The organism is Rhodovulum sp. YNF3179, from assembly GCF_050586465.1.
Lineage (GTDB): Bacteria > Pseudomonadota > Alphaproteobacteria > Rhodobacterales > Rhodobacteraceae > CAJXYS01.
This window is the reverse complement of the sequence record NZ_JBOCEG010000003.1, coordinates 1-55,488: the sequence shown is the minus strand read 5'-3', so window position 1 is coordinate 55,488 and position 55,488 is coordinate 1. Positions and strand designations below refer to the sequence as shown.

At 65.5% G+C, this 55,488-nt stretch carries 54 protein-coding genes and 2 tRNA genes (1 of these 56 only partly in view); 35 read left to right on the top strand and 21 right to left on the bottom strand.

The features are described from left to right. Positions 1-689: the 3' portion of an IclR family transcriptional regulator gene (locus ACQ5SP_RS05570; RefSeq protein WP_430937289.1), read on the top strand. It extends 73 nt beyond the left edge of the window; only the last 689 of its 762 coding nucleotides appear in the window; the start codon falls outside the window, past its left edge; it ends in the stop codon at positions 687-689. Between the two features lie 42 nt (positions 690-731). On the opposite strand, the gene ACQ5SP_RS05565 is transcribed toward ACQ5SP_RS05570, so the two are convergent. Beyond that, the gene (locus tag ACQ5SP_RS05565; RefSeq protein WP_430937287.1) at positions 732-1,889 is read right to left on the bottom strand and encodes a glycine cleavage T C-terminal barrel domain-containing protein; all 1,158 of its coding nucleotides are present in this window, start codon (positions 1,887-1,889) and stop codon (positions 732-734) included. A gap of 347 nt (positions 1,890-2,236) precedes the next feature. Next, positions 2,237-2,974, bottom strand: a complete 738-nt coding sequence (locus ACQ5SP_RS05560) for a dienelactone hydrolase family protein (protein WP_430937285.1) — start codon at positions 2,972-2,974, stop codon at positions 2,237-2,239. Between the two features lie 206 nt (positions 2,975-3,180). On the opposite strand from ACQ5SP_RS05560, the gene ACQ5SP_RS05555 reads away from it, so the two are divergent. The 3 genes from ACQ5SP_RS05555 to ACQ5SP_RS05545 all read left to right on the top strand — a co-directional run bounded on the left by ACQ5SP_RS05555 (position 3,181) and on the right by ACQ5SP_RS05545 (position 5,347). Then, entirely contained in the window at positions 3,181-4,158 is a 978-nt protein-coding gene (locus ACQ5SP_RS05555) for a serine hydrolase domain-containing protein (protein ID WP_430937283.1), read from the top strand. A 151-nt stretch (positions 4,159-4,309) separates the two neighbouring features. Next, the gene (locus ACQ5SP_RS05550; protein ID WP_430937281.1) at positions 4,310-4,507 is read left to right on the top strand and encodes a hypothetical protein; all 198 of its coding nucleotides are present in this window, start codon (positions 4,310-4,312) and stop codon (positions 4,505-4,507) included. Between the two features lie 255 nt (positions 4,508-4,762). Further along, on the top strand, positions 4,763-5,347 hold the full coding sequence (locus ACQ5SP_RS05545) for a hypothetical protein (protein ID WP_430937279.1): 585 nt from the start codon (positions 4,763-4,765) through the stop codon (positions 5,345-5,347). Between the two features lie 96 nt (positions 5,348-5,443). On the opposite strand, the gene ACQ5SP_RS05540 is transcribed toward ACQ5SP_RS05545, so the two are convergent. Together ACQ5SP_RS05540 and ACQ5SP_RS05535 are read right to left on the bottom strand one after the other, a co-directional pair. Then, on the bottom strand, positions 5,444-6,784 hold the full coding sequence (locus ACQ5SP_RS05540; protein ID WP_430937277.1) for a serine hydrolase domain-containing protein: 1,341 nt from the start codon (positions 6,782-6,784) through the stop codon (positions 5,444-5,446). Further along, positions 6,765-8,117: an alginate export family protein gene (locus ACQ5SP_RS05535; RefSeq protein ID WP_430937275.1), complete on the bottom strand. Its 1,353-nt coding sequence runs from the start codon at positions 8,115-8,117 to the stop codon at positions 6,765-6,767. Before ACQ5SP_RS05535 ends, ACQ5SP_RS05540 begins: the two co-directional genes overlap by 20 nt. Positions 8,118-8,334: 217 nt before the next feature. On the opposite strand from ACQ5SP_RS05535, the gene ACQ5SP_RS05530 reads away from it, so the two are divergent. After that, entirely contained in the window at positions 8,335-8,793 is a 459-nt protein-coding gene (locus ACQ5SP_RS05530) for a helix-turn-helix domain-containing protein (protein ID WP_430937273.1), read from the top strand. Positions 8,794-8,807: 14 nt separating this feature from the next. Here ACQ5SP_RS05530 and ACQ5SP_RS05525 read toward each other — a convergent pair whose 3' ends face one another. Further along, complete coding sequence (locus tag ACQ5SP_RS05525; RefSeq protein WP_430937271.1) at positions 8,808-9,326, bottom strand: HdeD family acid-resistance protein; 519 nt, start codon at positions 9,324-9,326, stop codon at positions 8,808-8,810. 35 nt (positions 9,327-9,361) lie between these two features. Further along, positions 9,362-10,564 (bottom strand): META domain-containing protein, encoded by a 1,203-nt coding sequence (locus ACQ5SP_RS05520; protein WP_430937765.1) that lies wholly within the window; start codon positions 10,562-10,564, stop codon positions 9,362-9,364. Between the two features lie 173 nt (positions 10,565-10,737). Here ACQ5SP_RS05520 and ACQ5SP_RS05515 point away from each other — a divergent pair, with 173 nt between their 5' ends. From ACQ5SP_RS05515 to ACQ5SP_RS05505, 3 genes are all read left to right on the top strand, one after another. Further along, positions 10,738-11,361, top strand: a complete 624-nt coding sequence (locus tag ACQ5SP_RS05515; protein ID WP_430937269.1) for a hypothetical protein — start codon at positions 10,738-10,740, stop codon at positions 11,359-11,361. 75 nt (positions 11,362-11,436) lie between these two features. After that, entirely contained in the window at positions 11,437-12,873 is a 1,437-nt protein-coding gene (locus ACQ5SP_RS05510) for an FAD-binding oxidoreductase (protein ID WP_430937267.1), read from the top strand. A gap of 31 nt (positions 12,874-12,904) precedes the next feature. After that, the gene (locus ACQ5SP_RS05505; RefSeq protein WP_430937265.1) at positions 12,905-13,219 is read left to right on the top strand and encodes a hypothetical protein; all 315 of its coding nucleotides are present in this window, start codon (positions 12,905-12,907) and stop codon (positions 13,217-13,219) included. Positions 13,220-13,264: 45 nt separating this feature from the next. On the opposite strand, the gene ACQ5SP_RS05500 is transcribed toward ACQ5SP_RS05505, so the two are convergent. After that, entirely contained in the window at positions 13,265-14,197 is a 933-nt protein-coding gene (locus ACQ5SP_RS05500; RefSeq protein ID WP_430937263.1) for a LysR substrate-binding domain-containing protein, read from the bottom strand. Positions 14,198-14,306: 109 nt separating this feature from the next. On the opposite strand from ACQ5SP_RS05500, the gene ACQ5SP_RS05495 reads away from it, so the two are divergent. After that, positions 14,307-15,437 carry a TauD/TfdA family dioxygenase gene (locus tag ACQ5SP_RS05495; protein ID WP_430937261.1) on the top strand — a complete coding sequence of 377 codons (1,131 nt, stop codon included), beginning with the start codon at positions 14,307-14,309 and terminating at the stop codon, positions 15,435-15,437. Between the two features lie 178 nt (positions 15,438-15,615). After that, a complete protein-coding gene (locus ACQ5SP_RS05490; protein ID WP_430937259.1) occupies positions 15,616-16,581 on the top strand; it encodes an NAD(P)-dependent oxidoreductase in 966 nt (321 codons plus the stop codon). Positions 16,582-16,691: 110 nt separating this feature from the next. Here ACQ5SP_RS05490 and ACQ5SP_RS05485 read toward each other — a convergent pair whose 3' ends face one another. Next, positions 16,692-17,525, bottom strand: coding sequence for a DMT family transporter (locus ACQ5SP_RS05485; protein WP_430937257.1), 834 nt, complete (start codon positions 17,523-17,525; stop codon positions 16,692-16,694). Positions 17,526-17,750: 225 nt separating this feature from the next. Beyond that, a complete protein-coding gene (locus ACQ5SP_RS05480; RefSeq protein ID WP_430937255.1) occupies positions 17,751-17,978 on the bottom strand; it encodes a hypothetical protein in 228 nt (75 codons plus the stop codon). A gap of 525 nt (positions 17,979-18,503) precedes the next feature. Here ACQ5SP_RS05480 and ACQ5SP_RS05475 point away from each other — a divergent pair. The 8 genes from ACQ5SP_RS05475 to ACQ5SP_RS05440 all read left to right on the top strand — a co-directional run bounded on the left by ACQ5SP_RS05475 (position 18,504) and on the right by ACQ5SP_RS05440 (position 27,923). Continuing rightward, complete coding sequence (locus ACQ5SP_RS05475; protein ID WP_430937253.1) at positions 18,504-19,322, top strand: DUF2189 domain-containing protein; 819 nt, start codon at positions 18,504-18,506, stop codon at positions 19,320-19,322. A 339-nt stretch (positions 19,323-19,661) separates the two neighbouring features. Continuing rightward, positions 19,662-20,939 (top strand): tyrosine-type recombinase/integrase, encoded by a 1,278-nt coding sequence (locus ACQ5SP_RS05470; RefSeq protein WP_430937251.1) that lies wholly within the window; start codon positions 19,662-19,664, stop codon positions 20,937-20,939. A gap of 128 nt (positions 20,940-21,067) precedes the next feature. Next, entirely contained in the window at positions 21,068-21,253 is a 186-nt protein-coding gene (locus ACQ5SP_RS05465; RefSeq protein ID WP_430937249.1) for a helix-turn-helix transcriptional regulator, read from the top strand. 571 nt (positions 21,254-21,824) lie between these two features. Beyond that, positions 21,825-22,421: a hypothetical protein gene (locus ACQ5SP_RS05460; protein ID WP_430937247.1), complete on the top strand. Its 597-nt coding sequence runs from the start codon at positions 21,825-21,827 to the stop codon at positions 22,419-22,421. Further along, a complete protein-coding gene (locus ACQ5SP_RS05455) occupies positions 22,418-22,969 on the top strand; it encodes a hypothetical protein (protein ID WP_430937245.1) in 552 nt (183 codons plus the stop codon). Before ACQ5SP_RS05460 ends, ACQ5SP_RS05455 begins: the two co-directional genes overlap by 4 nt. Positions 22,970-23,423: 454 nt before the next feature. Further along, on the top strand, positions 23,424-24,659 hold the full coding sequence (locus ACQ5SP_RS05450; protein WP_430937243.1) for a hypothetical protein: 1,236 nt from the start codon (positions 23,424-23,426) through the stop codon (positions 24,657-24,659). Positions 24,660-24,796: 137 nt separating this feature from the next. After that, entirely contained in the window at positions 24,797-27,142 is a 2,346-nt protein-coding gene (locus ACQ5SP_RS05445) for an ankyrin repeat domain-containing protein (protein ID WP_430937241.1), read from the top strand. A gap of 385 nt (positions 27,143-27,527) precedes the next feature. After that, positions 27,528-27,923 (top strand): hypothetical protein, encoded by a 396-nt coding sequence (locus ACQ5SP_RS05440; RefSeq protein WP_430937239.1) that lies wholly within the window; start codon positions 27,528-27,530, stop codon positions 27,921-27,923. A gap of 421 nt (positions 27,924-28,344) precedes the next feature. On the opposite strand, the gene ACQ5SP_RS05435 is transcribed toward ACQ5SP_RS05440, so the two are convergent. Then, positions 28,345-28,632 (bottom strand): hypothetical protein, encoded by a 288-nt coding sequence (locus ACQ5SP_RS05435; protein ID WP_430937237.1) that lies wholly within the window; start codon positions 28,630-28,632, stop codon positions 28,345-28,347. Positions 28,633-29,413: 781 nt separating this feature from the next. On the opposite strand from ACQ5SP_RS05435, the gene ACQ5SP_RS05430 reads away from it, so the two are divergent. Next, the gene (locus ACQ5SP_RS05430) at positions 29,414-29,656 is read left to right on the top strand and encodes a hypothetical protein (protein ID WP_430937235.1); all 243 of its coding nucleotides are present in this window, start codon (positions 29,414-29,416) and stop codon (positions 29,654-29,656) included. Positions 29,657-29,757: 101 nt separating this feature from the next. Here ACQ5SP_RS05430 and ACQ5SP_RS05425 read toward each other — a convergent pair. Continuing rightward, a tRNA-Ser gene (locus ACQ5SP_RS05425) sits at positions 29,758-29,847 on the bottom strand. Between the two features lie 232 nt (positions 29,848-30,079). Between ACQ5SP_RS05425 and ACQ5SP_RS05420 the strand changes: the two genes are divergently transcribed. Genes ACQ5SP_RS05420 through ACQ5SP_RS05390 form a run of 7 tightly spaced genes read left to right on the top strand, consistent with a single transcriptional unit; the run spans position 30,080 to position 36,386 of the window. Further along, complete coding sequence (locus ACQ5SP_RS05420) at positions 30,080-30,889, top strand: SPOR domain-containing protein (RefSeq protein WP_430937233.1); 810 nt, start codon at positions 30,080-30,082, stop codon at positions 30,887-30,889. A gap of 20 nt (positions 30,890-30,909) precedes the next feature. Beyond that, positions 30,910-32,076, top strand: coding sequence for a D-alanyl-D-alanine carboxypeptidase family protein (locus tag ACQ5SP_RS05415; protein WP_430937231.1), 1,167 nt, complete (start codon positions 30,910-30,912; stop codon positions 32,074-32,076). Continuing rightward, positions 32,076-32,702 carry a dTMP kinase gene (tmk, locus tag ACQ5SP_RS05410; RefSeq protein ID WP_430937229.1) on the top strand — a complete coding sequence of 209 codons (627 nt, stop codon included), beginning with the start codon at positions 32,076-32,078 and terminating at the stop codon, positions 32,700-32,702. The genes ACQ5SP_RS05415 and tmk overlap by 1 nt, the downstream gene beginning before the upstream one ends. Then, the gene (locus ACQ5SP_RS05405) at positions 32,699-33,841 is read left to right on the top strand and encodes a DNA polymerase III subunit delta' (protein WP_430937227.1); all 1,143 of its coding nucleotides are present in this window, start codon (positions 32,699-32,701) and stop codon (positions 33,839-33,841) included. Before tmk ends, ACQ5SP_RS05405 begins: the two co-directional genes overlap by 4 nt. 13 nt (positions 33,842-33,854) lie before the next feature. Then, positions 33,855-34,655, top strand: coding sequence for a TatD family hydrolase (locus ACQ5SP_RS05400; RefSeq protein WP_430937225.1), 801 nt, complete (start codon positions 33,855-33,857; stop codon positions 34,653-34,655). Beyond that, the gene (locus ACQ5SP_RS05395) at positions 34,655-35,452 is read left to right on the top strand and encodes an MBL fold metallo-hydrolase (protein WP_430937223.1); all 798 of its coding nucleotides are present in this window, start codon (positions 34,655-34,657) and stop codon (positions 35,450-35,452) included. Before ACQ5SP_RS05400 ends, ACQ5SP_RS05395 begins: the two co-directional genes overlap by 1 nt. Before the next feature lies 1 nt (position 35,453). Further along, positions 35,454-36,386: an AEC family transporter gene (locus ACQ5SP_RS05390; protein ID WP_430937221.1), complete on the top strand. Its 933-nt coding sequence runs from the start codon at positions 35,454-35,456 to the stop codon at positions 36,384-36,386. 114 nt (positions 36,387-36,500) lie between these two features. On the opposite strand, the gene ACQ5SP_RS05385 is transcribed toward ACQ5SP_RS05390, so the two are convergent. From ACQ5SP_RS05385 to ACQ5SP_RS05365, 5 genes are all read right to left on the bottom strand, one after another. Further along, positions 36,501-37,355, bottom strand: coding sequence for an ABC transporter permease (locus ACQ5SP_RS05385; protein WP_430937219.1), 855 nt, complete (start codon positions 37,353-37,355; stop codon positions 36,501-36,503). Positions 37,356-37,359: 4 nt separating this feature from the next. Then, entirely contained in the window at positions 37,360-39,024 is a 1,665-nt protein-coding gene (locus tag ACQ5SP_RS05380; protein ID WP_430937217.1) for an ABC transporter permease, read from the bottom strand. Between the two features lie 89 nt (positions 39,025-39,113). After that, positions 39,114-40,235 (bottom strand): extracellular solute-binding protein, encoded by a 1,122-nt coding sequence (locus ACQ5SP_RS05375; RefSeq protein WP_430937215.1) that lies wholly within the window; start codon positions 40,233-40,235, stop codon positions 39,114-39,116. 113 nt (positions 40,236-40,348) lie between these two features. Beyond that, positions 40,349-41,446: an ABC transporter ATP-binding protein gene (locus tag ACQ5SP_RS05370; protein WP_430937213.1), complete on the bottom strand. Its 1,098-nt coding sequence runs from the start codon at positions 41,444-41,446 to the stop codon at positions 40,349-40,351. Positions 41,447-41,779: 333 nt separating this feature from the next. Next, positions 41,780-41,866: transfer RNA gene (locus tag ACQ5SP_RS05365), tRNA-Leu, on the bottom strand. A 212-nt stretch (positions 41,867-42,078) separates the two neighbouring features. On the opposite strand from ACQ5SP_RS05365, the gene lipB reads away from it, so the two are divergent. The 3 genes from lipB to ACQ5SP_RS05350 all read left to right on the top strand — a co-directional run bounded on the left by lipB (position 42,079) and on the right by ACQ5SP_RS05350 (position 45,177). Next, complete coding sequence (gene lipB / locus ACQ5SP_RS05360) at positions 42,079-42,738, top strand: lipoyl(octanoyl) transferase LipB (protein WP_430937211.1); 660 nt, start codon at positions 42,079-42,081, stop codon at positions 42,736-42,738. A gap of 211 nt (positions 42,739-42,949) precedes the next feature. Then, on the top strand, positions 42,950-44,623 hold the full coding sequence (gene ctaD, locus ACQ5SP_RS05355) for a cytochrome c oxidase subunit I (protein WP_430937209.1): 1,674 nt from the start codon (positions 42,950-42,952) through the stop codon (positions 44,621-44,623). Next, entirely contained in the window at positions 44,623-45,177 is a 555-nt protein-coding gene (locus tag ACQ5SP_RS05350; protein WP_430937207.1) for a DUF2244 domain-containing protein, read from the top strand. Before ctaD ends, ACQ5SP_RS05350 begins: the two co-directional genes overlap by 1 nt. 27 nt (positions 45,178-45,204) lie before the next feature. Here ACQ5SP_RS05350 and ACQ5SP_RS05345 read toward each other — a convergent pair whose 3' ends face one another. After that, a complete protein-coding gene (locus ACQ5SP_RS05345) occupies positions 45,205-45,663 on the bottom strand; it encodes a GatB/YqeY domain-containing protein (protein ID WP_430937205.1) in 459 nt (152 codons plus the stop codon). 180 nt (positions 45,664-45,843) lie between these two features. Between ACQ5SP_RS05345 and carA the strand changes: the two genes are divergently transcribed. Continuing rightward, entirely contained in the window at positions 45,844-47,016 is a 1,173-nt protein-coding gene (gene carA / locus ACQ5SP_RS05340; protein WP_430937203.1) for a glutamine-hydrolyzing carbamoyl-phosphate synthase small subunit, read from the top strand. Between the two features lie 168 nt (positions 47,017-47,184). Beyond that, complete coding sequence (locus ACQ5SP_RS05335; protein WP_430937201.1) at positions 47,185-49,005, top strand: glycosyltransferase family 2 protein; 1,821 nt, start codon at positions 47,185-47,187, stop codon at positions 49,003-49,005. Here ACQ5SP_RS05335 and ACQ5SP_RS05330 read toward each other — a convergent pair. Beyond that, complete coding sequence (locus ACQ5SP_RS05330; RefSeq protein WP_430937199.1) at positions 49,002-49,661, bottom strand: GntR family transcriptional regulator; 660 nt, start codon at positions 49,659-49,661, stop codon at positions 49,002-49,004. The two genes, ACQ5SP_RS05335 and ACQ5SP_RS05330, sit on opposite strands and share 4 nt — an antisense overlap. Before the next feature lie 102 nt (positions 49,662-49,763). On the opposite strand from ACQ5SP_RS05330, the gene ACQ5SP_RS05325 reads away from it, so the two are divergent. From ACQ5SP_RS05325 to ACQ5SP_RS05315, 3 genes are all read left to right on the top strand, one after another. Then, positions 49,764-50,411, top strand: a complete 648-nt coding sequence (locus ACQ5SP_RS05325) for a pyrimidine 5'-nucleotidase (protein ID WP_430937197.1) — start codon at positions 49,764-49,766, stop codon at positions 50,409-50,411. Positions 50,412-50,492: 81 nt separating this feature from the next. Beyond that, a complete protein-coding gene (locus ACQ5SP_RS05320) occupies positions 50,493-50,732 on the top strand; it encodes a hypothetical protein (protein WP_430937195.1) in 240 nt (79 codons plus the stop codon). A 61-nt stretch (positions 50,733-50,793) separates the two neighbouring features. After that, the gene (locus tag ACQ5SP_RS05315; protein ID WP_430937193.1) at positions 50,794-52,035 is read left to right on the top strand and encodes a UbiH/UbiF family hydroxylase; all 1,242 of its coding nucleotides are present in this window, start codon (positions 50,794-50,796) and stop codon (positions 52,033-52,035) included. A gap of 17 nt (positions 52,036-52,052) precedes the next feature. On the opposite strand, the gene ACQ5SP_RS05310 is transcribed toward ACQ5SP_RS05315, so the two are convergent. From ACQ5SP_RS05310 to ACQ5SP_RS05300, 3 genes are all read right to left on the bottom strand, one after another. Continuing rightward, the gene (locus ACQ5SP_RS05310; RefSeq protein ID WP_430937191.1) at positions 52,053-53,189 is read right to left on the bottom strand and encodes an aminotransferase class V-fold PLP-dependent enzyme; all 1,137 of its coding nucleotides are present in this window, start codon (positions 53,187-53,189) and stop codon (positions 52,053-52,055) included. Between the two features lie 61 nt (positions 53,190-53,250). Beyond that, positions 53,251-53,709: an Lrp/AsnC family transcriptional regulator gene (locus ACQ5SP_RS05305; protein WP_430937189.1), complete on the bottom strand. Its 459-nt coding sequence runs from the start codon at positions 53,707-53,709 to the stop codon at positions 53,251-53,253. Continuing rightward, positions 53,706-54,167 (bottom strand): Lrp/AsnC family transcriptional regulator, encoded by a 462-nt coding sequence (locus ACQ5SP_RS05300; protein WP_430937187.1) that lies wholly within the window; start codon positions 54,165-54,167, stop codon positions 53,706-53,708. The genes ACQ5SP_RS05305 and ACQ5SP_RS05300 overlap by 4 nt, the downstream gene beginning before the upstream one ends. A 132-nt stretch (positions 54,168-54,299) precedes the next feature. Between ACQ5SP_RS05300 and ilvC the strand changes: the two genes are divergently transcribed. Beyond that, the gene (ilvC, locus tag ACQ5SP_RS05295) at positions 54,300-55,322 is read left to right on the top strand and encodes a ketol-acid reductoisomerase (protein ID WP_430937185.1); all 1,023 of its coding nucleotides are present in this window, start codon (positions 54,300-54,302) and stop codon (positions 55,320-55,322) included. Positions 55,323-55,488 lie beyond the last annotated feature (166 nt).

Sequence of the window (55,488 nt, the reverse complement as noted above, 5' to 3'; positions counted from 1 at the left end):
GCGCGCATTCCGATCTGCCCAAGGCGACCGCCTACCGGCTGGTGCAGGATCTCGTCGACGCGGGCTTGCTGGAAACGGTGACGCGGGGACGGTTCGTGATCGGCAACCGCCTGAAGCAGATCACGCAAGGTGACCGGTCCGATCACGCGCTGCGCGATCTGATCGCGCCGACGCTCAGACGCGCCGCGACCGACCATGGCGCCGCGTTCTTCCTGGCGCGGCTGCGCGGACGGTCGGTCGAGATCATTCACGTTGAGACGCCTGATACGGGCGTGTCCTTCCTGCATCCGGGTCTCGGGAAACGCCCGTTGCATGCCTGCTCCTGCTCGAAGGCGGTCGCCGCCTTCTCGCCCGACCTGCTCCGGTCACAGAGCCTCGAGAAACGCCTGAAGGCCTACACCGAGTTCACGCTCACCCGGCTGGAGGATCTCGAGGCCGACCTCGCGGCGATCCGGCAACGCGGCTACGCCGAATGCGTCGAGGAGATCGAACGCGGCATGGCGTCGGTCGCCGCGCCGCTTTCGGCGGCCGGCCCCGGCGCGCAGATCTCCATCGGTGCGACGGGATCGACGCGGGTGTTCACCGGGGCTTTCCGCGCCGAGATCGGCCCGCAAATCGTGCGCATGGCGCAGGACCTGTCAGCCGGTCTGCGCTGGAGCGAGGCGCGCGAGACCCGGCAATCGGCCTGAGGGACGCGGGGCGGGGCGCGACGCCGCCGCCCCGCCACGGCGTCAGGCCACCCGCACGGAATCCGTGGCGAGCGCCTTCTTCGGATCGAAGAACGGCCGGTCCACGATCTCCGCCCGCGTCGGGACATCGTCGACGCGCACCTCGACCGTCTCGCCCAGCACGGCATGTTCGGCCGCGACCAGCGCCAGGGCGATGTTCTGCCCCAGCCGCGGGGAATAAACGGCCGACGTCACCTTGCCGATCGGCGTGCCGTCCTTCGCGACGGGCCAGAACACCGTGTTGGGTCCGTCCAGCGGCCCGCCGCCGATCAGCAGGCCGACCTGTTTGCGGCTGATGCCCTCGTCCCGGATCCGGGTGAGCGCCGCCTTGCCGATGAACTCCGCCTCGGTGTCGAGATTCACCAGCCGCCCCAGCCCAAGCTCGTAGGGGTTCGTCTGGGCGTCCATGTCGGCATGGTAGGACAGCATGCCGGCCTCGATACGGCGGATGGTTGAGGTGTGGCCGGGTTGCAGCCCATAGGGCGCGCCGGCCGCCATGATCCGTTCCCAGAGCTCGTCGCCGCGCGACCCGTCGCGCAGGTAGATCTCGTAGCCGAGTTCACTGGACCAGCCCGTGCGCGACACGACGAGCGGGATGCCGTCAAGCTCGACTTCGCGCAGCCAGAAATAGCGCAGATCGAGGATGTCCTCGCCGAAGAGCGACTGCATGATGTAGCGCGACTGCGGCCCTTGCAGCTGCAGCGGCGAGACGTCGGGTTCGCGGATCGTGACGTCGAGCCCGGAATGCACGGCCAGGCCCTGCGCCCAGAGCAGGATGTCGCTGTCGGCCAGCGACAGCCAGAAATGATCCTCGGCCAGGCGCAGCACGATGGGATCGTTCAGGATGCCGCCCTCGGCATTGGTGATCAGGACGTATTTGCACTGCCCGACGCTCATGGTCGACAGGTCGCGCGGGGTCAGCATCTGCGTGAACCGCGCAGCATCGGGGCCGGTGATCTCGACCTGGCGTTCGACGGCCACGTCGCAGAGGATCGCCGTGGTGACGAGGTTCCAGAAATTCTGTTCCGGGTCGCCGAAATCGCGCGGGATATACATGTGGTTGTAGACCGAGAAGCCCGTCGCGCCCCAACGGACCGTCGCATCGAAATAGGGCGACTTGCGGATCTGCGTCCCGAAGCCGAAATTCCTTGTCATCGACATTTCGAATCCTCCTCCCAAAGGCCTCCGAAAAAGACGCGACCGCGGCCCTGGCGCTTGGTCGGGAAACGGTGCGTTTCCTCCCCGCGGCGATCCCGACCTCCTGCGCACGCGTCACCGCGCATAGGCTCCGTGCCTTGCTCATCCGCATCTAGGGGGCACCGCGCCCACGGTCTTGGGCGAAAACGACACGAAGAGGGATGGAACCGGCAGCGCCGCAACACGTGATCGGCCCTGGGGCGGGAAAACCGGGCCAAGGCCCTGCCCGGTTCGCGGCGATCACCCCGGAGGAAGCTGTCGCCGGCCTGCAGGCGGGACCCCGCGATCCGCGGGGCCCCGCGGCATCCCGGTCACCCGGAAAACCGCTCGCTCAAGAAGGTCGAGAAGGCCTCCCAGCTCGCGGTGTCCGCGCGTTCCTGGTAGCGGTCCGAGCCGAAGACCGTGAAGGCATGCGGCGCGTTCGAATATACCTCGATGGTATAGGTGTTGCCGGACGCTTCGAGTTCGGTGGCAAACCCCGCGACATCCTCCATGGTGATGGAGGTGTCCGCCCCGCCATGGAGCACGAGGACCGGCGGCTCGTCACCGTCCCAGGACTGGCCTTCGGGCGTGGACAGCCCGCCGTGGAAGGTCGCGTAGCCCTCGGCCATGTCGGCCATGTCGCTGCGCGCCATCTCGAGCGTCACGGCACCGCCGAAGCAATACCCCATGACGACCATCTGGTCGACGCTGGAGCGCGACAACGCCTGCTCGATGCCCGCCTCGATGAGTGCGCGCATGCGCGCGCGGTCCTGGTAGAGCGCACCGGTCGCGGCGCGGCGGTGATCGACGGTTTCCGTCGGCGTCTCGTCGCCGAACATGTCCAGCGCGAAGGCGTTGTAGCCCATCTCGGCCAGCATGTCCGCACGCTGGCGTTCGTAGTCGGTCATCCCGTCCCAGTCCTGGATGATCAGGACGAGGCCGGCCGGATTCTCCGCCTCGGCCCAGTAGCCGGTGAAGGACTCGCCATCCACGGTGTAGGACACGTCCTCGGCCAGTGCCGGCGTGGCCAGGCAGGCCGAGGCCATCAGGATCGAAGTCAGTCGCATTGGTTTCTCCCCGTCAAAGGTTGGTCGAATAACGTCATGGAACGCAAACGCGATACCGAAGGATATGGTCCGAAGGCGTGTCGCGGCAACTTCGGGGACGGCACCCCGCCATAGCCCGGGCGGCAATCCACGCATCGCGCCGGCCCACGCGGTCGTGATCCGATGACTCTGGACGCCGCCCGAAAGAGGGGCATGATCGGCATGCGATGACGAACCGGCGTCACATCCTGCTCTCTGCCACGGCGGCGCTGTGCGCGCCGGCGCTTCTGCGCGCGCGGACGGACGACCCCGGCGCGGCGATCGCGGATCTTCCGCAACTCCATTCCCTCCAGGTCAAGCGCGGCGACACGCTGGTTTTCGCGGCCGCGCCCCGCGGTCCGGGGCTGGACCGGCTGGCGAACATAAAGTCCTGCTCCAAGAGCATCGTCGCGCTGCTGCTGGGCACGGCCATCGACCGCGGCGAGATCCCGGCCGTCACCGCCACCCTCGGCGAGATCGCCCCCGGCCTTCTGCCGGGGGACGCGACGCCCGGCGCGGCCGACATCACGATGGAGGATCTCGTGACGCTCCGCGCCGGGCTGGAACGCACCTCGGGGCCGAATTACGGCGCATGGGTCAGCTCGCGGAATTGGCTCGCCGATGCGCTGCGCCGGCCGATGGTCGCCGCACCGGGTACAAGGATGCTCTATTCGACGGGGTCCACGCATATCCTGGGCGCGGCACTGGCCGAGGCGACGGGGCAGAGCCTGCTCAGCCTGGCACGGGACCGGCTCGGGCAGCCTCTCGGCATCGAGATCCCGCCCTGGACGCGGGATCCGCAGGGCTACTATCTCGGCGGCAACCAGATGGCGCTGCGGCCGACGGCGATGCTGAAGATCGCGACGCTGATGCGGGATGGCGGGCGTTTCGACGGCGACCGGGTTCTGTCGCGGGACTGGATCGCCGCGTCGCGCGTGCCGCGCGCCCGCTCGCCGTGGTCGGGCCTGTCCTACGGCTATGGCTGGTTCCTGTCACCGTCCGGCTATATGCTGGCACGGGGCTATGGCGGCCAGGTGATCGCGGCACATCCCGACCGGAATCTCGCCGTCGCGATCACCTCGGACCCGACCAGACCCGCCCGGTCGGAGGGGTATTTCGGGGATCTGATGCGGCTTCTCGACGGGCCGGTCCTGCGCCTTGCATAGGGGCGTGGTCCGGCGTCTCATGGCGCGGGTGAAAGGGCCCTGACCGGCGGCGCCTTGGCCCGCCGACGGGGGCCGCCTTCCCGCCGCACCACGCAAGCGGCGCCCACGTAGCCTGCGCTTGCCCTGGCAGGCCTGATCGAGGACCGGCACGATGGAGAACGCGTTCGATTTCAAGGGACGCCAGGCTGTCCTCTCGGAAACCGGGTGGGGCTTTTACGTATTCATCGCCGTCCTCGTCCTTGCCGCCGTCGCCTGGGTCGGCTTCGAGATCCAGATCCGCCGCATCAAGGCACGGGAAAGGGCGCGGCAGGAGGAACGCGAGCGCGACACGCCCGATGACGAGGGATGACGCGGGCAAGGCGGTGATGCCCGGCGCCGCGTTGCCGGACCCGGCCCCGGCATTCCGCCCATCCAGCCCCCCGAGGCACCGCATCGCCGGGGCATGCTCATGCGCGGCGGCCGTGTCGAAACGCTTGCCCCGGGGCCAAGGCGGTGACGTTGGGCAATCGCCGGAGTCGTGGTAAACTCGGGACACTGGGGCTGTGCCCAGACATTTGCCTGCACGCACTGGCCCCGTCCGCGGGAGGCGAAAATGTCAAAAACAATGAGCGTAGTTGCAAGCCTGTTCATGGTGTCCGGAGTGTTCGGCGGTGCGCCGGCTGGCGCGGAGGACGTCGATCTCGACGCGCTGCGCGTGGCCATGGAGAAGTACAAGGACGTGAATGTCGCGCTCGCCGAGGGCTACATCCGCGACCCGGCCGATCACTGCGTATCGGCAGAGAGCGAGGGACTGCCCGCCGCCTTGGGCAGCATGGGCATTCACTACATCCACCCCCAGCGCCTCGGGATCACGGGGACCGCGCCGCGCGTGAACGGCGTCGGCACACATACGGACTGGATGTCACCCTCGATCCTGATCTACGAACCCCAGGCCGATGGCACGCTCGCGCTCGTCGCCATCGAGAACCTCGTCTGGCAGAAGGCCTGGAAGGCCACCGGGCAGCCGCATCCGCGCGTCAACGGGCGCGCATGGGATGCCATGGCCGACGATCCTGCGACGGCCGCCGACGAAGCGCATGGCTTCGAGCCGCATTTCGATCAGCATATCTGGCTGTTCCGCGACAACCCCTCGGGGGCGCTGATGCCGTTCAACCCGTCTGTCAGCTGCGCCCACCACAGGGGCAGCTGACGGCCCCGGGACCGCACCCCGCCGGCAGCCTGCATACCGCGCCCGCGATCGCGGACGCGGGCCGTCCCGTGCGTGGACACGGCGGGCGGTGACCGCTCAGTCGCGATCCATCAGGAACTCGGCCACCGCCTGGTAGGCCGGCAGCGAGGTCGGATCGATGAAGCCGTTCTGGGCCCGCGGGTAGGACGCGAGGCGCACCAGGACCATTTCGGCGGTCGGGTCGACATAGATCGTCTGGCCATGCACCCCGCGTGCCGCGAAGGCCCCGTGATCGTTGTGGAACACCCACCACTGGCTGGTGTAACTGCCCTCCGGGATCGTCGGGAAGCCGGCGAATTTCGCCGGATCGCCGCCCGCGCGGATCGTCTCGACCACTTCGGCGGGGAACAGGCGTTCGCCGTTGATCTCGCCGCCGTCCAGCATCAACTGGCCCAGCCGGCCCAGATCGCGCAGCCCGGCGGTGATGCCGCCGCCGGCGAAGGGCACGCCCTTGCCGTCGACCGTCTGGTAGGCGTCCTGCTCGGCGCCCATCCGCCGCCACAGCCGCTCCGAGGCAAGCTCGGTCACCGATTTGCCCGCGACCCGGCTGATCATCCAGCCCAGCATGTCGGAGTTGATCGTCTTGTAGTGGAAAGCGTCGCCGTGGTTGCCGTCGGGCTTGACCTGCTGAAGGTATTCCCAGTAACCGTTCGGGCCCTCGTAGCCCTCGGGCTTGGGCAGCGGGCTGGCGGCCGCGGAATAGAGCCAGATATCGGCGTTCGGGTCCGAGTAATCCTCGGAATACTGCACGCCCGTCGTCATATCCATGACCTGCCGCACCGTGGCGGTGGCGAAGGCGCTCTCGCCGATCTCGGGGATGATCTCCGCGACCAGCGCGGTGTCGTCGAGCGTGCCCTCGGCCACCATGATCTCGGCCAGAAGCCCGGTGACCGACTTGGTCATCGACATGATGGCGTGCTTGCCGTCGTTCTCGAGGCAGCCGAAGTAGCGCTCGTAGACGACGCGGCCCTCATGCAGGATCAGCATCCCGTCGGTGTAGTTGGCGTAGAGCGACTCTTCCCAGGTCATCGGCGCGTCGGCGTTCATCGGCATGAAGGTCAGCGCGTCGATCGCCTGGCGCATGTCGGCGAACTCGGCCGGCGGCAGGTAGTCCAGCGGCACCGGCGCGCCGAGGCCCCGGCTGATTTCCTCGGTGGGCAGGAACTCGCGCAGGTGGCACACCGACCAGCGCAGGCGCGGGAAGCTGAAATAGACCGAGTCCGGCTGCGTGATGATCTTGTCCTCGGGGGGCGGGAAACCCTGCATCCAGCCCATCACCCTGGGATCGGAGTCCTGCGCCGAGAGCGGCGCCGTTTGCGCGGCGACGTCCCCGGCGGCGGCCAGCGACAGGGCAGCGCCGGCGGCAAGCGCGGCAAGGCTAGAAGTTGAAGACGACATTGACGAAACCTCCGGTCCAGTTCGGGACATCCCCGGCCACGGTCGTCTCGATGCCGTCACCCGGCAGGGAGACGCTGACGCCCGCGGTCAGGAAGGTGTTGCGGTTGATGATGCGGCTGTATTCGAGAAACACGTCATCGGCGAGATGCGCGTCGGTCACCCCCGACACCACGTTGGCGGTGCCGCCCGTCGTGTCCACGCGCGTCGCCTGCCCGAACTGGATCGGGCTGCGCAGCTCGTTGGCGCGGATATGCGAATAGCGCAGTGTCACCGTGTCCTGCTTGGTCGGTTGCAGGCGCAGCGCCAGCCCGTGCGACTGGACGTTGGAGTTGATCGACACCATCGACGACTTGGAGCCGGTGGCCCAGGCGCTGGGCGAGCCCTCGTAGTAGAGCGGGTCGAAGCGCTCCAGCTCCGGCGTGTCCGGATCGTCGCCCGAGAAGGTCTGGTAGGTATAGGTCAGCATCGGCGACCACGGCAGGCCGGCGAAGGTATACCCGGCCTGCACCCGCCCGCCCCAGGCACGGAGATCGATCTCGTCGTTCCATTCGTAGGCGTAGTCGGCCGAGAACATCCAGTTGGCCAGCGCCCCGTCGAACGGGTTGGTCCTGGCATAGAGGTTGATCGCGTTTGTCCCCTCCCGCGCGCCGGGCAGCACGGTCGGCGCGCCGATACCGCCGGGGGCGGCCTGAATGTAGGGCGACCCGGACTCGAGCACGTTCAGATAGGTCATGCCGGCATAGCCGCCGGCCGGATCGTCCCAGCGCAGGTCGAGACCGGCAAGCTCGTTTCCGCCGTCGCTGGCCGGGCGTTCGTTCGGATCGATGTAGAAGGCGGTGCCGGTCATCGCGCCGCCCGACAGCCGCGCGATCGCCGCCATCTCCCAGGCCTTGCGCGGCCCGAACTTGAGCGCCCCGCGCTCGAACCCGCTGGAGCCGCCGTTCGAGATCAGCATGCCGGTGCCCAGCTTCAGTTCGCGCGGGCCGACCGAGACATCGAGCGACGTCCCGCCCGCCAGCCCGGCCTCGAGGCCCAGATAGGCCTCTTCCAGCGTCGCCCGGCCGGTATCGCCGAAGTCGTAGGCATCGGTGCCGAAGGTGTAGGAGGCGACGCCGGACAGCTTGCCGTAGAGCACCGGTCCGGTGTCGAGCGCGGTCTCGAAGCTCAGCCCCGGCTTGACATAGACCTCCAGCCAGTCGGCATCCGGGTCGAAGCCGGAGCCGGGCGCGATCGTGTCGGAGAAGTTCCAGAACAGGTTCCGTTCGCTGACCGCGTTCACGCCGAACTGCAGGTGCATGCGAACCGTGGTGCCATCGCCCTCGTGCAGGAGCATCGGGTCGCGATCCTGCGCCGAAGCGGCCTGCGTACCGGTGAAGACGACGAAAACCGCGGCAATCGTACACTTAGGGCTAGGCGCCCATATCAATGGTTTCACGGCTGCAACTCCACCCTGGCCCGCAAATTGACAGAATAGGTTGCCGTTATCACACTACAACACTGATCCCGCCCATTTTGGGCGCTGATCGCGGCGCAGGGGCGGAGGGATGGCGATGCAGGGAAAAGCCTTTGTCGAGAAAAACTTCGGACAGATCTGGCCCGTTCACCTCGCCCAGTTCACGCGCCTGCTGGTGGAGTTGCGTTCAGCCTTCGACGGCGATCTCGACTTGCTGCTCGTCATGGCCGTGATCGGCGAGAGAACCCGGCCCGAAGGCTGGTCTCCCGAACTGCTGACCTACCGGCAACTGACGCGGGGCGATGCCGACGCGCATTACCAGACGCCGATCAATATCCAGTCGGTGGCGGACTATTCGGGCATCCCGCGCGAGACCGTGCGCCGCAAGGTCAAGGTCCTGCAGGAACGTGGCTGGGTGGACCGGGACGCTACCGGTCACCTGGGCATCTCAAGGCGCGCCGCGGAAGACCTGAACGCCGCGACAGGCACATCGATCAAGTATCTCGCCGCGCTCGCCGATGCGATCATCGTCCTGCAATCCCGGCCCGACGCCTGAGCGCAGGGCGCCCGTCACGCCCTGCCCCTGCCGACGAGATAGGCGTAACTCGCGATCGTCGCACCGCTGGCGAGCAGCTCGACGGCCAGCAGCACGCCAAGCAGTACCGCGGCCGATTGCGGCAGGTTGAAGAACACCATGAACGCAAGCACCAGCGAGATCGCGCCGGACCCCAAAAGCGGCCAGAACAGCCGGCTGCCGCGCAGCGAAAAGGCCACCGCCACCTTGGCGATGCCGCTGACGAGAAAGGCCGAGGCCACCACGATCGTCAGCGCCACGATACCGGCCAGCGGGTTGGTCAGAAGCGAGAGCCCGAGCGCCAGGAAGGCGACGGCCAGCAGGATGGCCCAGACCCGCGCCCCGCGCCGCTCGGCCTGGAATGCGGCGACGGCTTGCAGGATACCGGCCAGCACGAAGATCCACGCCGCGATCTGTTCGGCCGTCAGCGTCGCGGCCAACGGGTTCAGTAGCGCCAGGACCCCGCCCGCGATCATGACGCATCCCGCGACCATCCAGACGATCCAACTCTGCATTCCGTCCTCCAGCTTGAAACCGGTCCGGGCCGCGCCTAGCGCGCCAGGTGCAGGAGCGCCTGCCCGTCCTCGAAAAGAACCACCCCGCCGTCATCGGCGACGTCATGGCGCGTCACCCGCGACAGCGCGTCGAGAAAGGCGCGCTCGAGCCGCATCTGGGGATCCGGGCAGGCCATCATCGTGACACCCAGCTGGCCGAAGGACAGGCCTTCGCCGCCCAGGCGGTAGGGACCGATCAGCCGGTTGCACCCGGCATTGCCCGCGACACGATCCTTCAGGAACTCCAGCGTGATCTCCACCTCGTCGGGCACAGCGGCCGCGCCGATCCTCACGACGCGCCAGGCCGTGCCGCGCAGGACGTCGGCCGGCGCACCGGCGGTGCCGGTCAGCACGCGATCGCCGATACGCAGCTCTGCCCCCGCCGGGTAGGGCATCCCGGACATGTCGTCATGGGCGACCCCCTCGGTCACCGTGACCTGCAACAGGCCGCTCTCGTCGGAAAAGCGGCGCATGCCCGGCAGGCGAGCCGTCTCGCCGAGGCGGCCCTCGGCGCGGAAGGCCTGCGTGTAGCCGGCCGTCAGGACACCGACACCGTTCTCGATCCGCAGGGTCCATGGCGGTTCGTTGCCCCGGGCGACGAGCGGGCCGAGCGTGGCCTCGAGATCCGGCAGGCAGGGGGCAAGCGCCTCTCCGGCCAGGGTGACCGAGAGATCGTTTCCTTTCGTCCAGACCACGGTCTCGGGGCTGCCGCCATCGGAGAAGCGCGCCCCGGACGCCGCCGGAACCGGCGCAAGATCGAACGCCCCGGTTCCGCTGTGAAGCCGCGCGGCCCCGTCATGGACGGAGAGCCGGAGCCGTGTCCCGGCGCAGCGGAACGCCGGTGGCCGCGGCTGGATATCCGCCGGGCTCAGGACCAGCCGCCCGGCATCGACGGTCGCGTCCCCCTCGGCGACGGTGACCGGCCCGCCGGTCGCCTGCACCGGGCGCCCCGCGACGTAGAGCGCCGCGCGCAAATCCAGCGCGCCCTCCGGCACCGTCAGGACAAACGCGACCGGCGCCCCCGGCGCGGTGACACGCACCGGTGCGGCGTGGTGCGCGCGGCCAAGGGCATCCACGACTTCGACATACAGGGTTCCCGGCCGCGTGGCGTCCTGGTCGGACGCGACGACGACCGTGCCCCGAAGCTCGCGCGCCTGCGCCGTTCCGCCCGCCATCAAGGCGAGCATGCCGACGAGCATCGCCGTCACGCACCGTCCTGCCATTCCCATCGCACCGTGTCTCCGATCATGTCTCCCTGATATTCCTACATGACCGCGGCGGCGCATGACGACACGCTCTGCGCTCAAAATGGGCAAGACCCGCGCCGCGGCCCTGACGACCCCGGCCCGCGGCGGTGGCGGCGAAGGCGCGCATGCTGAAAGGAATTCACGCGAGGCTGAAAAAGCATCAATTGCGGCATGGGCCTCTCCGGCAGCACAGTAAATCCGTTGGAATGCCAAGATATTTTGGAAGACAGCTCATGCATTCGATCACACGCGCCGCTACCATTCCCACGCACATGGCCCGCATTTCAGCCATCGGCGGCCTGGCCCTGGCAGATGGCGACTGTCCGACCGAGCACAGGGGCCTCAAGGTCGCACGACTCGGCGTCATCCCGGCGGGCTCGATGGCACGGCAGGTCGGCCGCGGCAGTCACGTCCTGCTCCTGCGGCGGATCACCATTGAGCCCGGCGGGCCGATCGCGCATCACGGCGCGGCCAAGGTTCCCGGGGCCGTCTACAAGAAGAGCGGCGCCTGGACAGAGGGATGGGAAGGCGGCGAAGCCGTGCACAAGGCCGGCGAGACCTTCATCGAGGATGCCGACACGGTGCACTGGTGCCATAACCGCGGGGGCGAAATCACCGGGCGCCGCGACACCGGGGATCGGGCCGCCAGACATTCAAGGATTTGCTTTTCTGCGCGTCGGGCCGCCGAGATCCGACGCGACCGGCGCACCCGGCCGTTCTGCCCGGACAAACGCCGCGAAATGTGCTAAGAAGAAAAATCTTTCGTACCGAGTAGCCGAGGCAGCAGTCAGGCGAGGACCCTGGATCAAAAAGGGGGACTCAAGATGACCGGTGTGAAGACTCTGGATGGCAAAGTTACGCGTATCGATGCCGATGCGATCGAAGCGCTCTCCGCATCGCTGAGGGGAAATGTCTTTTCCGACGGTGACAGCGAATTCGACGAGGCGCGGACGATCTGGAACGCGATGGTCGACCGCAAGCCGGCGCTCGTCGTCCGGGCCCTGGGCGCCAGCGACGTGCGCCAAGCCGTAAACTTCGCGCGTGAAAACGGCCTGCTGCTCGCCGTCCGATCGGGCGGGCACCAGATCGCGGGCCATGCGGTCGCGGAAGGCGCCCTGTTGCTGGACCTCTCGCAGATGCGGTCGGTGCGCGTCGACCCGAACGCCAGGACGGCCCGCGTCGAGCCCGGCGCCTCCCTTGGAGACGTCGACACGGAAACGCAGTCACACGGTCTCGCGGTGCCCATGGGCATCAATTCCACGACCGGCATCGCCGGCCTGACGTTGGGCGGCGGGTTCGGCTGGATCACCCGCAAACACGGCATGACGATCGATAACCTCCTGTCGGCCGATATCGTGACCGCCGACGGCGCATTGGTCCGGGCCAGCGCGGACGAGAACCCGGACCTGTTCTGGGCCATACGGGGCGGCGGCGGCAATTTCGGGGTCGTGACATCCTTCGAATTCCAGCTTCACGACGTCGGCCCGGAAGTCCTGGCAGGGCTGATCGTGCATCCGCTCGCAGACGCGCCCGAGCTTCTGGGCGCGTTCGCCAAGATCGCCGAAACCGCCCCCGATGACCTGACGACATGGGTGGTCATGCGCAAAGCCCCGCCCCTGCCCTTCCTGCCCGAGGCCTGGCACGGCGAACCGGTGCTGGTCTTCGCGGTTTGCTATATCGGCGAAGAGAAGGATGGCGGCGAGGCCCTCCGGCAATTGCGGTCGCTCGGAACCCCGGTTGCCGACGTGATCGGGCCGACGCCCTTCGCCGGGTGGCAAACCGCCTTCGATCCGCTGCTCACCCCCGGGATGAGAAACTACTGGAAGAGCCATGACTTCGACGGCCTTCCCGACGACGCGGTGTCCGTGCTCTTGAACGCGGTGGAGTCGCTGCCGGACCCGAATTGCGAAGTCTTTATCGCCCATGTGGGCGGCGCCATGGCGAGAGTGGCGAACGATGCCACGGCCTATCCGCAAAGGGCGTCGCACTTCATCATGAACGTGCATACGCGATGGCAGGATCCCGCCGGCGACGATGCGTGCATCGGCTGGGCGCGGAAACTGTTCGACGACACCGCGCGGTACGCGACCGGAAGCGTCTACGTGAACTTCATGCCGGACGACGAGATCGAGCGGGTGGACGGTGCATATGGCGCCAACATGCGGCGCCTGGCCCGGGTAAAGGGCAGGTACGATCCGCTCAACCTGTTCCGGCTCAATCACAACATCCAGCCAGAGATAACGCCGCAAGCCGCGGAATGACCCGCGGCAGGGCCAAACGGGAGACCTGGACATGATGATCGCAAGATGGACCTGCGAAGCGAAATTCGGAATGAAAGCGGAGGCGCTGGCACTGCACAGGGAATGGGCGGAACAGATCGGGTCCCAGACCGACATCGACATCGCGAACAGCCGTGTCGTTACGGGCTCGGTCGGCGCGAAGGAGGCGATCATACAGGACGAGTTCCAAATCGCGAACCTGGCCGAGCTGGACGCTTTCTTCGACAAGATTGCCGGGATCGAGATGCATGCCGACTGGGGAAAGAAGATGGGCGATGTCATCGTGTCCGGCTCGACCTACTGGGAGGTCTTCCGCGTCGTGGACTGAGCCCGCGACGGATCGCGCCTGCCTTGTGACGGCGCGCACCCCCTCTCAGGGCGTGTCGGCCGCGATGGCGCCCTTTGCCCGGGATCCGTAATCGGCCCGCGCATGGGCCAGCAGCCACCGGGCGAACTTCTCGGTCGCCTCGCCGGTCTTCTTGTTGCGCTGCGCGAGGTGGAAGGCGTTGCGCGGGACGACGACGGGAAGCCCCGCCGACACCAGCGCGCCCGACGCGACCAGCTCCCCGGTGATCGACCGCCAGCCCAGCATCATCCCGTGCCCCTCGAGCGCGGCCTGCGTCGTCTGGACGTAATTGGTGAAGGTCTGGCCGCCCCCCCGGACGACGGGCCGCCCGGTACCGGCGAAATAATCCGGCCATGTCAGCCAGGACGTCTCCGCCGACCGGACATGCAGAAGCGACACGGCGGCGGGCGGAACCTCTGAGCCGAACCGGGACCTGACCGAGGGGGCGCAGACCGGTTCGACGACCTCGTCGAAGAGATGATGCAGAACTCCGTCGTTCCAGCGGCCGTGACCGTACCGGATCGCCAGGTCGATCCCATCCACCAGCGCGGGCACGCCGGACTGCGTCGTCACCACGTTCACCAGAAGGTCGGGATGGGCGCGGTAAAACGCCGACAGGCGCGGCATGAGCCAATAGGTCGCCACGCCCACCGAACAGGCCACCGTGACCGTCTTGGCCCGCTCGGACTCCGCCTGCCGGAGCGTGTCGAGCAGATCGGCGATCCGTGAAAGGCTTTCAGCCGTCGTTGCGGCCAGCGCGTATCCCGCCTCGGTCGGCCGCGCCGGCCGGCTGCCCCGGTCGAGCAGCGGGAGGCCTATGTGATCCTCGAGCTTGCGCACCGACTGGCTGATCGCGGGCTGGGTCACGTTGAGTTCCGCGGCCGCCGCCTGCACGGAGCCGGACCGGACCACCGCGGCAAAGGCGGTCAGCAGGCGGAGGGGCGGCAAATCGCGATCCATAGCATAACCATCATCTAATACTTTCTTTAGCGCAATCGCCGTATCGCGGCGGCCCCCGGGCCGATTAGCGTATCCATCGATGAGGCCTGCCACGAAGGGGGATTCAGTCATGGACGGCACGCAGATCGACCCGGTGACGTTGGAAGAGGACGGGTTGACCGTGGCCCTGCCCGACGGCCGCCGAGGTTATTTCAACGCATGGTGGCTTCGTGACAACTGCCCCAGCTCCTTCGACGCGGAAACGCGCGAGCGCACCTTCGACATATTCCACCATGCGACCACGCCGCGTCCTGCCGAGGCGCATATCGACGAGGACGCGCTGGTGGTGCACTGGGCGGGCGAGCACCATGTCTCGCGCTATCCGCTCGCGATGCTGGCCGCCTACGCCGCCGGCGAACGCCGCCATGATCCCGCCGACCTGCCGCGCCGGCCGTGGTTCGCCGATCATTATCCGGACCTCACCCGTGTGGCGCATCCGACCCTGCACGAGGATCCCGCGGAACGGCGGCGCCTGATGGAGGCGCTGTTGGTCGAGGGCGTGGCGATCATCGGCGACATGCCTGACACCGACGCGGCGCTGACCCGAACGGCCGGGCTTCTCGGGACGATCCGGCCCAGCTTCTTCGGCGCCTATTTCGACGTGCGCACCCATGTGAAGCCGACGAACCTCGCCTATACCTCCAAGGCGCTGGAACTCCACACCGATGTTCCGGCCGAGGAACTCGCGCCCGGCATCCAGTACCTGCACTGCCGGCGCAACAGCGTCGCGGGCGGCCTGAACCTCTTTCTCGATGGAACCGCCGTCGCCAACGACCTGCGCGAGGACGACCCGGAGGCCTTCCGCCTGCTCAGCGAGACCGAGATACCCTTTTACAAGGAGCATGACGGCATCGACATGCGCGCCCGCCAGCGGGTGATCGAGCTTGACCATAACGGCGCGGTCTCGGGCGTCACCATCAGCCAGCACATGGCCGACATCTTCGATCTGCCGCAGCGGCTGATGGACCGCTATTACCCGGCCTTCGTGAAGTTCGGACGGATGTTGCAGGACGAGAAATACGTGATGCGCTTCACCCTTCGGGCCGGTGAATGCATCTGCTTCGACAATCACCGGATCGTGCATGGCCGCGCGGCCTATGCCGCCACCAGCGGCGAACGCCACCTGCGCGGCACCTATACCGACCGGGGCGAGCTTCGCGGGCTTTACCGTGCACTCGTGTCGGAGGGGCGGTTCCACTGAAAGACACGTCCCCGGCGCGGCGCCCGCGCCGCGGCCGGGGCGCGAGATCATCATCGATGACGCGGGCGCGTTTCGCCGATCCCGGACCGATGCGCGATCGGGACGGGCCGGACTATCGCGATCGATACGAATCCGGCAAGGATGGGACCGTGGACGCGCGCCGGGCAAGGAGAGACACATGAAGGCAGGCTTCATCGGATTGGGCAATGTTGGCGGCAAACTGGCCGGGAGCTTGCTCCGCAACGGGAACGCGCTGCGGGTGCATGACCTGGATCCCCAGCTGGTGGCGGCTTTCGTGGCGCGCGGCGCCGAAGACGGCGGCACCCCCGCGGCGATGATGCGGGACTGCGACGTGGTCATTACCTGCCTGCCTTCTCCCGCGGCCTCTGCGGCCGTGATGGACGAGATGCTGCCCGAGATGGGGCCGGGCAAGATCTGGATGGAGATGTCCACGACCGATGCCGAAGAGGTCCTGCGGATCGGTGCGGAGGTCGCCGCGACCGGCGGCGTGGCGGTGGAATGCCCGGTCTCGGGCGGATGCCACCGCGCGGCCACCGGCAACATTTCGATCTTCGCGGGCGGACCCCGCAGCGCCGTGGAGGCGGTGATGCCCCTGCTGAAGCATCTCGGCCGCCGCATCCTGCACACCGGCGAGCTTGGCACCGCCTCGAAGCTGAAGGTGATGACGAACTACCTCGCCACGGTGCACCTCGTCGCGCTCTGCGAGGCGCTGACGACGATGAAGGCCGCGGGGCTCGACCTTGCGACCACCTACGAGGCGATCCGCATCAGCTCGGGCACCTCCTTCGTCCACGAAACCGAGAGCCAGTTGATCCTGTCGGGATCACGTGACGTGAACTTCACCATGGATCTCATCATGAAGGATATCGGATTGTTCCAGAAACTCGCCGACACGGGCGGCGTGCCGCTGGAGTTTTCGCCGATGCTCATCGAGATCATGGCCGACGGCCAGCGGCGCTGCGGCGACCGCGCGCAGTCCGACCGCATCATCGAGCGGCTCGAGGAGGCCACCGGCCTGGCGATCCGCGCGGACGGGTTCCCGATGACGCTGGTCGACGACGAGGCGGAGGAAGAAGGCTACGAGATCCTGCGCACGGCCCGCCCGTCGACGGCAGCCCAATGACGCCGGCCATGCGCCGCAACCCGGGCCATTGACGAAACGCGCGCACCGGCCGGAAGCCGCAGGGACACGGAGATCCTGGCGTCACCCCGGGCCGTCCATGCGCGCAGGGCTCAGCCAGTGGTCCGGCCGATGGGTGCGAGGCCGACGGCAATGCCACCAATGATGAGTCCCGCGGCCAGTACCGCCGGCCAGGTGAGGCTCTCGCCGAGCAGGAGCACACCAAGAGCTAGCGCGATGGCCGGAACCGACAGCTGGGCCAGGGCGCCCCGGGTCGCGCCCAAGGCCGGCAAAACGGCGTACCACAGGGCATATCCCAAGGCAGACGTCACCCCGCCCGAAACGGCCGCAAGGAACACGCCCTGCAGGCTCATGACCTGTGTATCGGGCCAAAGTGGCTGCACCAGGAGAACCAGGGGCAGGCAATACAGGAAGTTCCAAGCCGTGGCTTCCAGCGGATCCGTGACCTTTCGCCCGATCAACGAGTAAATTCCCCACCCGATCGCGGCACAGACCATCAGGAAAAGCGCAACCGGCGTCACGGCCACACCCGCTGTCGGAACGGACAGTATCGCCAGGCCCGACAGGGCCAAGGCCATACCGGCCCATCGTCTTGTCGGCGGGTTTTCACCCTCGGCCAGGGCGCCCGTGAACATGGTGATCTGAACCCCTGCAAACAGGACCAGCGCCCCCAAACCGGCATCGATCGACACATAGGCGAACGAAAAGCACAGCATGTATGCCGCAAGTCCCAGAACGGCCGGCATCCGCGGTGCCCGTGGCCTGGGCAGAGAGCGCTCCCGCAGCGAGAGCAGAGCGAGCAGCACCAAGGCCCCGGACGCGACGCGGATGAAGGCGAACCCACTCGGCCCGATCGCGTCCCCGGAGAGGGCTGCGCGGTTCAGAAGCGAATTGGCGGCGAAAGCCAGCATCGCGAGAACTGTCAAAGGGAAAAGCTTGATGCATGCCTCCGTCGGCTGCGGCCTTTCTGACCGGTCTCGAGTTTATGTCTTATTCCCGGAGCAGACCAACACTTTGCCGGCAGGGGGAAAATTGCGAGACAGACAGGAAATTGGTGCACTTCGCGAAGAGGGCCGCCACCAGGGACAGCCCTCTCGCGATTTGGCGCGTGATCAGCCCGGCGTTCGGATGATCAGTGCTGCGTCGCGCCATTATTTGACCGCCGAGACAATCTTGCTGCGAACCTCGAGGGTGGAGCCGCCCCCGTGAAGGATCTGGTTGAGAGCGGTCTTCTCGCTCTCGGTCAACTGGGTCACGTCGACATGTACCGCGTAGCCCCGCAGCTCGGACTGAAGAATTGCGTCGGAATTGTTCATGGCCGAGGCGGTACCGGCAGCTGCGGTGACGGCCAGGGCAGTCAGGATGGCGATCCGTTTCATGATGTAGTCTCCTTTCGGGTTTCAGTTTCCAGCGGCACGATCTGTGCTGCCGTGAACCCGATCTGGGGATGTCTGCCCACGGGCCGAAATAACGTTTTCCTCTCAGTGGCATCACGCGTATTTGCCCTTGAAGAGAGCGCCTTTCTTTCCGTGCAGGCGGCTCCGCGAAACCGGCACGGAAAAGGAAACGCCACAGGGCCAGGCCGTCCTGGAAAATCTGCGGCGAACCCGGAATGACGCGACCATCACGGCGTGGTGCCTGACCCGGGACAGGCCGGTCGAGCGGTTGCGTCTCTCGTCGCGGCTGTGTGACCCACAGGTCTGGCAAAACTCACGAGGACGCGAGCGTTTCGCCCCGGGAACGGTCCCGGCGGGACCGGCCGCGCGGCAGGTTGAACTGCCACACGCCCACTTGCCCTTATGACCGGCCTGATACACTCTTTCGCATGGAGGAGGATGTCCGTTCGCCAATCTCCTTTGCGGCGAACGGACCGGCGCGGCGTCATACACCGGGAGGAGCATGTCATGACATCCAGGGACCCAGCGTCCGGACCACCGGACGATCCGACGCCGCAACAGGGCTCGATACCCGAGGTCAACAAGGTGACGGCCGATGACATAACCGCCTCGCTCAAGGCGGGGTTTTCCGACTTCCTGGCGCGCCCGTTCATGAGCGGCTTTTTCGGACTCTTCTACGCGGTTTTCGGACTCCTGTTCGTCTGGACCCTGGTCTGGCTCAAGATGGTCTGGATGATCATTCCCGCGGTGATCGCCTTTCCGCTGGTCGCGCCTTTCGCCGCGGCCGGGCTCTACGAAATGTCACGCCGGCTGCAAAAGGGAGAGAGTTTCGGCTGGTCCGAAATCCTCACCGTCATGGCCAATCAACGCAAGCGCGAGATGGGCTGGATGGCCTTTGTCACCCTGTTCATCCTGTGGGTATGGTTTTACCAGTTCCGAACCGTGCTGGTGATCGTGCTGAAAGACTCGTCGTTCTCGGATCTGAGCGGGTTTTTCGACACCGTGCTCTTCACCGCGCCGGGCTGGACCTTCCTTGCCATCGGCTCCTGCGTCGGCGCATTCCTGTCGGCTGTCCTGTTCTCGGTGACCGTGGTCGCCATGCCGATGCTGCTCGACCGGGAAGTCGATTTCATCTCGGCCATGCTCACCTCCCTTCGCGTCGTCCAGGAAAACCCGGTGGTCATGCTCGGCTGGGCGGCGATCATCTCGGTCACGATGCTGCTGTCGCTGGTACCGGCGTTTCTGGGCCTGATCTTCACCCTGCCGATCCTGGGCCACACCACCTGGCATCTCTACCAGCGGGCCTTGCCACCCGTGGAGGCATGAGAGCCGCCCCGCCATCGCCGCGACCCGTTGCGTCCCCGTGTCGTCCGGGGCACGGCGGCCCCGCCCGCGGCGGATGCTCTCGCGACTGCTCTTGACGGACCGCGAGGGGCGCTGCCGGGATGTCGGCCAAAGCCGGGGCCCTCTGCCCGGTTCAAGCGGGGCTCTTCCAACGGCGGCGCTGGCGGAGGAGGTGGCCGCCATAATACTGTGTCAGCCTGTAGCGCCTTGGCGAAATTAGTCTCACTATAATAAATCTTTGGCAGAATTATGTAACGCAACCTGTTGCAACCTGTAGCGCCCAATGCCATCTGCAAAGGTAGGTAGGAAAGGCGGTGCACCATGCCGAGACTTGCGAAGGAACTGACGCCCTTGGAGGTGAAGCGCCTGGAACACCCCGGCGGAAAGAACAACAAGGTATTTAGCGTTGGCGGCGTGAAGGGGCTGGTATTGCAGATCACGCCAAGCGGTGCCCGCTCCTGGATACTGAGAACAAACATAGCCGGTAAGCGCCGCCATATCGGCCTGGGTGGTTATCCGACTGTCAGTCTTGCACAGGCACGAGAAAGGGCGCGGGAGGCGCTGGACATGATCTGGCGCGGGGTGGACCCTATCGCGGAGCGCAACGCCGCCCTGACGCAGCTTAAAACGGCTCAGCAGCGCGGCCTGACGTTCAAGGATGCAATGGAGCGTTTCCTCGCGGCGAAGCTGACGGAGTTCCGTAACGAAAAGCACCGGAAACAGTGGAGTTCGTCGCTGGATCGCTACGCGGTTCCCGTCATAGGCCACCAGCTGGTGGAGGACATTGGCGTGGCCGACGTTCTGCGGGTTCTGGAGCCGATCTGGCAGACTAAGACCGAGACTGCCAGCCGACTGCGCGGGCGGATCGAGGCCGTGCTGGCATGGGCCACAGTGTCCGGGCACCGCGAAGGCGACAACCCGGCCCGCTGGAAGGGCAACCTGGACGCAATCCTGCCCAAGCCGGGCAAGGTGGCGAAGGTGAAGCACTATCCCGCCGTGGCGCTGGCTGACGCTGCCGACTGGTTCCGCGATTTACAGGCGCGGACGGGCACCGCAACGCGTGCGCTGGAGTTCATGGCCCTGACAGCCGCACGATCCGGCGAGGTTCGCGGCGCGACGTGGGACGAGTTCGACTTGGACGCTGGATTGTGGACGATCCCCGCCGACCGCATGAAGGCCGGGAAGGAACACCGGGTGCCCCTGACTGCCGAGGGTGTCGAGATCATAAATAACATGCCCCGGATCAGCGAATACGTGTTCGCAGCGCCCCGTGGCGGGCAGTTGTCGGACATGGCGATTTCCGCTTGCATGAGGCGCATTAACGAGGCTCGGGCGGGTGGATACCTTGACCCGCGTGATGGCCGCCCAGCGGTGCCTCACGGGCTTCGCAGCACCTTCCGGGACTGGACTGCCGAGCGGACGGAATATCCCCGCGACATGGCCGAGATCGCGCTGGCCCACACGGTAGGTTCCGAAGTCGAGCGCACCTACCGGCGGACGGACATGCTGGAGAAACGCCGCCAGATGATGGCCGCATGGCAAAGGTTCCTGCGCGGCGAGGAAGGCGATACGGTGGTGAAGCTGGCGAGCCTGGCATGAGTTGAAAATGATTAACAAGCTCTGGTTCTTTCTATTTTCCAAATTACGCCGGACAGTTAAGAAAAATCCCTTTTCTGGTGTAAAAATGTGAACAGAATAGGGGGCACCTTGAACAAACAGGTGCTCTAATGGCTGAAACCTATCTTTCCGACACAGACCTCGGACACCGCTACGGTGTCACCCGTCAAACGATCTGGCGCTGGCACCGCAACCGCGCCGACTTTCCCCGAGTGCGCAAGCTGTCGCCGGGCTGCGCCCGCTGGCGTCTTAGCGAGATCGCAGCGTGGGAAGAAACTGCCGAACCGATTCAATGAAAACCGCCACGCCCGAGAAAGGCGCGGCGGAGGGTTGTTTCGGTGGTTTGGCGGACATTCGGAATATACCTGCTTACGCGCCTCGGAACAAGAACGAGGCAACAGCAGTGAAACAAATTCAAATCAAGTTACTAATGCGCCTCCATGGCGTGACCGAAGCACAAGCCAATGCGCTAGCCACCCTCATTTGGGGAGGTGCGCATGGCGGATAAGAACAGCATCAACCCTGAAGGTACACTCGTTGCACCTTCTCATCGCGAAGCGTCCGACAATTACGGGCGCGTCCTGGCCCAGCGCGATAGTATCCGCTTCATCCTCTGTCGGGATGGAATTCAATACATCATCCAGCGCCGCCGTGGAGCCGATTTAGAGTGTCGGGGAAACGCTTGGCACGCCTTTGGCTACTTCACCACCCGAGAGGCCCTCGAACGGCTGTGGACGCGCCATTCAGGCGCTCCTGATGACCTCCGCCACCTTTCCGAGTTTGCCCGTCAGATGGCTGCCCCGACTTGGAGGGGGCGCCATGGGGGGTAAGGGCTACAAGGGCAGGAAACGCGGTGGCCCCAAGTTCGTGAAGCTGGACCACTCGCTCATCAGTGAATGGGAGCGGCTTGGCGTATCCTGCGGAGCCAGGGCGCTGCACGTCGAACTTATCAAGCGCTACAACGGCGGGAACAATGGCAGGGTCTACCTGCCAACCCGCGAAGCAGCCCAGAGCCTCAGTGTGACGCGCAACACGGTATCGCGATACTTCGCGGAGCTGGAGGCGCTGGGCTTCACCGTAGAGACGCGTGGCCCCAGCCTTGGTGTCGAAGGAAAAGGGAGGGCCGCCGAATGGCGGCTCACCCACCTGCCATGCGATGACAGACCTCCAACGCTCGATTACCGAAATGCAGAACCCCTGCGCAAAAATCGTGCGGGCCTGGCGCAAAAAGCGAGCCAAGGAAGCCCTGCAGGCAAGGCCAAACCGGCTCAAAAATCGGGCCAAGCAGAGCGGAACTCCCGGCTCAAAAACCGTGCCAATCTTACATCTAGCCATGGGCCTAGAGCGTCAGAACCGCAGCGCCGGGCCGCCAATGGGCACGCATCGGCTGGCGCATCCTTGACTATCACGGAGCAGCCAAATCCGCCCCAACTCTTCAACGGAACGAAAGGCAGGAAAGCATGACAAAGAAATCCGACAAGCCGAAATCGGCGACCACTGAGACAGACAAGCGCAAGCCGCCCACTGCCTGCCTGGATTGGGAGAAAGGCGGGCCGCTGACGATAGAAATCCACGGCGACTATGCGCGCATCCGAGCCGCTACCGAAAACGATGCCGTCTCGGATTGGCTTATCGGCGAACTGGCTACCATTGGGTCACAAGGCAATACCGTCGATGAGCAGGCAACCGACTTCGCGCTGGGCTTCCTCGATGCCATGAAGCCAGAGGATCCAGCCGAGGCTCTACTGATTTCGCAAATGGCGGCTGTTCACAAGGTGACCATGGTGATGGCCCGACGCCTGACCCACGTTGACCAGATACCGCAGCAGGACTCCGCAGAGCGGGCGCTCAACAAGCTTGCCCGCACCTACGCGGCGCAGATGGACACGCTTAAGCGATACCGCACCAAGGGGCAGCAAACAGTGCGCGTCGAGCGGGTAACGGTCGAGGATGGCGGCCAGGCTATCGTTGGAGAGGTGCACTCTGGGGGGCGGGGGCATGAAGAAAAGTGACGCTTACCCCATGCACAGCGCGCCAAGATGCACGGCGACTTCAAAGCGCTCGGGAAAGCGGTGCAAGAACCCGGCTGTGAGGGGCTGGCACGTCTGTCGGATGCACGGCGCCGGAGGCGGCGCCAACTCCGGTAGGGCCCATCCGAATTACAGACACGGCGAACGGAGCGGCGAAGCCGTAATGATACGAAAGCTGGTCGCTGCAGTGGGCCGGCATGCAAAAACTTCTGGGCAATGAGACCTGCAAGAAACGCCGGCTCCTAAAAAATGCATGGTTTCAATGATTTGCGGTCACAGCATCGCGGGGCACAAAGGACACGCTGCATGCAATGCTCTGTACGTGCCGAACGCTTCCGCTCCAAACTTTGACCGGGCACACTGATTCGCGGTACCGTGTAATCGTCAGTCCTTTTTTTAAGGGAATTGGGCCGGTGCCGCCTAATAGGAGGCCACAATGGGCGCTCGTATCCTTATGGCCATTCTTCTGGTTTGGGTATCAGCGGGCATGGCCTCAGCACAAAGCTTCGAAGGCATCCGTCTACCAAAGTCCCCGATCGCCCCGACCCTTCAGGATTGTGCTCAGCTCAGTAGCAAACTGCTTGAAGCTTCAAATTTCTACATGGACGCGTACGAATCCTGCGCACGCAGAAACCGATCTGGGGCGACTATCGCTTCTTTTAGAGCGTGTGGGCGTTATGAGGGGACAATTCGCTCCGTGTGTGAAGGCGCGGCCAAGGCGAAGCTCTGCGCACAAGAGAGATTTTATGAGGAGACCAAGATCTGCCGAGAACGGGCGAGCGCCCTGCTTAAAGTAAAGCGGGCTGCCAAGAAATCGGCAACGGAAGTTACACGGAGATCGATAAGGGGTAATGCACCCGCAGGCCTGCGCAATGCTTATGACAGCTACAATGATTTCCGGAAGCGTCTCGAGCGCGGTCAACTCTTTGGTGCAAACCTAAAGAACGTCGCCGATAAGCGCGCTGGCTGGCGCTCGCGCAAGGATTCGATTTTCGGACTTGCCTCCGAGGCGTCGGACTTTGCCCTCCGGAGCAATCGTTTAAGTCGGAACCTTGTACGAAATAACCTTCGGCGTCTTCAGGGGGTAATTGACGATGCGCAGGGCCGGTTTGACAAGGCTTACGAGGACTTCGACAGCAAGCCAAGGGAAGCACAATGGTCGCCGGGGATGAAGGATTTTGAAGCGGAATTTGCGCGCATCGAGAGCCGAGTTAAGTCCGGATCGGGCGATTTTGGAGCGGTCTCTGGTCAAGGTGACGCGGAGGCGACGTTTGACGACATCGTAAGGCAGATCGAAGCCGCCACGGCTGCGCGCAAGTCCGAGAATGCTGCGGTAATGGCCGCTGCCGCGCGCGCGGCTCAGGCTCGACGGCAGGCGGAAGCAGCGCGCCAGGCGCAGATTGCCCGGCAACGCGCACAACGCCAGGCGCAGCAGCGTGCACAGCGCCAGGCTCAGCGTGCACAGAGGCAAGTGCAGAGCTTTGACCCGCCCACGCCAACATCTTCCTGTGGAGCCATGGGCTGTGGATTCAACGAGTGGCTCTATACAAACACCATGAATGCGTACAACCAAGCTATTCAGCAGGTACAGCGGCAGCAGCAATTACAGGGGAAGCGGCCAATTGATAGTCAATGTACCGGGGAATATGCCTGTGGGATACCCGGAGGATAGTGATTTCAGAAGGAGTGCCGGCACTAAGGTCTTTTCCTAAAGCTGGAGGTTATCTCCCTTGAGGCTTAAGCCTTAAATTGAAGGGTAAGAGAGATTTTTCCAAATGGATTTTTTTGTCTTTTCGTGGATGAATTCTGATGAATAGGTTTTTGCTTGCCTCTGTTATTTTTTTTCTCGCGCCGTCTGCCTGGGCCGCGAGCGAGGAGGATTTGGCGGACCTCATTGCCCAGGGGGATACTGAGGCTTTCTCGACGGAACTTACCGAAAGCTCTGACCAGCTTGAGGCGCAGGCATTGCAGCGTCTTCTTGGATTTGCGGCGAGCAGAGGTGATGCTGAGGCAATCGAGGCGCTGATTTCCTCGGGCGCGGCCCTCAATGGAGACCTGGATGGCGGATGGACGGCGGTCGCGATTGCGCTGGTGTCCGGCTACGAGGATCTGGCGGTTGATTTGCTGGCGCTCGGGGCTGATCCGGCGATACCGAACGACGACGGGATAACTGCTCTCGACGTCGCGATGTCACTGGAAGCAGAAGAATTCCTGTCTGCCGTGGATCAGCAAGACGTGGCTGGAAGCCCCGCAAATGCGGTCGAGAACCCCGACCTGCTGTTAATTGACGCGGCTTCCGCGCGGGACGCCCAGGCTGTTGGAGAAGCCCTGCAAGCGGGAGCGGACCCGAATGCCACTGACGAGCAGGGATGGCCAGTAATCGTTATCGCATCGCTGCAAGGTGACCTCGCAATTATAGAGCTGCTTATCGAGGGTAGTGCCGCCTTGGATGTTGTTACCCCGGACGGGATAACACCGCTACTTGCGGCTGTCGTCGGCGCGGAGAGCATAGATGCCGTCGATGCACTGCTGGCAGCCGGTGCTGATCCGGACTTCAGTCCTTCTGACAAGCAACCCCGTGCGCTTATCGCCGCGATTTCAGCGCAAGACGTCGACCTCGTAAACGCTCTGCTCTCCGGTGGTGCGGAACCAAAGAGACTCGAGAGCGATGCCGTCGCTCCTGCAGATCTTGCCCGGCAACTCGGATTGAACGTTGCGCAACTCGAGGCGCTCCAGCCCGTTAGCGTCGAGGACAAATTGGACGAAATTCTTGCGCGTCGCCCCTTTATGCCCTCTTCAAACCCCGCTGAACAAATTTTGTCCGAGTATAAAGGCAAAGGTGAAAACCGTGGCGCACATAAAAGAATACTATCGTACTTATTAAAAATAGCGTCAACAGAAAATAATAGTACAGCTGAAAGCCCAGAAAAACACAATGCAATTTCTCTTTTGGTCCACATGCTTTCGGAATCGGATGATTTTCTTAGTATTATTAGAACAAGCAATGAGTTTGAGCGCCAATTTAATAAGCTACGTGAAAACTATGCGCTGATTTTAAGTAAGCGGAAATATCAAGACCGATCATTTAAAATTGGAGGCCTGTCGCTTAGTGGAAATATTTTTACGAGCTTAGATGCCATATACTATTTTAATCTTTTTGAAATACCCAGGCAGCGAGGCCTTAATGGCCTGTTCTTTACTGCACTCAAGACTAAAGCATGCGCTCTCCCGTCAATTTTCATAGATAGATTGATTGCCGGAGATTTTAGCGATGTATATCAGGTTCCATTTTGGGAATACAGCCGTTCCTCAATTGAAAGGGCTAGTCAGGCAATACGTAAGGTCAATTTATATGCAGTTGGGAAGGTTAAGTCTAATGAAGGGATTGGATTGCATTGGGCGTCATTCCTCAGTTGCGAATATAAGGACTTCCTACAAATTGCTCAGAAACTGGACAAGCTTATTCTTGAAAAAGCCGAAGGTAAGTCTGAGAAGATAATCGATCAGAGGATCCTTGTATATCGCGATATACACCTTGTCGACGCACTTATAGCGGAAAAAAAATTTGAAGCTCTAAGATATCTTCCGCCACCAATGTTGCCAAGAATTGAATGGCGCGGCAAGAAAAACACTATTGCAAGCCTACAGAAAGCTCTAAAAAAGCGGGGATATTATGCTGGCGCTATTGATGGCATTTCCGGCTCGGGCACAATAAACGCGATTGATCAATACTGTACTTATCTGCAGGATGCTTATTGGAACTTACTGGATGAGTATTCTTATGATAATTTGAAGCGCAATAACCTTAACAAAATCACTCCGCTTGGTTGGTCTTTTAAACAACGGTGGAGACATGGTAAAATTTCGCTTTCATCATATTTTGACTTCATGTTTATTGAAGGTAAAAATTCTGATTTTTTTCATGTTTCTATATCATCGGATCTTCCTGGTTATCTTGGGACTGTTTCTAGATTCTATTTAAGCTTCAATATTCATAAAAGTCAGTCAGTAGAGAGAAAAGAGTGCGCTTTCAATATTTTCAATAGTAGGCATGAAAACTATCTGCTAAAACTGACTCACAGCCAAAAAGAAACCTATTTCGGTCTAAAAAAAGTTTTGGTAGATAAAGAGTATACGAATTTTTACTTACGTTAGAAATTTGCGAAATTTAAGTGCGCTCAAAGATATGATCGGGAAAGTGGTGCAAAAACCCGGCTGTGAGGGGCTGGCACGTCTGTCGGATGCACGGAGCTAGAGGTGGCGCCAACTCCGGTAGGGCCCATCCGAATTACAGACACGGCGAACGGAGCGGCAGTGCGGTTAGGCTGCGTTACTTACTGGGTGCATTAGCCCGGCTGAGGTGCGAATGACCGATGGTTGCCTCAATGACTGACGGCGCATCACGATGGTCGCATTGAAGGAAATACTTACTGTGTGAATTATGATGCAAAGGCTACCGCATCACAGTCGGCTATCCGCTTGAAACTCCAAAAACCTCGAATCGAGGGCAGTCAATCTCGCCAGTGAAACGCGAGGGGCAATGCAGACTGAGAATGACAGCGAAGAGACTTCTGAGCAGCGCGCCGAGCAAGCCTATCAGCGGTCATCCGCCCTGTTCTCGGCAATGGACAATGAGGTGGGCGGAGCAGGTTGGCTTGCGGAAGACAATTCCAACGTGGCGCTGGGTCAAAATGTACTTCGCGAGGAAATTGGCTTTTTTGGTCCCTATGAGGGGCCGGAATATCACTTTTATGAAGAAACACGAAACCGGCTGATTGCGCATGGGCGGCAAGACACAGCATCTGCGTTCGCAATGGCAAGGTCTGCATTTCGGGAAGCATTTTGGGCACGACGCCTCGCATCTCGCGCGGTTTTTATGTTGATGATTAGTATTTTTCTTAACATTGTTATTTTGCTAATGCTTTGGTGGAAATAAGGAATGCCAGCATTGTAGCCTTCCGGATAAAAAAACATCAAATACTCGCATTGAGTGAGGCCTTTTCATATGCTGGATTGATTAGCTATGCGGAACCGACACAGCCTAAAAATTGCAGCTGCAGTGGCAGGAGTAATGTCCATACCCACCAGTTCATTGGCAGTTCAAGATTACCCGCAGCTTCAGGACCACGTACATCAACAGCTCTGCACCTGTGCCTTTGTTATTGAGGATCCAAATGAACGGCTCCGATGCTTTTGATGAGACTCGGTCTATACGACCTGCAGCCTGACAGCTTACCAGATTTTTTTGAGGAAGAATGGTGTCGAGCGCGGGGCCATCGTTTACCAGCAACACCAAGACTGAAGTCACACGCTGGTGACTTAGTCCTGCCCCTAATAGCTATAGATACAGATGAATATTATGGCACTAGGATGCCGCGTCGGTGACAATGTGTCTTCAGCTTTCGCGCGATGTCACCAGCCCGCTCGAAATGCTGCTTCATCATATCATCATCGAAGCCGGACTCTTCCCACTGCACGAACCAGTTATCCTCAATCTCACGCATATGCTCGTACATTTGAACAAGCAATGAATTACTTGCTCCATCGATAACGTGAAGTAACCCGTCATCTTCCAGTCCACACGCCCGTGGTTCCTCGTCAATTGAACTCAATATATATTTCTCTATATAGTCGAGCCCGTTCATAAAAACCTCCAAGGCATCGGATTTGGCTAAATACTATAGGTCAATTGCTTTTCGGAGAATTAATTTCCTTTCAGGCCAAAGATAACGGGCAGGCTCCATTATTAATTGCCCAAGCGCAAGAGCGGTGCTAGCCGATTAAAGTGTCAGGCACATGTGTTGGGTATGCCCTCTTGAACAATGCTTTGCCAATCTGGCCCCAAAATGGCCCTGGCGGAAAGTGCGTTATTGTACCCGCGCTGTCCTGGCTCAAGCATCTGGACAACAAGCGATTGCTCGTTGCTGTTATAAGTCTGGAAGCCAGTGTAGTAGTTATAGGTCGCACCCGTGACCCGACTCCCGGTTTGGCTTGAGACGAAGACGAACTCGTCACCACCTCTTCGGATGACTTCTATAGCTGCGGCCTGATTTGCGACCTCTCGCGCTCCGGTTCTCCCGCATGCGGGGGCTGCTGTCGTGGCAATCTCAAATGAGCTTGCTGTTAACGGCTGGATGTCCGTTGTTGCGCAAGCCGCCAACATGGAAGCGACTCCTAATGAAGCAATGACCGGAAATCTCTTCATATCAAATCCCTGACTGAAAACCTCTCATGTTGAGAGCGTGAAATCCAAGACGCCGCGCGTCAACCCATCCGTTAGCGAGACTTGGCCGCTTGCCTGGCTTCGCGGGAATCGGACAACGTGGTAGAGTAAGGGCGTTCATCTTACTCCCGTCTCTTGGACAGAGGGGTCAGTCTAGTGAGCTAAGGCTGGCCCCTTTTCGTCAGCGGTGCCATTGTTAGCGAATGACCACGACACTTGCCGCCATCCCGAAGCTGCACCTGTCTCTGGAATGCGGTCTCTGTGGTCACCACCGCCTGCTGCCCGTGGCTGCCCTGCTGTCAGGCCTAGACCCAGAAACCACCGTTGCTCAGGTGGCCCGCTCCGCTCGATGCCAAGGCTGCCGGGGCAAGGGCTACGGGAAAGCGCAGGTGGTCTATGTCGGAGCGTCTGAGTATGCGCTGGACGGCGCGCGGGAGCGCGATTGAGCTTCAGCCGGGGATCGGTTTTGCGGTAAGCGTGCGGGAAGGTAGGTAAAATTTGCACGCATCAATTAAAACTATAAAAAACAAATACTTATTAAGAAATTTGGCGGAGGAGGTGGGATTCGAACCCACGGTGGGCTTTCACCCACGCCGGTTTTCAAGACCGGTGCATTCGACCACTCTGCCACTCCTCCGCGGCCGCAACCGAATAGCGCCCCCGGCACGATTCTGGAAGCGGGCTTCGCGCCCCGGGGTCACGGGCCGTGGCGGGAACCGGCCGGCGGGGCGCCGCGGCGGGCGGCGGCCACTTTCCACGCGGGTCGAGTGCCGCTAGGATATTCGCCAAGGCCGGCGGCGAACCGGCAGGATGCGAGCAGGCCGGGCCGAACGGCTCGGAACAGGGGACACGGCATGGCAAGACCACGGATGCGGACCGCCCTTTTTCTCTGCGGGGCCGTCGGGCTCGTCGCGGGCTGCGACGAACTGCGGCTGCCGATCGGCGGCGGCGGCGGCGGGCAGGATCGCTCGACCGAAGCGCTTGCGCTGCAGACCAAGACCCGGCTCGTCGCGCGCGACGTCGAGGCGCCGGAGGTCTTCCAGATGACCGCCGACGGCAGTTGGGACGGCACGCCCTCCAAGGGCGGCGTCTGGGTCGCCCACCCGGCCGTCGACGAGCCCGAGCGGGTCATCATCCGCTATGCCGGCACCGGCAGTTTCGTGATCGGCGCCCTTTTCCCGCGCGACGATGCCGCCGGCGCCGCGCGCTTCGAGGTCTCCTCGGACGCGGCCGCCGCGCTGGGGCTCGCCCCCGGCATGCCGGCGCCGCTCGAGGTGACGGCGCTGCGCCGCGAAGAGGTGGGCGAGGCCGCCATGGCGGCGCTGGAGGCCGTGAACGCCGCGTCCGCGGCCCCGGAGCCGCGCCCGGACGCCGGCGCACCCGACGCGGCGGCGGCGCGTCCGCCCGAAGATCCGCGCACCCCGCCCCCCGCACAGCCGAGCACGCTGGCCAAGCCCTATGTCCAGATCGGCTTCTTCAGCGTCGAGGCCAACGCCCGGCGCACCGCCGAGGGGTTGCGCCGCGACGGAATCCTGCCCACGGTGCGGGTGCAGGAAACCAGCGGCAAGACCTACTGGCGGGTGATCGTCGGCCCTGCCGCCGACGCCGAGGAACGTGCCGCGCTGCTCGAGACCGTGCGGGGCCAGGGCTTTGCCGATGCCTATTTCGTGACGAACTGACGAATGGATATCTGAAACCTATGAGACAGTTGCGACCGACGACGCTTTTCTTCCTCCTGGCCGCGCTGGTCCTCTCGGGTCCGGCGGCCGCCTTCGACACCCAGGCGCGCGCGGCCTATGTGGTCGATCACGGCACCGGCACCGTGCTGCTGGAAAAGCGCGCGACCGTGCCCCTGCCGCCGGCGTCGATGTCCAAGCTCATGACGCTCAACATGCTCTTCGAGGCGCTGGCCGACGGGCGCGTCACGCTGGAGACCGAGTTCCGCGTCTCGGCCCGGGCCGCGGCGATGGGCGGCTCGACCATGTTCCTCTCCGAGGGCGAGCGGGTGTCGGTCAAGGATCTGATCCCCGGCATCGTGGTCAATTCCGGCAACGACGCCTGCGTGGTGGTGGCCGAGGGGCTCGCCGGCACCGAGGACGCCTTCGCGCGGCTGATGAACGATCGCGCCGTGGCGCTCGGCATGGAGAACTCGACCTTCGCCAACGCGTCTGGCTGGCCACATCCCAACCATCGCATGAGCGTCGAGGATCTCGCCATTCTCTCGGGGCACCTGATCTCGGAGTTCCCGGAATATTACGGCTATTTCGCGCAGGAGGAGTTCCTCTTCGACGGGCGCGCACCGGCCAACAAGAACAACCGCAACCCGCTGCTCGGCATCGGGATCGGCGCCGACGGGCTGAAGACCGGCCACACCGAGGAGGCCGGCTACGGTCTCGCGGCCTCGGCCCGCCAGGGCGACCGCCGGGTCGTCTTCGTCATCACCGGCCTGCCCAGCGCGGCCGCCCGCGCACAGGAGGGCGAACGCATAATCAACTGGGCCTTTCGCCAATTCATCGAGAAAACCCTCGCCGACGCCGGAGAGGAGATCACCCGCGCCCCCGTCTGGCTGGGTGAAAAGCGATCGGTGACGCTGGTCCCGCGCGAGGACGTGACCGTGATCGTCCCGGCGCTGGTGCAGGACACGCTGGAGGCCCGCGTCGCCTATTCCGGGCCGATCGAGGCGCCGATCGAGCAGGGCCAGGAAATCGGCCGCATGATCATCGAAGTGCCCGACCTGGCGCCCTACGAGGTGCCGCTGGTCGCCGCCGAGTCCATCGGGCGCGGCGGGTTCACCACCCGGCTCCGGACCGCCGCACAGGTGCTCTTCGACCGCATGATCGGCGAGGCGCTGCAGGCGGACGGGTGATGGACGGCGCCGCCCGGTTCATCACCTTCGAGGGGATCGACGGATCCGGGAAATCCACCCAGATCCGGCGGCTCTCCACCCGGCTGGAGTCCGCGGGCATCCCCCATGTCATGACGCGCGAGCCCGGCGGCTCGCCCGGCGCCGAGGAAATCCGGCGGCTCCTGGTCGAGGGCGATCCGGAGCGCTGGTCGGCCGAGACCGAGATCCTGCTCTTCACCGCGGCCCGGCGCGACCACCTGGAAAAGACGATCCGCCCGGCCCTGGCAACCGGGCGCACGGTGATCAGCGACCGCTTCGCCGACTCCACCCGCGTCTACCAGGGCGCGACGCGCGGCGATCTGCGTCGCACGGTCGACGTGCTTCATGCCGAGATGATCGGCCGCGAACCCGACCTGACCTTCATCCTCGACATGGATCCGCGCGCGGCGCTGACCCGCGGGCTGGGGCGCGGCAATGGCGAGGAACGCTTCGAGGAGTTCGGGCTCGACTTCCAGGAACGGCTCCGCGCCGGGTTCCTCGACCTGGCCGCGGAATTCCCGGAACGCTGCCGCGTGATCGACGCCGGCCGCGATGCGGAGGCCATCGCCGACGACATCGCGCGCACCGTGCTGGAGGTGCTGGCATGAGCGCGGACGCCCCCCGCCCCGAACCCGATGCGGTGGAAGGCGCGCCGCACCCGCGCGAGACGCGCGTGCTCCATGGCCAGGCCGCCGCCGAACGCGGCTTTCTCGACGCGTTTGCCGGCGGGCGGCTGCACCATGCCTGGCTGCTGACCGGCCCGCGCGGCGTCGGCAAGGCGACGCTCGCCTGGCGGATCGCGCGCTTCCTGCTGACCCAGCCGCTGCCGGGCGGCGCGGCGGGGCTCTTCGGCGCGGCGCCCCCTGCCCCGGACAGCCTCGACACGCCCGGCGATCACCCCGTCGCGCGGCGTGTCGCGCAACTGGCCGAGCCGCAGTTGTTCCTGCTCCGCCGCGGCTGGGACGACAAGGCCAAGCCACCGCGGCTTAAGACCGTGATCACCGTGGACGAGGTGCGCCGGCTCAAGAGCTTCTTCGCCCTCTCCTCGGCCGATGGCGGTCGACGGGTGGTGATCGTCGACGCGGCCGACGAGATGAACGTGAACGCCGCCAACGCGCTTCTGAAACTGCTGGAGGAACCGCCGGAGAACGCGGTGCTGCTCCTGGTCAGCCACCAGCCCTCGCGGCTTCTGCCGACGATCCGCTCGCGCTGCCGCGAATTGCGGCTGGGCACGCTCGGCCCCGGCGACATGGCCGCCGCGCTGGACGCGGCCGGGGCCGAGACCGGCGCCGACCCGGCCGCGCTGGCCGAACTCTCGGGCGGGTCCGTCGGCGAGGCGATCCGGCTGACCAATCTCGACGGTCTGGAGACCTACGCGAAACTCGTCGCGCTCTTCGCCCGGTCGCCCGGCATGGATCGCGCCGCCGCCCTCGCCCTCGCCGAAAGCTGCGCCGGCCGCGAGGCGGAAACCCGCTTCGACCTGATGCTGCGGCTGGCCGGTCTCCTGCTGCACAGGCTGGCCCGCACCGGCGCGAGCGGGCCGCCGGCGGCCGAGGCGGCCCCCGGCGAGGCCGGCGTCCTGGCCCGCCTGGCCCCTGACCGGGCCGCCGCGCTGCGCTGGGCGGGGCTCGCCGACGCGGCGCTCGGGCGCGCGCGCCGCGGCAAGGCGGTCAACCTTGACCCTGCGGCGCTGATCCTCGATATGTTCCTGCGCATCGACGAAACGGCGGCGCGGCACGCCGCCTGACAGGCAGGGGCGCATGACCGAGCAGCCAGAGATCACCGACAGCCATTGCCACCTGGATTTCCCCGATTTCGAGGGGGAACTCGACGCGGTCGTGGACCGCGCCCGCGCCAAGGGGGTGACACGCATGGTGACGATCTGCACCAGGCTTCGGCTCGAGCCGCAGGTGCGCGGCATCGCCGAACGCTTCGACGGCGTCTTCTACGCGGCCGGCACCCACCCGATGAGCGCGGCCGACGAGCCGATGGCCAGCGTCGCCGAGCTGGAACGGATCGCCCGGCACCCCAAGATGGTCGGCATCGGCGAGAGCGGGCTCGACTACCACTACACCGCCGAGTCGAAACCCGTGCAGCAGGAAAGCCTGCGCATCCATATCGAGGCCGCCCGCCGCACCCGCCTGCCGCTGATCATCCACGCCCGCGACGCCGACGACGACATGGCCCGCATCCTGGCGGAAGAACACCGGGCCGGGGCCTATGGCTGCGTGATGCACTGCTTCTCGTCGGGCCGCGCATTGGCCGAGGCCGCGCTGGATCTCGGCTTCTACCTCTCGATGTCGGGTATCGCCGCCTTCAAGAAGTCCGACGCGCTGCGCGCGATCTTCGCCGACGCGCCGCCCGACCGCATCCTGGTCGAGACCGACGCGCCCTATCTCGCGCCCCCGCCCTATCGCGGCAAGCGCAACGAGCCCGCCTACACCGCCTACACGGCCGCCGTGGGCGCAGAGCTCTTCGGCCTCGACTACGCCGATTTCGCCGCCCGCACCCAGGCCAATTTCGAGCGGCTCTTCACCAAGGCCGCCAGGGGGCGGGGCTGATGGGCGTGATCCGCTGCACGATCCTCGGCTGCGGGTCTTCGGGCGGCGTGCCGCGGCTCGGGGGGCATTGGGGCGACTGCGACCCCGACGATCCCAGGAACCAGCGCACGCGTTGCTCGATGCTGGTCGAGCGTCCGGGTCCCGCGGGCACGACCCGGGTGCTGATCGACAGCTCGCCGGACCTGCGCCAGCAACTGCTGCGCGCGGGCGTCGGGCATCTCGACGCGGTGGTCTACACCCACCAGCACGCCGATCACGTGCACGGGCTCGACGACCTGCGCATGATCGTCTTCAACCGCGGCGCGCGGCTGCCGGTCTGGGCCGACGGTCCGACCCAGGACGCCCTGCTCGGCCGTTTCGGCTACGCCTTCGTCCAGCCCGAGGGCAGTGCCTACCCGCCGATCCTGGATCTTCACACGCTGGACGGGCCCGTGACGGTCGCCGGGCGCGGCGGCGAGATCACCCTCACCCCCTTCGAGGTCGAACACGGCAATATCGAGGCCCTCGGCTTCCGGATCGGCGATCTCGCCTACCTGCCCGACGTCTCGGCCATGACGCCCGAGGCCTGGGAGGCGGTCCGGGATCTCGACGTCTGGGTGCTGGACGCGCTGCGGCGCAGGCCGCACCCCACCCACGCGCACCTGGCGCTATCGCTGGAATGGATCGAGAGCGCGCGCCCGCGCCGGGCGGTTCTGACCAACATGCATGTCGATCTCGACTACGCCACCGTCGCCGCCGAGACCCCGGATCACGTCGTGCCGGCCCATGACGGCATGGTGATCGAGATCGGGGACTGAGGTGCAGGCGCTTCTCGAGGTCACGCTCCCGGTCTTCATCGTCATCGGCTTCGGTTATGCCGCCGTCTGGCGCGGACTGTTTTCCGACGCCGGGGTGGCGGGGCTCATGCGGTTCACCCAGGGCTTCGCAATCCCGTGCCTGCTGTTCCGTGCGATCTCGACGCTCGACCTGTCGGCCAGCTTCGATCCCGCGCTGCTGATCTCCTTCTACACCGGCTCCGGCACATGCTTCGCACTGGGACTGCTCGGCGCGCGGCTGCTCTTCGGCCGCCCCTGGGAAGACGCAGTCGCGATCGGCTTCTCGGCGCTCTTCGCCAACACGGTGCTGCTCGGCCTGCCGATCATGGAACGGGCCTACGGCGCCGGGGCGTTGCAGCCCAACTACGCCATCATCGCCGTCCACGCGCCGTTCTGCTACGCGCTCGGCATCACCGCGATGGAGATCGCCCGCAGCCGCGGCGGCGGCGCGCTCGCGACCGCGCGCGCCGTGTTCGGCGCGATGTTCCGCAACGCGCTGATGATCGGCATCGCGCTCGGCTTTGCGGTGAATCTCACGGGGCTGCCCCTTCCCGGGGCCCTGACCGGGGCGATCGACCTGATGATCCGCGCCGCGCTGCCGGCGGCGCTTTTCGGGCTGGGCGGCGTCCTCGTGCGCTATCGCCCCGAGGGCGACCTGCGCGAGATCGCCTGGGTCATGGCGCTCTCGCTCGTGCTGCACCCGGCCATCGCCTACGGGCTGTCGGCCCATGTCTTCGGGCTCGAGACCGGCAAGGTTCGCGCCGCGGTGGTGACGGCGGCCATGGCGCCCGGCGTCAATTCCTACATCTTCGCCGATCTCTACGGCCGCGCGCGGCGGGTCGCGGCATCCGCCGTGCTGCTGGGAACGCTGGGCTCGATCCTCTCCGTGACCGCCTGGCTGGCGCTGCTGGCCTAGGCGCCGCGCGTCATCGTTCCGGAAATATCCCCGCCGGAGGCAAAACGCGCGCCCGAAGGGGCGCGCGCTGAAGGCTTGGCGGGCCGAAGGCCCGCCGCGATATGACCACCGGGGTCAGCCCGGCGACATCCCCCGGATCTTCTCCGACCGGCGGCGCAGGATCTCCACCGTGGTCAGCAGCGCGATGGAGATCGCCACCAGGATCGTCGCCACCGCCAGGATCGTCGGGCTGATCTGCTCGCGCAGGCCGGTGAACATCTGCCAGGGCAGCGTCTTCTGCCCGGCCGAGCCGACGAAGAGCACCACCACCACCTCGTCGAAACTGGTGATGAAGGCGAACAGCCCGCCCGAGATCACCCCCGGCAGGATCAGCGGCATCTGGACCTTGAAGAAGGTGCGCACGGGGTTCGCGCCCAGGTTGGCCGAGGCCCGCGTCAGGCTTTCGTCGAACCCCACCAGCGTCGCCGTCACCGTGATGATGACGAAGGGAATGCCCAGCGCCGCATGCGAGAGCACGACGCCCCAATAGGTTCCCTGCAGGCCGATCCGGCTGTAGAAGAAGTACATCCCCGCCGCCGAGATGATCAGCGGCACGATCATCGGCGAGATCATGATCGCCATGATCGGCCGGCGGAAGGGCACGTGCTTCTGGCTGAGCCCGATCGCGGCCAGCGTGCCGAAGCTGACCGACAACAGCGTCGCCACCGGGGCGATCGCGACCGAGTTCCGCAGCGCCTGCTGCCAATCCGGGTTGGTGAAGAAGTCCTCGTAATGCTTCAGCGAATAGCCCTCGGGGTCCAGCGCCAGCATTTCCGGCGTGAAGGTGAAGAAATCCTCGGCGTTGAAGCTGAGCGGGATAATCACCACGATCGGGGCGATCAGGAAGAAGAAGATCACGCCGCAGATCACGCGGAAGGAATAGTACCAGACCCGCTGGCCCGTGGTGGCATATGGAGGAAGACTGCTCATTGGATCACCCCAGCTTCACGTTATCGATGCCCACGATCTTGTCGTAGACCCAGTAGAGAACCAGCACCACGATCAGCAGGATCGAGCCCAGCGCGGCCGCGAGGCCCCAGTTGAGCGAGCTGGAGATGTGGTAGGCGATCCGGTTCGAGATGAAGACGCCGGTGGTGCCGCCGACCAGCTCGGGCGTGATGTAGTACCCGATGGACACGATGAAGACGAGGATCGCGCCCGCGCCGATGCCCGGCACCGATTGCGGGAAGTAGACCCGCCAGAAGGCCGTCCAGTTGGTGGCGCCCAGCGACTTGGCCGCGCGCAGGTAGCTCGGCGGAATCGTCCGCATCACCGAGTAGAGCGGCAGGATCATGAACGGCAGCAGGATATGCGTCATCGCCACGATCGTGCCGAACTGGTTGTTGATCATGATCAATCGGTTCCCGTCGCCGATGATCCCGATCCAGACGAGGATATCGTTGATCACCCCCTGTTGTTGCAGCAGCACCTTCCAGGCCGAGGTTCGCACCAGCAGCGAGGTCCAGAACGGCAGCAGCACCAGGATCATCAGCACGTTCGCCGTGCGCATCGGCAGGTTGGCGAGCAGCCAGGCCACCGGGTAGCCCAGCAACAGGCAGCTGAAGGTAATGGTCAGCGACATGAACATCGTGCGCCCGAACAGCAGCTTGTAGATCTGTTCGTTCTCGGGCTTCACCTCGACCCCGTCCGGCGTCTTCTCGAGATCGACGGAGGCGAGGAAATAGCCGGTGGTGAATTCCGGCGCGAAGACCTTGATGGTGGCCCAGACCTCGGGATCGGCCCAGTCCGACTCGGCCTCGATGAAGGCCTCGCGGAAATTCACCGTCTCGAAGTCCGGCACGGCCGCGGCCGCTTCGGCAAGCAGCGACGCGGTATCCCCGCCGAAGGCCGCGGCCGCGTCGGGATTCGCCATGAGATCCTGGTAGAGCCCGGTGTAGACCACCGGCCAGGGTTCGTCGTCCGCGAGGCTGTCGCGGCGTGCGGGCTGCACGACCTCGGCGAAGGCGGTGTAAAGCTCGGTTGTGCGCGGCAGGGCCTCGCGCGCGGTGGCCGAAGCGACGAAGGCGGGCGGGTCACGGCCGAAATCCTCGCCGGCCTCGTCGGCGGCGTCGCGCGCCGCGATCCAGTCGGCATAGTCGGCCTTCCACGCGTCCGAGCCCATCATCGCGACCCAGGGCTGCGGCTCCTCCCAGAGCTCATTCAGATCCTCGAACTGGTCGAGATAGACCTCGCCGATATCCTCGACGTCACGGCCGGTGCGGCGGAAGAGCGACGAGATCCCGGTCATCTCGTAATTGAGACGGGTGCCGAGGCGGGTGTGCTCCTTGCGCTGGGCGGCGATCGCGAAGTCGAAATAGAAGGTCTCGAAGATCGCCTCGCCGGGCGCTTCGCTCTCGTCTTCCCAGTCGTCGAGCGTCTGCACGGTGCGCGGCAGCGTATCCGAGACGATCTGGTTCTCGATCGAGCGGAACAGCATGTCCGCGATCGGCGCGATGAAGGTGACGAGGATGAAGATCAGCAGTGGCGCGATCAGCGCCAGCGCGCGCAGTTTCTCTCTGCGCAGCGCCCGGTTGAGGCTCTGCTTCAGCGGCCTGCCGTCTGCGGCCAGGACCGGCCCGGACTCGGTCGTATCGCTCATCGTCCCCCCGTCGGGTTGTTCTTGTGAAAATGCTTTAACGCATGCGGGGTGGAGGGGGCCGCGCGGCCCCCTCCGGTCGTCTCAGACGATCACTGCGCGAGCCAGGCCTGGAACTTCGCGTCGATGTCGTCGCGATAGTCCGCCCAGAACTCGTAGTTGTAGAGCAGCGTGTTGGCCGCGTTATTCGGATCGGTCGGCATGTGCGGCGCCATCTCGATGCCGAGCTCGGCATGGGTCGAGACGAGCGGCGCCGAGGAGGCGCGCGCCGGGCCGTAGGAGATGTACTTGGCCTGGTCCGCCAGACGCTGGGTGTCGGTGGCGAAGTGCAGGAAGTCCATCACGCGGGCCAGGCGCTCATCCGGCAGGCCGGCGGGAACGATCCAACCGTCCAGGTCGAACACCTGCATGTCCCACATCATGCCGACGGGCTGGTCCTGCTCCTCGATGACCGAGAAGAGGCGGCCGTTATAGGTCGAGCCCATGAAGACCTCGCCATCGGCCAGCAGCTGCGGCGTGTCGGCGCCGGCCGACCACCAGACCACGTCGTCCTTGATCTCGTCGAGCTTGGCAAGAGCGCGCTCCTGGCCTTCTTCGGTGGCGAGCACGTCGTAGATCTCGTCCTTGGCCACGCCGTCGCAGTAGAGCGCCCATTCCACGTTGTTGATCGGGCGCTTCTCGAGCGACCGCTTGCCCGGATAGGTTTCCAGGTCCCAGACGTCGCAGATGTCGTTCGGGGCCTCGGCGCCGTCCGGCACCATGTCGGTGCGGTAGCCGAAGGTGGTCGAGTAGACGATCTGCGGGATGAAGCAGTCGCTGACGATCAGGTCGCCGAAGTCGTCGGAGGCGTCGGTGCCGTCCGGCGCGGGCGCCAGCGCGTCGTCATGGTCGATTTCCATCGCCAGGCCCTCGTCGCAGAGGCGCATCGCGTCGGCCGCGACCACGTCGACGATATCCCAGGTGATGTTCCCGGCCTCGTCCATCGCGCGCAGCTTGGCGACGGCCTCGGCGGAGCTCTCGTCGGTGACGACCTCGAGCTCGGGGTGCATTTCCTGGTAGGGCTCCACGTAAGCCTTGATCTGGCTGTTCTGGTAGGCGCCACCCCAGGACACCATGGTCATGGAGTCGGCCATGTCGCCATGATTGTCGGCGAAGGCCATCCCGGCTGCCACGGTCATGGCCGTGGTGGCCATGAGGGTCTTTGTCGTCTTCATTGCATACTCCCTATGCTCCCGGTTGGACTTGAGCTCCCGGTTCCCGGGAAGTCCCGGGGGCCCTTGCTGTTGGCCGGCGGCACCCCGCCGCCGGCATCTCTGGTCACGCAGGCTCAGGCGTCGAGCGCCCGGCAGTCTTGCGGCAACCAGCCGATCTCGATCTGCTCGCCCGGCTTCAGGCGCCGCTGGTCGGGCGCGTTCCGGGTCTTGATGACGAAATCCTCCTTGCCGGCCACCTTGAGGCGGGTGCGGAAGATGTCGCCCATGTAGATGAACTCCAGCACCTCGGCCTTCAGCGTATGGGCGTCGGGGCTGAGGCGCTCCTTGTTGTACTCGACGCGCTCGGGGCGGATGGACACCTGTGTCCGCTCGCCCGGCTTCGACACGTTCACCGGCTTGGCGTCGATCAGCTCGCCGTCATCGAGCTTGATCAGCGCGACGTCGCCGTTGATCTCCTGGACCGTGCCTTCCATCGTGTTGTTCTCGCCGATGAACTGGGCGACGAAACTGTTTTCCGGCTCTTCGTAAAGCTGATCCGGCGGCGCGAGCTGCTGGATCCGGCCGTCGTCGAACACCGCGACCCGGTCCGACATGGTCAGCGCCTCGGTCTGGTCGTGGGTCACGTAGACCGTGGTGATCCCCAGCTGGTGGGCCAGGTTGGTGATCTCGAACTGCATGTGTTCGCGCAGCTGCTTGTCGAGCGCGCCGAGCGGTTCGTCCATCAGCACCAGCTCGGGCTCGAAGACGAGCGCGCGGGCCAGCGCGACCCGCTGCATCTGCCCGCCCGAGAGCTGGGCCGGCCGCCGGCCACCGAAGGCTCCCATCTGCACCATGTCGAGCGCGCGCTTGATCTTCGCCTCGCGCTCGCTCTTGTCCATGTTCCGCACTTCGAGCGGGAAGGACAGGTTCTCGGCCACGGTCATGTGCGGGAAGAGCGCGTAGTTCTGAAAGACCATGCCGATCCCGCGCTTGTGCGGCGGGATGTTGTTGATCGGCTTGCCTCCGAGAAGGATGTCGCCATGGGTGGCGGTCTCGAACCCGGCGAGCATCATAAGGCAGGTCGTCTTGCCGGAGCCCGAGGGGCCAAGCATCGTCAGAAACTCGCCCCGTCCGATATTCAGATTGAGGTCTTTCACGACCAGCGTTTCGCCGTCGTAGCTCTTCTGCACCTTGTCGAAAACGACGAATCCATCACCAGATGCTTCGCTCACGCGTTATCCCCTCTGCTGGTCGCCCATGCGGCGTTCTGTTGTCTTTGCCGGGTTCTTTGCCCGCGTCGGTCAGAACGGTAACATGCTCGCTCCGAAGATCAACGCGGAAGTTTCACGAAACTTAATGCGCGTTTTTTTATTTATAAACAGATATTTAGGATGGTTTTTGCTTGTGAAACCCGCTGTTTCTTGGGCAGCGCCGCCAGAGAGGCGCACAATATTTGGGCAAACGTGAAACACGCGGGCCGCGAGACGCGGACGTCCGGCGCATCCCAAGCGCAAGGGCGACTACGGGGATTCGAAAGCGTTTTTTCGGGAGCGCCGGGGCAAAGATGGTGCGGTCGAGAAGATTCGAACTTCCACGGGTGTTACCCCACAGCGACCTCAACGCTGCGCGTCTACCAATTCCGCCACGACCGCACAGTCTCTGGCTTGGTGAGGCCGCTATTTAGCGGCTCGGTTCGGGGATGTGAAGGGGTATATTCCGGATTCTTGCCAGTCTTTTCCGAACCCCGGCCGCGCATCCCGGAGGCGCCGGGAATCGCGTTGTGGCGGCTCGCGTCCCGTCGGATAATGCGCGCGCCCGCCACGCCGGCGGGCACGGGCGACAGGGATCGGTGGGCGGCGCAGGCATGGTGGAATGGATCATCTCGGACAGACCGGTCGATTACCGGGCCGCGGAGCGCGAGATGGAGGCCCGCGCCGACGCCATCGCGCGGGGCGCGGCCGGCGAGGCCGTGTGGCTGCTGGAACATCCCCCTCTCTATACCGCCGGCACCAGCGCCCGCGCCGAAGACCTGACCGATCCCGACCGGTTCCCGGTCTACCCGACGCGGCGCGGCGGCGAATACACCTATCACGGCCCCGGCCAGCGCGTGGCCTACGTCATGCTCGACCTGAACCGGCGCGGGCGCGACATCCGCGCCTATGTCCGGGCGCTCGAGGACTGGGTCATCGCGACCCTGGCCGAGTTCAGCGTCCGGGGCGAGCGGCGCGCCGGCCGCGTCGGCGTCTGGGTGGTGCGCGACGACAAGCCGCTGACCCCCGCCGGCCATCCCCCCGAGGACAAGATCGCCGCGATCGGCGTCCGGGTCCGGCGCTGGGTCAGCTTTCACGGCATCTCGATCAACGTCGATCCCGACCTCGATCATTTCGAGGGAATCGTTCCCTGCGGCATCCGCGAGCACGGGGTGACGAGTCTCGTGGATCTGGGCCTGCCGGTGACGCTGACGGATGTGGACGTGGCGCTGAAGCGCACCTTCGACGAGGTTTTCGGCCCCGCGCGCCGCTGACCGCCCCCGCCTTTCGAGGGTCAGACCCCCCGATCGGACGGGAAAAACCCCGCACGACATATTCAATATTTGATCTGTGTCAATTTTTCCCACGGAAACCGGGTATCAGCGATTGCCCTGACAGCACGCGGCGATTAAAAATCGGACCTGATAACCGCGCGCGGGCGGGAAAGCCGCGACGTGGACCAGACCAAAGGAACGGGAGTACGTGATGGCCGACGCAGCCATGCATGCACATGACGAGCACGGGGAGAAGGGTTTCTTCACGCGCTGGTTCATGTCGACGAACCACAAGGATATCGGGATCCTTTATCTCTTCACGGCCGGCCTGCTCGGCTTCATCTCGGTGGCCTTCACCGTCTACATGCGCATGGAGCTCATGGAGCCCGGCGTCCAGTACATGTGCCTCGAGGGCGCCAGCCTCGTCGCCGCGGCGGCCGAGAACTGCACCCCGAACGGGCATCTCTGGAACGTTCTGATCACCGGCCACGGCATCCTGATGATGTTCTTCGTGGTGATCCCGGCGCTGTTCGGCGGCTTCGGCAACTACTTCATGCCGCTGATGATCGGCGCGCCGGACATGGCCTTCCCGCGCATGAACAACCTGTCCTACTGGATGTACGTGGCGGGCTCTTCGCTGGCGGTGGCGTCGCTGCTGGCGCCGGGGGGCAACGGCCAGCTCGGCACCGGCGTGGGCTGGGTGCTCTACGCGCCGCTCTCGACGCGCGAGGCCGGGATGTCGATGGACCTCGCGATCTTCGCCGTGCACGTCTCGGGCGCGTCGTCGATCCTGGGCGCGATCAACATGATCACCACCTTCCTCAACATGCGCGCGCCCGGCATGACGCTCTTCAAGGCGCCGCTCTTCGCCTGGTCGATCTTCGTCACCGCCTGGCTGATCCTGCTGTCGCTGCCCGTGCTGGCCGGCGCGATCACCATGCTGCTGACCGACCGTAACTTCGGCACCACCTTCTTCGATCCCGCCGGCGGCGGCGACCCGGTGCTCTACCAGCACCTGCTGTGGTTCTTCGGCCATCCCGAGGTCTACATGATCATCCTGCCGGGCTTCGGCCTGATCAGCCACGTCATCGCCACCTTCTCGCGCAAGCCGATCTTCGGCTACCTGCCGATGGTCTGGGCGATGATCGCGATCGGGGCGCTGGGCTTCGTGGTCTGGGCGCACCACATGTACACCGTGGGCATGAGCCTGACGCAGCAGTCCTACTTCATGCTGGCGACCATGGTGATCGCGGTGCCCACGGGCATCAAGGTCTTCAGCTGGATCGCCACGATGTGGGGCGGTTCGGTGGAGTTCAAGACGCCGATGCTCTTCGCCTTCGGCTTCCTTTTCCTCTTCACCATCGGCGGCGTCACGGGCATCGTGCTGTCCCAGGCCGGGATCGACCGGGCCTACCACGACACCTATTACGTGGTGGCGCATTTCCACTACGTGATGAGCCTCGGCGCGGTCTTCTGCATCTTCGCCGGCATCTACTACTGGTTCGGCAAGATGAGCGGCCGCCAGTACCCGGAATGGGCGGGCCAGGTGCATTTCTGGACCTTCTTCGTGGGGGCCAACCTGACCTTCTTCCCGCAGCACTTCCTGGGGCGCCAGGGCATGCCGCGCCGCTACATCGACTACCCGGAGGCCTTCGCCTTCTGGAACGCGGTGTCGTCCTGGGGCGCGTTCCTGTCGTTCGCCTCATTCGTGTTCTTCATCGGCGTCGTGTTCTACGCGCTCTTCGCCGGCCGCAAGGAGACCGCGGACAACTACTGGGGCGAGTCGGCGGACACGCTGGAATGGACCGTGTCCTCGCCCCCGCCGGAGCACACCTTCGAGACCCTGCCCACCCAGGACATGTGGGACAGGCCGGCGCACCACTGATGCCGCTGGAGCATGTGACGCATGGGGGGGCTCCGGCAGATGCCGGGGCCCCTTCCGCTTCGGAGGCGCCGTTCTACCAGGTCGTGCTGCGCCCGCACCGGTCACTGCCGCCCGAAGGCTTCGCCTGGGTGATCGCGGTGGCCTGCGGGTTCCTGCTGATCCCGCTGATCGCGCTGCTGGGCACGCTCGCGCTCTGGGCGATGCTGCCCTTCCTGATTGGCACGGTCTGGGCGCTCTGGCACGCGATCCGGCGCAACACGGCGGACGGCGCGCTCTACGAGCGGCTGGAGATCGGGCATGACCTGATCCGCGTCACCCGCCACGAGCCGCGCGGCGATGTCCGGGAATGGGCGGCGAACCCCTACTGGACCAAGGCCACCCTGCACGAAGATGGCGGGCCGGTGCCCAAATACCTGACGCTGAAGGGCGGCGGGCGCGAGATCGAGCTCGGCGCCTTCCTCAGCCCCGAGGAACGCGCGGGCCTTTTCGCCGATCTCGAACGCCTGCTGGCACAGGCCGCGCAGCCGCCGAGCCCGTCGCCGCCGCCGGCCTGACCGGGCCGGCCGCCGCGGCGGCCGGGACTAGCCGAGCCGGGCCTTCACCTTGGGCCCGACCACGCCGAAATCCATCTGGCCGGTATACCTGGACTTGAGCACGCCCATGACGCGGCCCATGTCGCGGATCGACTCGGCGCCCACCTCGCGGACCGCGGCCTCGACTGCCTTGTCGACCTCCGCCTCGGAGAGCTGGCGCGGCAGGAATTCCTCGATCACCTCGACCTCGCGCTGTTCGCGCTCGGCCAGGTCCAGCCGGCCGCCCTCTTCATAGGCGCGGACGCTCTCCTGGCGTTGCTTGACCATGCGCCCGAGGATCGCGAGGATCTCGTCGTCGCCGACGCCGTCGCCGCGCCCGTCGCTGCGGATCGCGATGTCGCGGTCCTTGATCGCCGCGTTGATCAGGCGCAATGTCGACAGGCGGTCCTGGTCCTTGGCCTTCATGGCCTCTTTCAGCGCCGCCGTGATACGGTCTCTCATCTCCATCGGCTTTCTCATCCCCATGAGCGTGGTCGAAGTTCCGACAATACTTGCCCCGCGCAGCGGAGACAACCACCCGCGACCATACTAAGTCATTGTTATGAAAGTGTTTGTTTTTCCGTATCTTACTTGACGCTTCCTGCCCCCGATCATAGGTTCGCCCCGATCCAGCCGCGAGACTCGCCCATGCCTGCCGACACCCAGCCGATGACGACCCGGGACACCGCCACCGCCTGCATCGCGCTCGCGGATGGAACCATCCTCTACGGCAGGGGATTCGGCGCCACCGGCGACGCCGTGGCCGAGCTCTGTTTCAACACGGCGATGACCGGCTACCAGGAGATCATGACCGATCCCTCCTATGCCGGGCAGATCGTGACCTTCACCTTTCCCCATATCGGCAATACCGGCACCAATGCCGAGGATGACGAGACCGCCGACCCGGTCGCGGCCGGGATGGTGGTCAAGTGGGACCCGACCGAACCCTCGAACTGGCGCGCAGAGGCGCGGCTGGGCGAATGGCTGGCGCGGCACGGCCGCATCGGGATCGGCGGTGTCGACACGCGCCGCCTGACCCGCGCGATCCGCCAGCAGGGCGCGCCGCACGCGGCGATCTCGCATGACCCGCAGGGCAATTTCGACATCGAGGCGCTGGTCGCGCGGGCGCGGAGCTTCCCCGGGCTCGTCGGGCTGGACCTCGCGCGCGACGTCAGCTGCGTGCAATCCTACCGCTGGGACGAGATGCGCTGGGCCTGGCCCGAGGGCTACAGCCGGCGCGAGACGCCGGGGCGGCGCGTCGTCGCCGTCGATTACGGCGCCAAGCGGAACATCCTGCGCTGCCTCGCCAGCGCGGGCTGCGACGTGACCGTGATGCCGGCCACCGCCACGGCCGAGGAAATCCTCGCCCAGGAGCCCGAGGGGCTGTTCCTGTCCAACGGGCCGGGCGACCCGGCGGCGACCGGCGAATACGCCGTGCCCATGATCCGCGAGATCATGGACAAGACCGATATCCCGGTCTTCGGGATCTGCCTCGGGCACCAGATGCTGGCCCGCGCGCTTGGCGCGACCACCGTCAAGATGAACCACGGCCATCACGGCGCCAACCATCCCGTGAAGGATCTCGAGACCGGCAAGGTCGAGATCACCTCGATGAACCACGGCTTCACCGTGGACAGCCAGACCCTGCCCGGGGGCGTCATGGAAACCCATGTCTCGCTCTTCGACGGGTCGAACTGCGGCATCCGCATGACGGATCGCCCGGTCTTCAGCGTGCAGTATCACCCCGAGGCGAGCCCCGGACCGCAGGACAGCTATTATCTCTTCGAGCGTTTCGTCGCCTCGATCGAGGCCCGCGGCTGACCCGCGCGGCAGGGTAAATCCCCGCTTAACCACTTTTTTACCGGCGGCTTGCAGGCTGACCCTGCAACCCGGAGGCCGCCGATGACCCGCGCATCCCAAATCCGTCCCGTCCCGCGGCCCGCGGCCACCGGATCACGCCCGCGCCGCCACCGCCCCCGCGGGCTTGGCATGCGGCTGGTACAAGCCGGGCACCTCACCCACCAGCAGCTGGCCGAGGCCACGACTCAGCGCAACCGTTCGCATGCGCGGCTGTCGGACATCCTGGTGGCCCGCGGCGTGATCCACCGCGCCGAGATGGACCGCCTGCTGGCCGCCGACTCGGGCCTGCGCAGCGTCGATCTGGCCCGCCGGCCGCCCGTCGCACGGATCGCGCGCAGCCTGCCCGCGGCGCTCTGCCTCGCGCACGGGGCCGTGCCCTGGCGCCGGATCGGCTCCGTCACGGTTCTGGCGCTCGCCCATCCCGACCGGGCCGAGCCGCTGCGCCGGGCGCTGCCCGCCGATTTCGGCGCCTATCACTTCGTCTTCGCCCCCGACTCGCAGGTGCAGAAGGCCATTGCCGACGCTCATCGCGGCGATCTCGCGCAACGCGCGGAAACCCGCTGCCCGGCCGAGATGAGCTGCCGGGACTGGGCCGGCCCCAGCCGCGCGATGATCCGCGCGCCGGCGCTGGCGACGATGGCGCTGGCCGGCCTGACCTTCCCGGCCGCCGCCGCATGGGTGTTGATGGCGATCGCGGTCACCGCGCTCCTGGCGAACATGACGCTCAAGACGCTGGCGGCCCTGGCCACGCTGCGCGCCCGCGCCGCGGCTGCGGGCGCGGCCGACGCCGCGCCCCCGCCCGCCATCGCGCGTTTGCCCAGGGTCTCGATCCTGGTGCCGCTGCATCGCGAGGCCCGGATCCTGCCCGATATCATCCGGCGGCTCGGGCGGCTCGACTATCCGCCGGAGCTGCTCGAGATCCGGCTGGTGATCGAGGAGGATGACGCCGTCACCCGCGCCGCCCTGGCTGCGACGCCGCTGCCGCCGTGGATGGCGGTGACCCTCGTGCCGGACTCGCGCTTGCGGACCAAGCCCCGGGCGCTGAACTACGCGCTCGATTTCTGCCGGGGCAGCATCGTCGGCATATACGACGCCGAGGATGCGCCCGAGCCCGACCAGATCCGCCGGATGGTCGCCCGGTTCCATGCCAGCAAACCCGACGTCGCCTGCCTGCAGGGCATCCTCGATTTCTACAACGCGCGCATGAACTGGCTGTCGCGCTGCTTCGCGATCGAGTACGCGGTGTGGTTCCGGATGATCCTGCCGGGGTTCGAGCGGCTGGGCCTGCCGGTGCCGCTCGGGGGCACGACGCTCTTCTTCCGCCGTGACGTGCTCGAGGCGATCGGCGGCTGGGACGCGCACAACGTCACCGAGGACGCCGATCTCGGCATGCGGCTGGCCCGCCACGGCTATCGCTGCGAATTCGTGCCGAGCGTCACCTACGAGGAGGCCAACTGCCGCCCCTGGGCCTGGGTGCGCCAGCGTTCGCGCTGGCTCAAGGGCTTCGCGATGACCTGGGTCAGCCACATGCGCCGGCCGGCGCGGCTCTGGTCGGAACTCGGGCCGCGCGGTTTCACCGGGTTCCAGGTGCTTTTCCTCGGTACGCTGGCGGCCTTCCTGACCGCGCCGTTCCTCTGGTCCTTCTGGCTGCTGGCCCTGACCGGCACGGTGCCTTTCCTGATGCACCTGCCCGACGCGGCGCTGGTGGCGCTGGCCGCGCTTTTCGTGGTGTCGGAACTGGTGGGGATCGCCATCGCCCTGGCGGCGACGTCCGGCCCGAAACATCGCTTCCTGATGCCCTGGGTGCCGAGCATGCATCTCTATTTCCCGCTTGGCGCCCTCGCCGCCTGGAAAGCGGTCTACGAGATCGTCGCGCGGCCCTTCTACTGGGACAAGACCGATCACGGCCATGCCAGGCCGGGCCCCGGCGACCCGATGGCCGACGCCTAGGCGCCCTCGGCCTTGCGCACCTCGCCGGCGTCAAGCTTCAGCCGCGTCTCGAACGCCTTGGAGAGGTGGCGCTTCAGCGCGTCGCAGGCCCTGTCGCCGTCGCGGGCCTCGATGGCGCGCACGATCTCGAGGTGTTCGTCGAGCGCGGTCTCGCCGCGGCCCTCCACCGCCAGCGAGGTCGTCGCCAGGAGCGCCATGAAGCGATGCACGAGATCGAGCTGCTGCACCAGGTAGCGGTTGTGGCTGGCCAGGTGGATCTGCTTGTGGAAGCGCCGGTTCGCCCGGCTGAGCGCCTTCGGCTCGTCCACCAGCTGGCGGTCATCCTCGACCATGTCGTAGAGAACGCGGATCTCTTCCTCGGCGGCGTGCTGCGCGGCGAGCCGCGCGGCCAGCCCCTCGAGCTCGTTGCGGACGGTATAGAGCTCGGCCAGCTGGTTGTGATCGAGCGACGAGACGATCAGCGAACGGCCGACGCGGGTCAGCATCGACTGGGTCTCGAGCCGCTGCAGGGCCTCGCGGATCGGGGTGCGCGAGACGCCGAAGCGTTCGGCGAGTTCCGATTCCACCAGCCGGTCTCCCGGTTTGAAGACGCCGACATCGATCGCCTCCAGGATCAGGTCATAGGCGTCTTTCTGCGCCGGTTTCACGTCGCTCATCGGGGTCTCCTCAAGGATCCGCCGAAGCCTATCCCCGGAGCCGCGCGGCAATCAATAGCCCGGGCGTTGCCGCGGCCGGGGGCGCGCAGTAATGTCACGGCCATGGTAGCCCATCACTTCACCCATGTCCGGCACTGGGTCTTCGACCTGGACAACACGCTCTACCCGCCCGCCGCGCGGCTCTTCGACCAGATCGAGATCCGGATGACCGATTTCGTGATGCGCGCCACCGGCGCCGACCGCGCCGAGGCCGACCGGCTGCGCCGGGTCTACTGGGCCGAGTACGGCACGACGCTGGCCGGGCTGATGGCGGTCCATGGCGTCGATCCGGGCCCCTATCTCGACGAGGTGCACGACATCTCGCTCGACCACCTGGAACCCGACCCGGCGCTGCGCGCCGGCATCACCGCGCTGCCGGGCCGGCGCATCGTCTATACCAACGGCTCGGAGCCCTATGCGCGCCGGGTTCTCGCGGCCCGCGGGCTGGAAGACGCTTTCGACGCGCTCTACGGGGTGGAACATGCCGGTTACCGGCCCAAACCCGCGCGCGCGGCCTTCGAGACGGTCTTCGCGCTCGACGGTGTCGAGGCCGGCGCCGCCGCCATGTTCGAGGACGATCCGCGCAACCTCGAGGCGCCGCACCAGATGGGCATGCGCACCGTCCACGTGGCCGACGCCCCGGCCCCGGCGCAGCACATTCACCATCACACCGATGACCTCGCCGCGTTCCTGGCCCGGCTGACGCGGTAGGTTGCCGCAGCCCTCTGAACAGGGCGCAGCGGCGGAATATCTTTCGTCCTGAACGCCTTACCACCCAACCAGGATGACTTCATGACCTCGACGCCCCGACTTCCCCGCTGGCAGCGGCTGCTCTTTCTCGTGCCCGTTTTCGGCTGGATGCTGCGCGACGTGATGTATGGCGATGCCGACAACATCTATTACGCGCTGTTTTCGCTGGTGGCGATCTGGATCATGGCGATCATGGCCTTCGGCTATCCCGCGATCATCCTGCCCGCGCTCGCGCTGGTCCCGGTCTGCTTCCTGATCCTGTTCCTGATCACCAAGGGATGACGGATTGCCGCTTTGCCCCGCCGGCTGCGCGGACTACTCTCCGGCCCGAGGAGGCGGACCCATGGCAGACGGCAGCACGACCCATCACGACATCCTCGTATCCGGCGGCGGCGTCGCCGGGCTGACGGCGGCCTGCGCCTTCGGCTCGGCGGGGTTCTCGGTTCTCTGTGTCGATCCGGCCCCGCCCGTGACCGAGGCCGCGGCCGACGGCGCCGACCTGCGCTCCACCGCCTTCCTGCAGCCCTCGCGCGCGGTGCTGGAGGCGGCCGGGCTCTGGGACCGGCTCGCCCCCCATGCCGCCGACCTGCAGGTGATGCGCATCGTCGAGGCCGGCGGCGATCCGCCCGAGGCCCGGTCCGTGCGCGATTTCGATGCCGCCGATATTTCCGACCTGCCTTTCGGCTGGAATCTTCCGAACTGGCTCCTGCGCCGCGAGATGGTGGCGCGCATCGCCGAGTTGCCCAACGTCGCGTTCCGCCCCGGCGTGGCCACCGCGCGGCTTTTCACCCGCGAGACCGAGGCGATCGCGCGGCTTTCGGACGGGACGCGCTGCCGCGCGCGGCTGGTCGTGGCCGCCGACGGGCGCAACTCGCCGGTGCGCGAGGCCGCCGGGATCGGCGTGCAGACCATGCGCTACGGGCAGAAGGCGCTGGCCTTCACCGTCACCCATCCGATTCCGCACCAGAACGTCTCGACCGAGATCCATCTTTCGGGCGGGCCGTTCACGCTGGTGCCGCTGCCCGATCTGGACGGCCGGCCCCATTCGGCCGTTGTCTGGATGGAGGAAGGCCCCCGCGCGCTGGACCTGGCACAGATGGATCGGGCCGCGCTCGAGGCCGAGATGTCGGCGCGGTCCTGCTACCACTTCGGGCCGCTGTCGCTGGCCAGCCAGATCACCGTCTGGCCCATCATCAGCCAGATCGCGGATCGGCTCGACGGCGAACGGGTCGCCCTGATCGCCGAGGCCGCCCACGTGGTGCCGCCCATCGGCGCGCAGGGTCTCAACATGAGCCTGGCCGACATGGGCTGCCTGCTGGAGCTGGCCCGCGCCCGCCCCGAGGGGCTGGGCGACGCGGAGATGCTGCGCGCCTACCATCGTCGCCGCTGGGCCGATATCCGGCTCCGCGTGACCGGGATCGACGCGCTGAACCGCGCCTCGATGGCCGGCGCACCGGCGCTGGCGGCGCTCCGCGACCGGGCGATGCGGCTGCTGCATGACGTGCGCCCGGTGCGGCGGACCCTGATGCAGGCTGGGCTCGGCGCGCGTCCGGCGCGGACGGCGGACGGCGCGCCGGCCCCCTGACCGGGGATGCGGGGCCGTCAGGCCCCGGCGGTGACCTTGTCGAGTGCCGCCTCCAGGCGGGCGACGCTGGCCTCGACGTCGTAAAGCTTGTCCAGCCCGAAGAGGCCCAGGCGGAAGCTCTTGTAGTCCGGGCCCTCGTCGCATTGCAGCGGCACGCCCGCGGCGATCTGGACGCCTTCGGCGGCGAAGGCGCGGCCGGTGTGGATCTCGGCATCGCCCGTGTAGCAGACCACGACGCCCGGGGCCTCGAAGCCCTCGGCCGCGACGGACCGGAACCCGCGCGCGGCCAGCGCGGCGCGGACACGGCGGCCCTGTTCCCACTGGGCCTCGCAGAGCCTGTCGAAGCCGTAATCCCGCATTTCCTGCATCGTGTCGCGGAAGGCGCGCAGCGCATCGGTGGGCATGGTCGCGTGATAGGCATGCCCGCCGCCGAGATAGGCGTCCATGATCGAGAGCCACTTGCCGAGATCGATGGCGAAGCTGGTCGACCGCGTCGCCGCGACCCGTGCCCGCGCGGCGTCGGACAGCATCACGAGGCCGGCCGAGGGCTGTGCCGACCAGCCCTTCTGCGGCGCAGAGATCAGAACGTCCACGCCGGTCGCCTTCATGTCGACCCAGGCGCAGCCCGAGGCGATGCAGTCGAGGACGAAGAGCCCGCCGACCTCGTGGACGGCGTCCGCCACGGCTTTCAGGTAGGCGTCCGGCAGGATCAGCCCGGCCGAGGTCTCGACATGGGGCGCGAAGACGATATCCGGGCGATCGGCGCGGATCCGGGCGACCACCTCGTCGATCGGCGCGGGGGCAAAGGGCGCGTCGGTCGCGTTGCCCGCGCGCCGCGCCTTCATCACGGTCTCTTCAGCCGGGATCGTGCCGGCCTCGAAAATCTGCGTCCAGCGGTAGGAGAACCAGCCGTTCCGGATCACCATCGCCCGGGCATCGGTGGCGAGCTGGCGCGCGACGGCCTCCATCGCGTAGGTGCCGCCGCCGGGAATGACCGCGACGGCATCGGCCTTGTAGACCTCGCGCAGGGTGGCGTCGATATCGCGCATCACCTGCTGGAAGGCCGCGCTCATGTGGTTCAGCGAGCGGTCGGTGAACACGACCGAGAACTCCAACAGGCCGTCGGGATCGATATCGGGATTGAGGGCGTTCATGGCATGTCTCCTTCGGAATGCTGCCAAAGCCCTAGCGCAGCCCGCGCAGAAAGCCAATTCCTCAGCCGAGCGGGCCGGACAGGCGTTCCTCGCTCAACAGCACGTTGGCCTCGACCTCGCCCACGCCGGGCAGCGCCATGATCCGGCGGCGCAGGACGCGCTCGAAGTCGGGCAGATCGCGGGCGACGACGCGCAGCCTGTAGTCGTAGAGCCCGAGCACGTGCTGGACGACCTGCACCTCGGGGATGGCGGTCACGGCGCGCTCGAAATCCTCGAGGCTGACGCGCCCCTTGGTGGCCAGCTTCACGCCGAGGAACACCGTGACGCCGAAGCCCAGCGCCGCGTGGTTCAGCCGCAGCCGGCGGCCTGCCAGGATCCCGGCCTCCTCGAGCCTGCGGATGCGCCGCCAGGTGGCCGGCTGCGAAAGCCCCAGCTGGCGGCCGAGCTTTCCGGCGCTGGCCCGCGCGTCGCGCGCAAGCGCGCGCAGGATCTGGCGGTCGGTCTCGTCGAGATCGGTCACAGCGGCAGAGCCTCGCGGTTCTGCACGGTCGCCACCAGCATCAAGGCCTCGATATCGGCGATATGCGGCAGCGTCAGGATGCGGCTGCGATAGATTTCCTGGTAATGCGCCATGTCACGGGCGAGCACGTTCAGCCGCACGTCCACCCGGCCCAGGAAGGTCTGGATCTCGTTGACCTCCGCCACCTCGCGGGCGGCGGCGAGGAAATCGTCGAAGGCCGCGCGTTCGGTCTTGTCGAGGGTGACACGCAGGCTGACCTCCACCGCGTAGCCGAGCGCGCGCCAGTCGATCGCGGCCTCCATGCCCTCGATCACGCCGGCACGCTCGAGCTTCTCCAGCCGCCGCCAGCACGTGGGCGCGGTGATCCCCGCCCGGTCGGCCAGATCGGCCGTGGACAGCGTCGGGTCCGCCTGCAGCTGGCGCAGGAGCCGGCGGTCGGTATCATCAAGGCTGTGCATGACTCGTTCGCAAATCTGGATTATTGCGAATGATTTTTCGCGCATTCATGACAGAAAGGCAATACATGAGCCGGAAATCGATGCCAGGTCGCTATGCTGGCGCCCGACACGACCGAAAGAGGGGACAGAACCATGCGTGTGTATTACGACCGCGACTGCGACATCAATCTGATCAAGGACAAGAAGGTGGCGATCCTGGGCTATGGCAGCCAGGGCCACGCCCACGCGCTGAACCTGCGCGATTCCGGCGCCAAGAACGTCGTCGTGGCGCTGCGCGAAGGCTCGGCCAGTGCCGCCAAGGCCGAGGGCGAGGGCCTTCAGGTCATGGGCATCGCCGAAGCCGCGGCCTGGTGCGACCTGATGATGTTCACCATGCCCGACGAGCTGCAGGCCGAGACCTACAGGAAATACGTCCACGACAACATCCGCGAGGGCGCGGCGATCGCCTTCGCCCACGGGCTCAACGTGCATTTCAACCTGATCGAGCCGAAACCCGGCGTCGACGTGATCATGATGGCGCCGAAGGGCCCCGGCCACACCGTGCGCGGCGAGTTCGTCAAGGGCGGCGGCGTGCCCTGCCTGGTGGCCGTCGACACCGACGCCAGCGGCAAGGCGCTGGACCTGGCGCTCTCCTACTGCTCGGCCATTGGCGGCGGGCGTTCCGGCATCATCGAGACCACCTTCCAGCAGGAATGCGAAACCGATCTCTTCGGCGAACAGGCCGTGCTCTGCGGCGGGCTGGTCGAGCTGATCCGCATGGGCTTCGAGACCCTGGTCGAAGCCGGCTACGAGCCGGAAATGGCCTATTTCGAGTGCCTGCACGAGGTGAAGCTGATCGTCGACCTGATCTACGAGGGCGGCATCGCGAACATGAACTACTCGATCTCGAACACCGCCGAGTTCGGCGAGTACGTGTCGGGTCCGCGTGTCCTGCCCTATGACGAGACCAAGGCGCGGATGAAGGCGATCCTGACCGACATCCAGACCGGGCGCTTCGTGCGCGACTGGATGCAGGAATGCGCCGTCGGCCAGCCGTCCTTCAAGGCCACGCGCCGCATCAACGACGCCCACCAGATCGAGGCGGTCGGCGAGAAGCTGCGCGGCATGATGCCGTGGATCTCGGCCGGCAAGATGGTCGACAAGTCCAAGAACTGATAGCAGACTGGCACGGCTGTACCGGGGGGGGCCCCCCACCGCACGGTACGGGTGCCAGGGGAGGGAAAAAGACAGAAAGCAGGAGAAACAAACAAACCCACCCCCCCCCACCCCAGAAAGCAACCACTCCCCACACCCCCACCCACCCCACACAAAACCCAACACG

Coding starts and splice junctions, on each gene's coding strand:
- ACQ5SP_RS05565 (WP_430937287.1), bottom strand. CDS start 1,889: ATGTCGATGACAAGGAATTTCGGCTTCGGGACGCAGATCCGCAAGTCG.
- ACQ5SP_RS05560 (WP_430937285.1), bottom strand. CDS start 2,974: ATGCGACTGACTTCGATCCTGATGGCCTCGGCCTGCCTGGCCACGCCG.
- ACQ5SP_RS05555 (WP_430937283.1), top strand. CDS start 3,181: ATGACGAACCGGCGTCACATCCTGCTCTCTGCCACGGCGGCGCTGTGC.
- ACQ5SP_RS05550 (WP_430937281.1), top strand. CDS start 4,310: ATGGAGAACGCGTTCGATTTCAAGGGACGCCAGGCTGTCCTCTCGGAA.
- ACQ5SP_RS05545 (WP_430937279.1), top strand. CDS start 4,763: ATGAGCGTAGTTGCAAGCCTGTTCATGGTGTCCGGAGTGTTCGGCGGT.
- ACQ5SP_RS05540 (WP_430937277.1), bottom strand. CDS start 6,784: ATGTCGTCTTCAACTTCTAGCCTTGCCGCGCTTGCCGCCGGCGCTGCC.
- ACQ5SP_RS05535 (WP_430937275.1), bottom strand. CDS start 8,117: ATGCTCCTGCACGAGGGCGATGGCACCACGGTTCGCATGCACCTGCAG.
- ACQ5SP_RS05530 (WP_430937273.1), top strand. CDS start 8,335: ATGCAGGGAAAAGCCTTTGTCGAGAAAAACTTCGGACAGATCTGGCCC.
- ACQ5SP_RS05525 (WP_430937271.1), bottom strand. CDS start 9,326: ATGCAGAGTTGGATCGTCTGGATGGTCGCGGGATGCGTCATGATCGCG.
- ACQ5SP_RS05520 (WP_430937765.1), bottom strand. CDS start 10,564: ATGCTCGTCGGCATGCTCGCCTTGATGGCGGGCGGAACGGCGCAGGCG.
- ACQ5SP_RS05515 (WP_430937269.1), top strand. CDS start 10,738: ATGCTGAAAGGAATTCACGCGAGGCTGAAAAAGCATCAATTGCGGCAT.
- ACQ5SP_RS05510 (WP_430937267.1), top strand. CDS start 11,437: ATGACCGGTGTGAAGACTCTGGATGGCAAAGTTACGCGTATCGATGCC.
- ACQ5SP_RS05505 (WP_430937265.1), top strand. CDS start 12,905: ATGATGATCGCAAGATGGACCTGCGAAGCGAAATTCGGAATGAAAGCG.
- ACQ5SP_RS05500 (WP_430937263.1), bottom strand. CDS start 14,197: ATGGATCGCGATTTGCCGCCCCTCCGCCTGCTGACCGCCTTTGCCGCG.
- ACQ5SP_RS05495 (WP_430937261.1), top strand. CDS start 14,307: ATGGACGGCACGCAGATCGACCCGGTGACGTTGGAAGAGGACGGGTTG.
- ACQ5SP_RS05490 (WP_430937259.1), top strand. CDS start 15,616: ATGAAGGCAGGCTTCATCGGATTGGGCAATGTTGGCGGCAAACTGGCC.
- ACQ5SP_RS05480 (WP_430937255.1), bottom strand. CDS start 17,978: ATGAAACGGATCGCCATCCTGACTGCCCTGGCCGTCACCGCAGCTGCC.
- ACQ5SP_RS05475 (WP_430937253.1), top strand. CDS start 18,504: ATGACATCCAGGGACCCAGCGTCCGGACCACCGGACGATCCGACGCCG.
- ACQ5SP_RS05470 (WP_430937251.1), top strand. CDS start 19,662: ATGCCGAGACTTGCGAAGGAACTGACGCCCTTGGAGGTGAAGCGCCTG.
- ACQ5SP_RS05465 (WP_430937249.1), top strand. CDS start 21,068: ATGGCTGAAACCTATCTTTCCGACACAGACCTCGGACACCGCTACGGT.
- ACQ5SP_RS05455 (WP_430937245.1), top strand. CDS start 22,418: ATGACAAAGAAATCCGACAAGCCGAAATCGGCGACCACTGAGACAGAC.
- ACQ5SP_RS05450 (WP_430937243.1), top strand. CDS start 23,424: ATGGGCGCTCGTATCCTTATGGCCATTCTTCTGGTTTGGGTATCAGCG.
- ACQ5SP_RS05445 (WP_430937241.1), top strand. CDS start 24,797: ATGAATAGGTTTTTGCTTGCCTCTGTTATTTTTTTTCTCGCGCCGTCT.
- ACQ5SP_RS05440 (WP_430937239.1), top strand. CDS start 27,528: ATGCAGACTGAGAATGACAGCGAAGAGACTTCTGAGCAGCGCGCCGAG.
- ACQ5SP_RS05435 (WP_430937237.1), bottom strand. CDS start 28,632: ATGAACGGGCTCGACTATATAGAGAAATATATATTGAGTTCAATTGAC.
- ACQ5SP_RS05430 (WP_430937235.1), top strand. CDS start 29,414: ATGACCACGACACTTGCCGCCATCCCGAAGCTGCACCTGTCTCTGGAA.
- ACQ5SP_RS05420 (WP_430937233.1), top strand. CDS start 30,080: ATGCGGACCGCCCTTTTTCTCTGCGGGGCCGTCGGGCTCGTCGCGGGC.
- ACQ5SP_RS05415 (WP_430937231.1), top strand. CDS start 30,910: ATGAGACAGTTGCGACCGACGACGCTTTTCTTCCTCCTGGCCGCGCTG.
- tmk (WP_430937229.1), top strand. CDS start 32,076: ATGGACGGCGCCGCCCGGTTCATCACCTTCGAGGGGATCGACGGATCC.
- ACQ5SP_RS05405 (WP_430937227.1), top strand. CDS start 32,699: ATGAGCGCGGACGCCCCCCGCCCCGAACCCGATGCGGTGGAAGGCGCG.
- ACQ5SP_RS05400 (WP_430937225.1), top strand. CDS start 33,855: ATGACCGAGCAGCCAGAGATCACCGACAGCCATTGCCACCTGGATTTC.
- ACQ5SP_RS05395 (WP_430937223.1), top strand. CDS start 34,655: ATGGGCGTGATCCGCTGCACGATCCTCGGCTGCGGGTCTTCGGGCGGC.
- ACQ5SP_RS05385 (WP_430937219.1), bottom strand. CDS start 37,355: ATGAGCAGTCTTCCTCCATATGCCACCACGGGCCAGCGGGTCTGGTAC.
- ACQ5SP_RS05380 (WP_430937217.1), bottom strand. CDS start 39,024: ATGAGCGATACGACCGAGTCCGGGCCGGTCCTGGCCGCAGACGGCAGG.
- ACQ5SP_RS05375 (WP_430937215.1), bottom strand. CDS start 40,235: ATGAAGACGACAAAGACCCTCATGGCCACCACGGCCATGACCGTGGCA.
- lipB (WP_430937211.1), top strand. CDS start 42,079: ATGGTGGAATGGATCATCTCGGACAGACCGGTCGATTACCGGGCCGCG.
- ctaD (WP_430937209.1), top strand. CDS start 42,950: ATGGCCGACGCAGCCATGCATGCACATGACGAGCACGGGGAGAAGGGT.
- ACQ5SP_RS05350 (WP_430937207.1), top strand. CDS start 44,623: ATGCCGCTGGAGCATGTGACGCATGGGGGGGCTCCGGCAGATGCCGGG.
- ACQ5SP_RS05345 (WP_430937205.1), bottom strand. CDS start 45,663: ATGGAGATGAGAGACCGTATCACGGCGGCGCTGAAAGAGGCCATGAAG.
- carA (WP_430937203.1), top strand. CDS start 45,844: ATGCCTGCCGACACCCAGCCGATGACGACCCGGGACACCGCCACCGCC.
- ACQ5SP_RS05335 (WP_430937201.1), top strand. CDS start 47,185: ATGCGGCTGGTACAAGCCGGGCACCTCACCCACCAGCAGCTGGCCGAG.
- ACQ5SP_RS05330 (WP_430937199.1), bottom strand. CDS start 49,661: ATGAGCGACGTGAAACCGGCGCAGAAAGACGCCTATGACCTGATCCTG.
- ACQ5SP_RS05325 (WP_430937197.1), top strand. CDS start 49,764: ATGGTAGCCCATCACTTCACCCATGTCCGGCACTGGGTCTTCGACCTG.
- ACQ5SP_RS05320 (WP_430937195.1), top strand. CDS start 50,493: ATGACCTCGACGCCCCGACTTCCCCGCTGGCAGCGGCTGCTCTTTCTC.
- ACQ5SP_RS05315 (WP_430937193.1), top strand. CDS start 50,794: ATGGCAGACGGCAGCACGACCCATCACGACATCCTCGTATCCGGCGGC.
- ACQ5SP_RS05310 (WP_430937191.1), bottom strand. CDS start 53,189: ATGAACGCCCTCAATCCCGATATCGATCCCGACGGCCTGTTGGAGTTC.
- ACQ5SP_RS05300 (WP_430937187.1), bottom strand. CDS start 54,167: ATGCACAGCCTTGATGATACCGACCGCCGGCTCCTGCGCCAGCTGCAG.
- ilvC (WP_430937185.1), top strand. CDS start 54,300: ATGCGTGTGTATTACGACCGCGACTGCGACATCAATCTGATCAAGGAC.